Raw genomic sequence first — 57,413 nt, forward strand, 5'->3', positions numbered from 1 at the left:
CCGTTTTTGTTGTAACGTGTTGTGGTTATCATGTTTACAGCATATCATAAACGGAGGGAATTACAAGAAAACAATTTATGTAAATTGTTTAAATATAAAGACTTATGCGTTTTGCATAAGGCATAAATAGATAAATAGAGGAGGTAGTGTATGAATCCTGATATTCAGGCAATTAACGAAAAGGTAAAAGCAAAAAATGAGTTTGTGAACAGGCTCTATTATGAGATGGGTAAAGTTATTGTCGGTCAAAAATATATGATTGAGCGACTTCTAATAGGTCTTTTAGCGGATGGGCATATTTTGCTTGAAGGTGTTCCGGGTCTTGCAAAAACGATGAGTGTGCGCGTTATGAGCGATTGTATAGATGCGAAATTTAGAAGGATACAGTTTACGCCGGATCTTCTTCCTGCAGATCTTATCGGTACACTTATATATAATCCAAAGGACGGTAATTTTACGACAAAAAAAGGTCCGTTGTTTACGAATATACTCTTAGCTGATGAAATTAACCGTGCGCCTGCTAAAGTGCAAAGCGCGCTATTAGAGGCGATGCAGGAGCGTCAGATAACAATCGGTGAAGAAACGTTTACGCTTGATGCACCGTTTTTGGTTTTGGCTACACAAAACCCAATTGAACAGGAAGGTACATATCCATTGCCTGAAGCACAAGTTGACCGGTTTATGCTAAAACTTAATGTTTCATATCCTAACAAAAAAGAAGAACGAGAAATACTTGAACGAATGGGTGAGATTAGTAAAAAAATCTCGGTAAACAAGGTCGTTACTACTCAAGAAATCTTGGAAACGCGAAAAGTTGTTAATGAAGTGTATATAGACGAAAAAATTAAAGACTATATTGTTGATCTGGTTTTTGCCTCACGTGATCCGAAGATGTATAACCTGCCAATACAGCAATTTATCGAATATGGTGCGTCACCGCGAGCATCTATTTACCTTAGTGTTGCGTCTAAAGCATATGCGTTCTTGCAGGGTCGCGGCTATGTGATTCCGCAAGACGTGAAGAATATAGGTATGGATGTTTTACGTCACCGCGTGATCGTGAGCTATGAAGCAGAAGCAGAAGATATGACTTCGGAAAATGTAGTTAAGAAAATATTTGATGAAATACCGGTTCCGTAACTCGTATCTCGTTAAACGTGACTCGATAAAATAATAAATACAAGAAATAAAAGACTTTAAAATGATATTTAAAATAAAAATACAATTTACGAAATACGAAATACTAAATACGAGATACGGGTAACGAAAATATGATTCCAAAAGAGATATTGAAAAAAGTTAGGCATATTGAAATACGCACATCGCGTATAGTGAATGATATTTTTGCCGGTGAATATGAAAGTGTCTTTAAAGGGCGGGGGATGGAGTTTGATGAAGTCCGTGAATATCAGCCCGGTGATGAGGTGCGTACCATTGATTGGAATGTGACTGCACGAATGGGGCATCCGTACGTTAAACGTTTTGTTGAGGAAAGAGAATTAACGGTGATGCTTCTTGTTGATGCAAGTGCGTCAGGTAAATTTGGGTCAGTGAAATGGACGAAAAATGAAATGGCAGTGGAACTCTGTGCTGTTCTCGCGTTTGCCGCCATAAAAAATAATGATAAAGTCGGACTCATTATTTTTACTGATGGTGTTGAAAAATTTATTCCGCCGAAGAAGGGTTCAAAACATGTGCTGAGAGTGATAAGAGAGATGCTTTATTTTAAGCCTACCGGCCGTAAAACAAATATTTCTTCCGCTATTGAGTATCTTAATAAAGTAAGTAAGCATCGTACGGTAACATTTCTTGTAAGTGATTTTATCGCCGAAGGATATGAGAAGGCACTTTCTATTGCAAATAAAAGACATGATGTTGTGGCACTCCATATATCTGATCCGAGAGAGTTGGATCTCCCTAAAATTGGATATATTGAACTGGAAGATGAAGAAACAGGTGAGACCATACTCATAGATACGAATGATCACTCGGTGCGTAGCGGTTTTAGTGATGCCACTCGTTTTGATAAAGATCGGCGTGAAACATTCTTTAAGTCTATTGGACTTGATTATGTGACGCTTCAAACCGATAAACCGTATATCGAACCTTTGATGAAATTTTTTAAAACAAGAGAAAAGAGACTCTAGGAAGTTTTACATGGCACGATACATACTCTTTATACCGATTATTATATCAATTATTAGCTTACATCTTTCCTGCACCAAAAAGACCGATCAAGAATGGGCTGCGAAAGAGCGTGACCTTATATATGCCAATGCCTATGTTAATAAAACAGTCGGTGCGATCGGTGACAAGATACGCTATACCATAAAAGTGAAGTATAAAGATGGGGTCGCTGTAACACTCCCTGATTTTTCTGAAGAAATTGGCGGTTTTGCCATACTTGATGTAAGTGAAAAACCAGTTCGCGAAGAAGGTGATTATAAAAATATTACCCGATCGTACAAATTGCAAACATATACACCCGGGGCATATATCATTCCAGAAGCGACAGTTGCCTATACTGATATTGAAGGCAAGACTCACGCAATAATAACTCCTCAGATATTCGTTGATATAAAAAGTACGATAAAAGAAGGCGAAAAAGTAACCGATATCAGAGATATAAAACTCCCTGTGTTTTTAAAGGAGCAATTGATGCTCTATGTCATTATAGGTGGAAGCGCTCTTGTTGTACTTGTTATCATTCTTTTGGGAGTATATTACTATCGCAAAAAATTACGAGATAGGTTGCGTTACGTGCCACCTCGCGCAGCACATGAAATTGCGTTTGAAGAGCTCGAGAAATTGCGTGCAATGGACCTCGTAAAGCAGGGAAAAATGAAGGAATACTATATTATTCTTTCGGATATTGTGCGGCACTACATTGAGAGACGGTTCTCAATAAAAGCAAAAGAACAGACAACGCAGGAATTTTTGTATGAGGTAGCCACATCTGCTGCCTTTGCTGAAGGGCCTAAAGATACTATTAGAAAATTTCTTGAAATATGCGATATGGTGAAATTTGCAAAATATGGGCCGGTTCCGCAAGAAGCTGAAGAAGCGTATGTGAGTGCACATGAGTTTGTTTTATCAACTGTTCCGAAAGAAGAATCCGATGAGGATTCAAATAATGTGGTTAATAAAACAACACAGAAGGTAAAAGGTGCATAATGTTAACATTTAAAGATCCATTGATATTGGTCTTACTTGTGCTTTTACCACTTCTTTTTATTGTATATAAAAAATTTGTCAAGAAAGCGAGTGTTAAATACTCAGATATTCGTATTCTTAAAAAGGTGCGGCACTCAAAATCAAAAACATTTCGTTATATTCCATTTACACTGAAGGCGTTTGCGATGGCACTTATCGTTATTGCTCTAGCCGGGCCACGACAAGGGGAAGAGCTCTCATCGATTAAAACTGAAGGGGTAGACATCATGCTGTGTGTAGACATATCAGGGAGTATGCGTGCAGAAGACTTTTTTCTTGGTGGTAAAAGACAGAATCGACTCGCTATTGTTAAGCAAATCGTCAAAGAGTTTATTGAAAACAGAGTTGCAGATAGAATCGGCATGGTGGTTTTTGCGGGGCGTGCTTATACACAGTGTCCGCTTACCATGGATTATGGAGTTCTTCTGACGCTTCTTTCTCATGTGCAAATCGGTATGCTTGAAGACGGTACCGGTATAGGGTCAGCGCTCGCGATCGCTGTTGATAGACTGAAGGATACGAAGGCGAAAAGTAAGGTTATCATACTTCTCACTGACGGTATCAACAATGTGGGAAAGATCGATCCTTTGACTGCAGCAGAAATAGCTAAATCTTTTAAGATTAAAGTATATACCATAGGTGCGGGAACCCGTGGTTTGGCGCCGATTCCTGTACGGGATTATTTTGGCAATGTAGGGTATCAAAAGGTAAAGGTTGATGTTGATGAAGATACGTTAGAAGAGATCGCTGAACTGACCGGCGCAAAATATTACCGAGCAACAAATACTGAGTCGTTACGTAAAATATATAGAGATATTGATTCATTGGAAAAAACAAAAATTGAGACAAAACTTTATATGAAATATAAAGAGTTGTTTCCCTATTTTCTTTTACCGGGATTTCTACTTTTGATACTTGATATACTATTGTCTAACACGATTTATAGGAAATTACCTTAAATAGCGTTTAGTATTTAGCGTATAGCGTATAGTCTATAGTACAAAAATAAAATAGTGAAAAAGTAAGGTGATCAAAGATTATGCAATTTGGAAAACTTGAATACATACAGTTATTATGGGTTGTTGTGGCGGTTGCGTTCTTTCTGTATTATGCGTTTCGAAAGAAGCAGGTGGCCCTAGAGAAGTTCAGTGAGCATACGCTTCTTAAGAACTTGGTTGCAAATGTAAGTTTTAAGAAACAAAAAATCAGAGCATGTATTGTTATTGCAGCACTTTCTTTTGTTGTTCTTGCGCTCATTGATCCGAAATGGGGGTATCATTGGGAAGATGTGAAACGCAAAGGGGTAGACATTGTTATAGTACTTGATACATCCAAAAGTATGCTTGCAAAAGATATGAAACCGAATCGGCTTAAGGTAGCAAAGCGAGGTATAGAGGATTTTGTAAATGTTCTACGCGGTGATCGTGTTAGCTTGGTTACTTTTGCTGGAACAAGTTTTATTCAGTGTCCTCTTACAACCGATTATGCTGCCTTCAAGATGTTTCTTGATGATGTAACGGTAGAGTCTGTTCCGCGCGGGGGGACAAATATTGGCGGTGCTATAATAACAGCACTGAAAGCGTTTCCTAATAAAACTGACGATAATAAGATCATTATATTAATTACGGATGGGGAAGATCATAGCGGTACGATGATAAAGGCTGCACGTGAAGCTAAAAAGAAAGGGGCAGTTATTTATGCAGTTGGAATAGGAAACCCCATCGGAGCGCCCATACCGGTGATGAATGCGCGGGGAGTTGAAACATACAAAAAAGATAGTCAAGGCAATGTTATATTAACGAAAGTTGATGAAGAGGGATTGAAACAAGTCGCTTTCGAAACAGGTGGTGCGTATTTATCCGCATCTGCCGGGAGTATCGGGCTTGAACGTATATACGAACAAAAAATAGCAAAACTCGAAAAGAAAGAATTTAATAAGTCTCGTAAACGTGTGTTTAAAAGTAGATTTCAGATACCACTTGCAATTGCCTTTATACTTCTTTTATTTGAAGTTGTTATTGGAGATAAAAAGAAAATAAGAAAAACATGAATATCACAATGAATAATAAAATATGCATATTATTTGTTATTGCCTTATCGCTTGGCCATATTGCCTGGATTAATACTCCAAGCAGTAAAGTCAAGGAAGGGAATAAGCTTTTTGAAGAAAAGAAATATGATGAAGCGCAAAAGAAGTATTTAGAAGCACAGCTAGAAAAACCTGAAAGCGAATCGCTCTTTTATAATATTGCAAATGCAGAATATAAAAAGAATAAATATAAAGACGCGGCTGAGCTATATGCAAAGGCTGCTCAGACTGGAGATACACTTCTTGCACAAAAAGCATTGTATAATACAGGAAATGCGCTTTTTAGACAGGGGAAGCTTAAAGAGGCATTGGAAATATATAAAAAAGCGATAGACCTTGATGAAACTGATAAAGATGCAAAATATAATCATGAGTTTGTTAAGAAGAAAATTGAAGAAATGAAAAAACAAGCTCAAAAGAGAGAACAGCAGCAAAAACAAAAAAAACAACAACAGAAAGATAAACAGCAACAACAGCAACAAAATCAGCAGCAGCAACAGCAAAAACAAGACGGACAGCAGCAAAATCAGAATAAGGATCAGCAAAAACAACAAGACAAACAAAAAGAGCAGCAAAAGAAAGAAGAAGAAAAAAAGAAAGAGCAGAAGAAGGAAGAGCAAGACAAGAAAGAACAAGCAAAAAAAGATGAAGAAAAACAGCAGCAGGACAAAAAAGATAAAGAGCAAGATAAAGATAAAAAAGAAGATCAGGAAAAACAGGATAAGAAACAAAAAGAACAGCAAGAACAGGAACAGAAAAAGAAGGAAGAACAAAAGAAAAAAGAAGAGCAAAAAAAGAAAGAGGAAGAAGAGAGAAGAAGGCAACAGCAGAAAGAACAAGAGAAAAAAGAACAAGAAGAAGAAAAGAGGAAACAAGAGGAAAAAGAAAAACAAGATAAAATGAAACCTGAGGGAGAAGATCAGAAAGAACCTCAAGAAGGTGAGGGTGAACCTCTCCCTATGGAACCCAAGAAAGAACTTTCTCTTGAAGAAGCTAAAAATCTGCTACAATGGTTGGGTAAAGAAGATAGGGAATTAACGCCACAATATAAAAGAATGAAAAAGTACCGGGAACCTCCTGTAGGTAAAGACTGGTAGTAAAAATTCAAAATTTAAAACTAAAAAGTAAAAGAAATAGGGTGCACTATGAGTGATAGTGATCGCAGGCAATATCCAAGATACATAACTGATCTTTCAGCGTATTGTTATAAGATTCATATGGATGGGAATAATGAGTCATATTTAGCTAAAATAAAGGGATGTATTGGAAACAAAGATGGTGAGGTTATTGAGGCGAATAAAGTTACCGATATATCAAAAGGGGGACTGTTTCTTGCGACTATTGCGGCGTTTTGTGTAGATACAATCGTTGTTGTAGAATTATTTTTCCCGGAGGAACAAGACATAATATCTACAGTCGGTGTTGTTAAGTGGACTTTAGAATTAAAAGGGGATCATCCCTATTCATTTGGGTTAGGGATACAATTTCTGTATGTAAAAAAGACTGAATGGGCTAAACTTGAGAAATATTTTGGGCAATTAAAACCTTATGAGATCTAATATATATACATGTATGCGTAAAATGAAATATGCAGGTTTTATAATCGCAATCTTTTTGTATGCGTTTACTGCGAGCGCGGCAGATGTATCATTTAATGCATCTGTTGACAAGGATAAGGTAGGACGTGATGACAGGATCATCCTTACTGTCACCGTAAGCGGCATGCAGAATTCTCCTGAACCAAAGCTTTCAAAGCTTGATGGATTTGCTATCGCTTCCCGCGCATCGTCGTCACAGTATAATATTATTAATGGTCGAATGTCAGCGAGTAAGAGCTATAAATACGTTTTAATACCTGAAAAGATTGGGACATTTACAATCGGTGCCGCGACATTGACGTATCGAGGGCAAGAATACAAGACTGACTCGATAAAAGTAGAGGTTATTTCAGGAAGTACGGTTAAGCGTGCGTCAAGAGTTGATAAAGATGTTCCTAAAGCAAAAAAAGTCGATTTAGGGGACCGTGTATTTATAGATGTTGAGGTAGATAAAAATGAGGTCTATATCAATGAACAGATAACAATGAAATTCAAGTTTTATAGGTATAACTTGAATATTGCTGATCTGCAATATATTCCTCCCACCACAAAGAATTTTGTTGAAGAAAATTTAGGTCAGCAGCGTGATTTTCGTGAAGTAGTAAATGGCATGGTCTATGATGTAATAGAATTAAAAACTGCACTTTTCCCTGTGAGCAGCGGTGAACTCGAGATCAGTCCTGCAAAATTAAACTGTAGTGTGCTGGTCAGAACACAGCGTCGACGCAGGGGAGGGGACTCAATATTTGGCGATATTTTTGGGGACTCAATATTTGATGATCCGTTTTTCGATAATTATGTAAAGTATCCTGTTCAGGTTGAGTCAAAGCCGATAAAAGTAACCGTAAAACCTTTGCCACAAGCCGGTAGGCCAAAAGGATTTAATGGTGCGGTTGGGTCATATACCATGGAAGTATCTCTTAACACGACAAAGGTTAAGGTTGGGGAACCAATTACCATAACAATGAAAGTGTTAGGAGAGGGAAATATTTCAGGGGTTAATCCGCCGCTAATAAAAGGTATCGAAAACTTTAAGACCTATGAACCTGAAGGTAAAGTGAGTCAAGGTGTTCGTGGCGGAACTATAGTCGGTGAGAAAGTATTTGAACAAGTAATGGTTCCAAGAAAAGAAGGCAAACAACTCATCCCATCAGTGATATTTTCATATTTTGATCCTCGTTACAGCAGTTATAGGGCAGTGTCACGAGGGCCCTTCACTATTGATGTTGCTCCTGCTCCTGCAGGGAGCGTCATGCATGGTTTTGACACTGATATGCCGATAAAGGCGGGAAAAAAGAAGGTGCGAATACTCAAGCAGGATATACTTTTTATTAAAACATCTCCGGGGAGAGTCGTTCGGTTAGGAAGTACACTTGTTACAAATCCACTCTTTATTATTTTAAATATTATTCCTCTTATATTGTTTGGCGGTGTGTATGTCACTTTACGAAAACAGAATCGTCTAAAAACTGATGTGCGGTACGCGAGAGGAAAAAGAGCGTATAAAATGGCGATAAAAAATCTTTCTTCAACACACAAAATAATGAAGGCTGATAATGAAAAACAGTACTACAGTCACCTGTATAAAGTCCTTACGAATTATATTGGTGATAAGTTAAATATTCCCAGCGGTGGTATGACTGCGCAAATTGTTGATGAAGTTTTGATGAAAAAGAATTTGGATAAAGATCTTTGTGTAAAAATAAAACAATTTTTCGAAGAATGTGACATGGGGCAATTTGCCGCGTCTCACCGCGATGTTGCGACAATGAAGAAATTGGCGAGTGAAGTAGAAGCTCTGATAAAGAACTGTGAGAGGGTGCTATGAGAAGGCTTTCAATTTTGTTTGTCACACAGGCCATATTGGTCATATGTTTATGTGCGCCTGGATTCGCCCAGAAACAGTACGATAATTTTTATAAAGGAAATATTGCCTACGAAAAAGGTGAGTATGACCAAGCTGCTCAAGACTACGAAGGATTTCTTAAAAACGGATATGAAAGCGGTAATGTTTATTACAATCTTGGAAACACCTATTGGAAACTAAGGAATATCGGTAAATCGATACTCTTCTATGAAAAGGCATTACGCCTCATGCCTGGTGATGCAGATACATTAGCGAATCTTAATTTTGTGCAAAGGGAACTCGAAGATGTACCAGAGAAGGATAACCGAAACTGGTTTCTGAGAATGCTTGACTATTTCTTTGCAGGAATATCATTAGATGGGTTAACTATACTGTGCGGCGTGTTTTTATGGATGGCCTGTATTGTCGGCATTGCATATTTATTCTTGAAGAATAGGTGGAGCAGTGGCTTGAAGTATCCTCTTATAGTCGGTAATGTTTTTATTGTACTATTACTTATTCTTGTTATTCGTGTTGAATTTTACGAGAATATACATTACGGGATTGTTCTCAATAAGGAAATTGAAGTAAAATACGGGCCTGTTGTGGGCGATGCGGTGGCCTTTACGCTTCATGAAGGTTCTAAGGTGTGTATGGAGCATGAATCACATGATTGGTATCAGATATATTTCTCAAAAGGTAAGGTTGGCTGGGTGAGAAAGTCTACTCTTGGTGTAATTTAGTAAAGGGGGTCAGGCCTACACATTTGACATGATTTTAATCATGTCAAATGTGTAGGCCTGACCCCAGGAACTAATTACTAATTCAATTCGTTATTAAGGCGTTTAGTTTCGTGCCGTAATTCTCTTATTATCTCAATGCTGAATGCAGGGTTTATTGACGGGCATATGGTGTGATTGTGCCACAGTGGGTCCAAATCTTCTGATATAAATCCGTTTTTCACTGCGCGAGTCCATTCAATTGTCCCCGGGATTGATGAATATGATGCAAGAAGAATGTGCGCCCCAAGATTATGGATAAACGCTATGTCGCGCTTGACATCATCTACTGTTTGTCCGGGGAGTCCTACCAATAGGTACATTTCTATTTCTCTGGATGTGAATCCATTATTGTTCAGGTTGGTGAGGGCCTGCTCGATTTCTGTATTAGTTACTTTATCGCCGGTATCCTTTTGTTTCTCAGGGATTGTTGTTTCTATACCCAACCTTATAGTTCTAAAGTCTAAAAGCTTTATAAGTGAAGCAACTTCTGGGGTAATGTATCGTGCATGTAACGCGTTTGGCGTGTGAAAATAAAAGTGCAGATTGTTCTCAAGAATTTTTTTCATAAGCGGGATGAAATGTGATTCGGCTTTATATAAAACTGCGTCATCATAAAAGGCGATATTTTCTATTCCGAGATCATGGTAATGGGTGAGTTCTTTAATGATAGAGTCATGGTCTCTCTGAATAAAATGTGGTTCTATCAGTTTTGATGCGCAGTAGGTGCATGAAAAGGGGCATCCGACACTTGTTTGCAAAGCCGCTGCATTATTATTCTTCAATAGATGATATGCTGGTATGATGTCTTCGACACACTTACTTTTATCGAAAGAGTGATCGACGATGGCATTAATAATATTAATAAGATGATTAAGCTGTGGGTTTTTTAGAATGTAATCAGCTCCGGTATGTTTGCGTGCATGCTCAGGGCAGATTATAGGATATATACCACCAAGAATTACAGGAGTGTCAGGGAACTGCTCTTTTGTAATTTTAATTGTCTCGACTACTCCCGGATACCAATACGTCATTATTGATGTTAGTATGATTGCGTCAGGTTTTGTTGCTTGAGCGAGTTTTTTTCTGAACAATTCTACGGGAATCCCATAGCGGTAATATCGGCGCGAGACATTCTCAATTTCTTGAGGTTTTTCTATTTGAGTCTTTGGAAATTTGCCGCAATCATATTCATCAAAACGCGGTGTATTCCTTTTATAATACGTGGCTATGTCAGGATCTTTTCTATCGAGGCAATTAATAAGATCAATTTCACATCCCTGGCGTTCCAGAACGGATGCTGCCTTCAAAAGGCCATGTGGTCTTACCCACAGGTCGTATAATGCAAAGTCGTGTATATAAGGATTTATAAGTAATATGTTTATATTGTTCATAGTGTGACCTAGATTGTACAACTAAAATTCCAATAACCAAATACCAATTTCTCCCCAGGGGGACTTAATCCCGAAAATTCTACGAATCCCTCGGGGCAAACAAATCACAATTCCTAATGACCAAATTACAAAAAAGCGTTTTGAAATTGGAATTTTGATATTCTAATTTGTTTAGAATTTTGATATTAGGATTTAGAATTTATCATAATACAATGCATATTATATACTTGTGCATGGTATAATATCTGCTATTATATTACCAAAATAAGGAGTAATTATGAAAGAGAAGGTCATAATTTTTGATACGACTTTACGCGACGGCGAACAGTCTCCTGGGGCGAGCATGGACTTGAGAGAAAAACTTGAGGTTGCTCGTCAGCTCGAACGTATGAATGTGGATGTAATAGAGGCAGGTTTTCCTATTGCTTCACCCGGTGATTATGAAGCGGTAAAGCTTGTCTCAAAAGAACTAAAAAAACCTATTATTTGTGGATTGGCACGATCGGTGAAAAAAGATATTGATCGGGCACTTGATGCTTTGAAATATGCGAAACATCCTCGTATTCACATTTTTCTAGCAACATCAAAGATCCATATGAAACATAAGCTTAAAAAAGCTGAATCTGAAATACTTAAAATTGCCACAGAATCTGTTGCGTATGCAAGAAAATATATCAAGGATATTGAGTTTTCTCCTGAAGATGCTTCTCGTACAGAACCTGAATTCTTAAAGCAGGTTGTTGAAGCGGTTATCGGGGCAGGTGCAACAACGGTGAATATTCCTGATACAGTAGGATATACGCTTCCTTGTCCATATGGGGAACAAATAAAGTATTTGAAAGAAAATGTATCAAATATTGAGAAAGCAGTTATCAGTGTGCATTGTCACAATGATTTGGGCCTTGCTGTAGCTAATTCTATTAGTGCGATCGTTAATGGTGCACGTCAAATTGAGTGTACGATCAATGGTATCGGTGAGCGTGCAGGTAACGCTGCAATGGAAGAAATCGTCATGATATTGAAAACACGTAAAGATCTTTTCCGGGGACTCTACACTGATATCAATGCAAAAGAAATATATCGTTCAAGTAAATTGGTGAGCCAAATAACCGGTATCCATGTACAGCCCAACAAAGCTATTGTGGGTGAAAACGCGTTTGCGCATGAATCCGGTATTCATCAGGATGGTATGCTTAAGGAACGGACAACATATGAAATTATGAGGCCAGAATCAATCGGTCTTACTGAAAGTAAGCTCGTATTGGGGAAACATTCGGGTAGGCATGCTTTCAAAAATAAGCTGGAGTCTATGGGCCTTAGCCTTAAACAGGATGATTTAGATAAGGCATTTGAACGATTTAAGACCCTTGCTGACAAAAAGAAAACTATTTATGACGAGGATATTCAGGCGATTATCAGTGATGAGATTGCACACGGTAAAGAAACATATCAGCTTGAGTATTTAAATGTTACCAGCGGTACGGGATCTATACCGACAGCAACGGTAAAGGTTCGTAAAGGATCAAAGGTCCTGACAGATGCGGCCTGTGGTGACGGACCAGTAGATGCGGCCTGTAAGACTATTGATCGTATTACCGGTATTACCGGAAAGTTGACTAATTATTCTTTACGTGCGGTTACTTCCGGTAAGGATGCTATCGGTGAAGTATTTGTTCGTGTTGATAGCGAAGGCAAAACCGTAAGTGGTCGAGGGGCAAATACCGATATTATTGTAGCCAGCGCAAAAGCATATTTAAATGCGATAAATCATCTTATTTATATGAAGACGGAAAAAAAAGCTATAAGCGGTAAGGTTTAGTTTATAAGGGAAGATTTATGGGAATATCTGGCAAGACAAAAATATACGGAATATTTGGTTATCCAGTAAAGCATACCGCATCTCCTGCGATGCATAATGCGGCTTTCACAGAACTGGGTCTTGATGCAGTATATGTTCCATTTGAAGTGCCGACTACAGACTTATCTGTTGCTACACGCTCTCTGAGAGCGCTTGGTGTTTCCGGTATTAATGTTACGGTTCCTCATAAAGAAAAGATTATTCCGTATCTCGATTCGTTGTCTAAAGAAGCTAAACTAATTGGTGCGGTAAATACGATAGTAAATAAAAAGGGAAAGCTCATTGGATATAATACTGACGGTGCTGGCTTTGTCAGGTCGTTAGCACAAGACGCTGGATGCTCCGTAAAGGGAAAAAAGATGGTGTTGTTCGGTGCAGGTGGTGCTGGACGTGCTGTTGCGATCCAATCACTTTTAAAAGGTGTATCTCAGATTGTTATAGTTGATGTTGCCGAGAAAAAAGCAAAAAATCTTGCTAGATATATTAATCGTTCTGTTAAGGGAAATAAAGTTAAAGCAATATCTCATAAAGATAGTGCACTAAAAAATATAGTCTCTCAGGCTGATGTTGCTGTAAATGCGTCACCATGTGGTATGCATGCGAAAGATCCTCTTCCATTTGATCTTTCAGCTATCACAAAGAAAACAGTAGTGTATGATCTTATCTATAACCCTTCTGAAACGAGACTTTTAAAAAGTGCTAAAAAGAAGGGATGCATTACTGTAAACGGCATGGGAATGCTTCTTAATCAGGGATGTGAAGCGTTTGAAATATGGACTGGAAAGAAAGCACCTGTCACTATCATGAAGAAAGCTTTGAAAAGTTGTATATATAAGTAAAATCCTAAATAATAATTTCTAAACACTAAACAAATTCGAATATCAAAATGAGAAATTATCAAAACATTAGGAATGTTTAATATTTAGAAAATTAGTGTTTGTTTAGAGTTTAGGTATTCGGATTTAGTATTTTTTTGATGGAGAGGTATCTGTGGATTTTATTGTTGTCCTACCTTTTGTTTTTATATTTGGTCTCATGGCGGGCAGTTTCATGAATGTCTGTATCTATAGGATCCCGAGAGAAAAATCTGTTGTTAAACCGAGATCAAGTTGTCCTCAGTGTGGGAGACTCATTAGATGGTATGACAATATCCCTCTTCTCAGTTATTGTGTTTTAGGGGGTAAGTGCAGAATCTGTAAAGCCGTAATATCGTTTCGGTATTTTCTTGTCGAGCTTTTGACCGGCATATCATTTGTTCTTTTCTTTTATTATGGATATGTTAATGGCGGGATCCCGCTTTCAGTTATCTACATATATTTTGTGTCATCTCTTATTGTATGCACATTTATTGATTTTGAGTTTTACATTATTCCTGATAGCATTTCTTTGTCAGGTATTGGCGTGGGGTTACTAGCCGGATTGTTAGTTCCTCAAATGCTCGGTGAGGTAACACATCTTAAAGGGTTATTGTTTTCATTCATCGGAGCGCTTGTCGGTGGTGGAGTCCTTTTTATTATTGCGATCGTTGCGGAATATATATTAAAAAAAGAAGCAATGGGCATGGGAGATGTTAAACTGATGGCCATGATAGGTGCTTTTATTGGCTGGAAACTCGTGCTTTTGACACTGTTTTTTTCATCACTCATTGGTTCAGTTATCGGGATTATACTGATTGTTGCAGGAAAAGCAAATATGCAGAGCAAAATTCCTTTTGGACCATATATATGTCTCGGCGCAATCATTGCGCTCTTTTTTGGTAACCTATTGACAGACTGGTATATAGGTCTTATAGTAAATATTCATTAATCCTCTATTACACCACTAAAAAAGGGACAGCCCTGAATTTTTTATTTCATAAAAAATAGCGACAGTCCCATTTTCTCCTCTCACTCACCGCGGTGGTGGGTATAAATCTGTATATATTTTTTTAATGCTCATTTCTTTCAGAACTCGTTTTTTATAGCTACACTATTGAAATACACTTTTATATAAGGTACAATAGTAGCGGAAGAGGTGTCTATGAAGTGTATGATGCGTAAAGTGATATCGTTTTTTGTTGCGCTCGTGTTTTGTTCTGTTACGAGTGTGCATGGTCTTGTCATTGAAGATGATACTACCACAAATTTAGAAATACACCTGGAAAAGCTTGCCCCTCAATCAATAGATAAAAAATATCCTCCTAAACGCATTCAGTATCTATTAGAACAAAGGCAAGAACTCGGTAACTTAGTTACTTTTATTTATGAAACGCTCGTGGAGTCTATTAATGATCCAACACGATCATTAATGCATGCCAGTGAAGAACTAAAAAATAAAATTAATGAGTATCAAGATAAAAAGGCACGCAGTGTCTCGTTTACTGTGCTTACCAAGCTTATTACTGCGCGCCTGACAGATGACGATGCTATTTCCTATATTCTTATTCCTTTTAAGATGGGACAGAAAAACTACATTTTTGTTGTCCGTTCAGATTATGCTGTTTTTGAAGAGAAAAGCGAAAAACTACTCGAAACATTACCTTTTGTATCAGAGTTTAAAACAACGCCTAAAAACTTGTCCGTAGAAATACGTGAAATACCAAAAGATACCAGAATTGATCAAGGGATGTTTGTTTCCCAAAAAGATTTTTATCTTGCGCAAAATTTAGATTCTGATGAGCGAACCGGTATTATAAAAAAATATTCCCCCTTATTTATGGTGCTTTTTTTTATCATGTTTATGGCTAATACGAGTCCACTCAGTGCTCAGCAGAAAAGAGAGGATCTTTCTATGAAAAACCCCGTGGTGAGAGAGTTTATCCCTTCATTTCTGCAGACTCAGGAAAAAAATGATGAGAAAACCAGGGTAGTATATAACCGTAACCTATTGTCTGCTCAAAAAGCGATTAACTGGCTTACCGGGCAATATAACACAAAAACTCATCTCTGTGATAGTTACGAAGATGAAGGGGGATTAAATGTCCTGCCGGAGTTAGCACCTGCCGGGTACACATTTGATCAGGCCTTGTGGGCCATTGCAATGGATTCATTGGGCTCACATAAAAATGCAAGTCAGGTGCTTCGTGCGTTAGAAAAATTGCAAATGCCTAACGGTTCTTTTTATCCTGGATATAACATACACAATCCACAAATAGGTTATTTTACGAATAATATACATGCGGGGCCTATTGCATTCGTTGTCATGGCCAATAATTTTCATGTGTATGCAACCGGAGGAGCGAAAAACGGTGACAGGCAATTTGTTGCAATGGCACAAAATGCAGCAAATTTCTTGCTTACTAAACAAGGACCAAGCGGAGATGTCCGTTCAGAGATTGACGGTAAAATGTTTGCCAGCGTTGAAGAAAATATTGATTGCTATAGCGCATTCTATTATTTGTATAAAATAACCGGTGATAAGAAATACGGCATTGCTGCGCAAAAAATGAAAAAATTTCTTGAATCAATGTGGGATAATGAAAGAGGGTTCTTCTATCAAGGATTGAATTATACTGATAACGGTACATTTTATACAAATATTGAGCCGGCATATGACGCAAGCGTATGGGGGTATCTCCTATTAGGTGACAGAGGGCCGGGCGGTGAGGAATATGATAGAGGGTTGGATTTTGTTCAAAAAGAACTGCTGGTAAGTAATGATACCGGTTTTGTCCATGTGAGCAGTGACATGAGAAAGTATCGGGATGTGTTCTGGATTGATCCGACAATATGGTTTTCTATTGCGCGCCTCAAAGAAGGGAATGTTTCTCATGCACAGCTGTTTTTCAGTAATATGCTTCGGTATCAAACCGCACGCGGGGGATTTCCTCTGAATGAATGGAAAAATAGGGGGGTGGAAGGTAAAGATGCGCATTCTGATCCTGTATGGAAATTGTATCCTTTTGATGCTGTTCATCCTGCTGTGGCTGCAGTCTTTTATATGAAACTCTTGCAAAATCCGGATTTCAATATTTTTCATCCTACTCTCAGTGCAGGTAAACCAATTCCCGGCGTGACAGTAAAAGATGTCTCAAAACTTAAGAAACCTTCTCGGAAGAAAAAGGGGCGTTTATATGGCATTACCGGTGCGGTGTTTATTCCTGAGCTTATAAACGGTATCATGTCTTTATATCAATACATGATAGATCTATCGCCGTATGTATTTGGTCTTTCTCTTGCTGCAATCGGAATTTATACGGGGTGGCAGAAGAGGGGAATGATTAAAGATATCTTTGTATCGTTCAAAAGGTACTATGATGAAATAGACAAGAGTATGCTTAAGATACCGCGCCTCAATATATTAAAGCAGTATGAAGGGCTGAAAAAGAAACGCAGTTTATTCTCTTCCTCTGCTTGAGACGTTAAAAATGGGACAGTCCCGAATTTTTAAAAAAATAGGGACAGTCCCCATTTTGTTTGACAACATTCTATCCTGCTGGTAACATTTTCCTTGCTAACACGTTATAAACTATTATGAGGTGACGATATGTTACGTTTCTTGACTGCTGGTGAATCACATGGTGAATGCCTTAGCGCTATTCTTGAAGGTCTTCCTGCTGGATTAAAGATTGATGTAAAAAAAATAAATGTTGATCTTGCCAGACGCCAGTCAGGGTATGGACGTGGTGGAAGGATGGCAATCGAAAAAGACACGGTTAAGATAGTTTCTGGTCTCCGTAAGGGTGTTACTATTGGGTCTCCTATTGCGATACTTGTCAAAAATAAAGATTTTAAGATAAATGAGTTACCTAAAGTGACACATCCGCGTCCCGGTCATGCTGACCTTGTCGGTGCATTAAAATATAACAGAAGTGACGTAAGAGATATTTTGGAACGTGCAAGTGCACGCGAAACAGCTGCACGTACAGGTGTGGGTGCTCTATGTAAACAGCTTTTGGAAGAGTTTAAGATAATTCTTCTTAGCCATGTTGTTGAAATTGGTGGAGTGAAGGCGTCTACGCACCATTTAAACTATGCGAAAATTGAAAAGGCTAAAGCAAAATCTCAGCTCAATTGTGCTGATCCTGTTATAGAAAAAAGAATTATTTCATCGATCGAAAGAGCAAAAGAAGAAAAGAATACGCTTGGTGGTGTTTTTGAGGTAATAATCAGAAATGTTCCGCCAGGATTAGGCAGTTACATACAATGGAATAAAAGACTGGGTGCACGTTTGTCTTATGCTCTCATGGGTATACAGGCTATAAAGGGTGTTGAGATAGGGCTAGGATTTGATTGTGCACGCAAACTTGGATCTGACGTACATGATGAGATGTTTCTTTCCGGCAAAAACTTATTGAACGTTAAACGTAAAACAAATAATGCCGGTGGAATTGAAGGTGGAATGTCAAATGGCGAGGATATTGTTATTCGTGCTGCTATGAAACCTATTGCAACGGTTATGGAACCACTCCAATCTGTTGATATCAAAACAAAAAAGAAATGTTGTGCAGCTACTGAAAGATCTGATATTTGTGCTGTTCCCGCGGCAAGTGTTGTCGGTGAAGCTATGTGTGCATTTGTTATTGCTGAGGCACTTCTCGAAAAATTCGGTGGTGACAGTATGGATGAGGTCTCGAGAAACTATAAATCTTATGTAGGTCAAGTAAAGAAGTTCTAAAACTGTTCATAGCGGTGTGCTAATACATATGTCATTTGATAAGAATATTATATTGTTTGGTTTTATGGGTTCTGGGAAGACCGCTGTGGGTAAAGCGATCGCTCAGACCCTTGGGTTGGAACTGATTGAAATGGATGAAATTATTGTTCAGCACGAAAATAAATCCATTAATAATATCTTTAAAGAGAATGGTGAGCCATATTTTCGTCAGCTTGAGAGGCGTATCGTTAAGGAATTAGCCGAAAAAGATGGTATTGTTGTTTCTACAGGAGGCGGAGTAATATTAGACGAAGAGAACCTTAACGATTTCAGGAAAAAGGGTATTCTCTTTTCTCTGATGGTTTCCCCGGAAGTTGTCTATGAGCGAACAAAAGATGAGGCCCACCGGCCCTTATTAAATGTCCTGGAACCTATGAAGAAAATCACTGAACTATTGGAATACAGGGAAGCGTTTTATAAAAAGGCTGATCACATTATTGACACAGACACTAAAAGTGTTGAAGATGTTGCTCGTGAGGTAATAGAGCTCTATAAAGAGAATCAATAGTTATAAAATATTGGAATATATCATATGAAACAGATTAAAGTGAATCTTGATAAAAGATCGTATAAGATAATAATTGAACATGGGGTGTTGTCACGTGCTGGAGAATTGGTGTCAAAACGTGTTTCTTCTAAACGCGGTGTTATTATTACCAATAATACAGTGAGCAAGCTCTATCTTGAGAAGCTTGAAAAATCTTTTGAATCTGAAGAACTTGATTGTGAAGTGATAAAAATACCTGATGGTGAACAGTATAAGACTTTAAAAACGTGTGAAACAATTTTTGATAGAATGGTAGATGCTCGTATTGATCGAACAGGTTTTGTTGTTGCTTTGGGCGGTGGCGTTGTCGGTGATATAGCAGGTTATGTTGCATCAACCTATATGCGCGGTATTGAATTTGTTCAAATACCAACGACATTGCTTGCCCATGTTGACAGCAGTGTTGGGGGAAAAGTAGGGGTTAATCTCAAAAAAGGAAAGAATCTTGTTGGTTCATTCTACCAGCCAACGATAGTACTCATTGATCCCTCAGTATTGGAAACATTACCTGAAAGAGAATATGCTGCCGGTATCACTGAAGTAATTAAATACGGCATTATTTGGGAAAAGAGTTTTTTCTCTTATCTTGAGAGAAATATGGACAAGCTCTTAAGTCATGATAATACTGTTTTAGAAAAAGTTATAGCGGTATCGTGTGATATTAAAGCAAAAGTCGTTGAAGATGATGAACGTGAAGCAGGCTTGCGTGCAATACTGAATTATGGTCATACGGTTGGTCATGCTATTGAGTCTGCCACAAATTATAAAAAGTATTTGCATGGTGAAGCAATAAGCATCGGGATGTGTGCTGTATGCTATATGGGTATAGAACTTGGCATGATCGATAAAGAAGTATGTGAGAGGATAGAGAAGCTGCTTGTACGTGCAGGGCTTCCTGTTAAAGCTGATGGGCCAAAGGCAAGTAGTGTTATAAAACGACTTCTTTTAGACAAAAAAGTTAGACAAGGTAAAGTACGATTTGTGTTGCCTCATGAAATCGGTAGAGTGATTATATGTGAAAGTATACCTCATGAGATCGTTAAACGCTCAGTTGAAAAGGTGCTATAAATCAGTATTATAGTGCATAGATCAGGTTTAGGACGTTATTGTATATGGAAAGAAGTGAAGCCCTTTTAGTATTAAATGCTATTGATGGACTCGGTTCCCTGCGTATTAGGAAGCTTATTGAAGAGTTTGAAACACCAGAGCGTGTGTTGGCGCAAAACAAAAGTTCACTTATGCAGGTTAGTGGTATAGGAGATGTTATTGCCGGCTCTCTTATAGCATGGGAAAAATCATTTAATTTAGAAAAAGAACTGGATCTTATCTCGTCAGGTGGAGTTGCCATTGTTTCTTTTTATGATGAATCTTATCCTGCACATCTTAAAGAAATCTATGACCCACCGATTGTCTTATATGTTAAAGGGCAGTTAGATGTCTCCGGACGTCCGATGATAGGTGTTGTTGGGTCACGATGGGCATCAGTGTATGGAAAAGATACCGCAAAAAAGATATCTGCAGATTTATCTTATCGCGGTTTTATTGTTGTGAGTGGTCTTGCCCGTGGCATTGATACCAATGCTCATCAGGGGGCTCTTAACGCAAATGGTTCGACATATGCCGTTTTAGGGAACGGTTTGTCAACGGTGTATCCGCGGGAAAATAAGTCTTTGGCTGATAAAATAATTTGTGACGGAGCGCTCATATCTGAATTTCCCATGGAAACGATACCTGATAAGAAAAATTTTCCGAGGCGTAATCGTATCATTAGCGGGTTGTCTCTTGGTGTAGTTGTTGTTGAAGCGGCTAAGAGAAGCGGAGCACTTATTACTGCCCGATATGCATTAGAACATAATAGAACAGTATGTGCTGTTCCCGGGAGAATTGATATCAGGACATCAGAGGGAACAAACGAACTTATAAAAGATGGGGCCAAGGTTGTGACTCACGTACAGGATATTGTTGATGAATTTGAATATATTCTTCCTGACATTAGGAAAGTATCGCAAGAGGTAACAACAGAGAGAGCTCCGAGCGTGAATCTCACAGAAAATGAAGAACAATTATTCAGGCATATTTCAGAAGATGAAATTTCAATAGATACATTAATACAAAAATGTGGTATCGGAGCGGGTAAGGTCCTAGGAGGGCTGCTGTCATTAGAGCTTAAGAATCTTATACGTCAATTACCGGGAAAACAATTTGTGAGGATATAAATGGGAAAATCAATGGTAATAGTTGAGTCACCTGCAAAGGCAAAGACAATTAATAAATATCTCGGCAAAGACTATATTGTGAGAGCGTCAATGGGGCATGTACGTGATTTGCCTAAATCTAAGATGGGTGTTGATCTTGAAAACGGTTTTATCCCGAGCTATATTACGCTTACCCCGAGAAAAAAGATGGTTACCGCATTAAAAAAAGAATTAAAAGATGCTGATAATCTGTATCTTGCTCCTGACCCTGATAGAGAAGGGGAGGCTATTGCATGGCATCTTGCAGAAGCACTTGGTTTTGATAAGAAGAAAACGTTCCGGGTAACATTTAATGAGATTACTTCACGAGCGATCAAAGATGCTTTTATCGCTCCCCGTAAAGTTGATATGGATAAAGTTGAGTCACAGCAGGCGCGAAGGATTTTAGACAGGATTGTGGGGTATAAAATTAGTCCGCTTTTATGGAAAAAGGTTGGAAGCGGGTTAAGCGCTGGACGTGTGCAATCCGTTGCCGTGCGGATTATCTGTGACCGTGAAGCGGAGATAGAAGGATTTGTAGCGAAAGAGTATTGGTCAATTGAAGTTCTCTTAGAAAAGAAAGATGAGAAAAAAGAACAATTTTGGGCTGAATTAAAGAAAATTGAAGGTAAAAAAATTGATGTAGACAATGAAAAACATGCTCTTGATATACAAGAGGCAATTATGAAAGAAGAGTTTGTTGTAAAGGATATTAGGGAACGGCAAAAGAGAGAGAATGCATCTCCACCGTTTATTACCAGTCAGTTGCAACAGGCTGCAGTAAATAAATTCGGATGGTCTATTAATAATACAATGAGAATTGCTCAGCAGCTTTACGAAGGTCTTGATATTGGCCCGGATGGCATGACAGGTCTTATAACGTATATGAGAACTGACTCATATAACATATCGCAGCAGGCGAAAGATGAAGCAAAAGAATATATTTTAAAAAATCATGGCGATAAATATATACCGGAAAGCGAAGCTAAATATAAGAAAAAGAAGGGTGCTCAGGAAGCCCATGAATGTATTCGTCCCAGTTCAGTTTTACTGGATCCCGAGAAGATAAAACAGTATCTTTCATCTGAGCAATACAGACTATATAAACTTATATGGCAACGATTCTTAGCTAGTCAGATGGCTCCAGCGGTATATCTTATAATGGCTGTGGATATTGAGGCCGGAAAATGTCTTTTTCATGCGGGTGGTTCAACCGTGCTTTTTGATGGACATACTGTTGTTAGTAAGCATGATCAAAAGGAAGCTGAAGAAGACGCTGAATCAGCTGAATCAAAAGAGTCATCGGATAAAAAGAATAAATATTTGCCACAGCTTACCGTTGGTGAATTGCTCTCAATGATTGAGTGTAAACCTGGTCAGCATTTTACTAAGCCGCCACCACGGTATACTGAAGCGACACTTGTTCGAGCATTAGAAGAAAATGGGATCGGTCGACCAAGTACATATGCTCCTACTATTCAGACAATCATTAAACGTTCGTATGTAACAAAAGAAAAAAGATCTTTGTTTCCGACAGAACTTGGTAAATCTGTGACACAATTGCTCGTAGATCATTTTCCTCATATAGTCGAGGTTGATTTTACCGCCGAGATGGAAACATTTTTAGATAATATTGAAAAAGGAAAAATGGGCTGGCAGCGCGTTCTTGAAGATTTTTATGGTCCCTTTGCAAAAACATATGATGAAGCGGTAGAAAAAATGAAGGATGTTAAAAAAGTTGTCATTGAGACCGATGAAGTCTGTGGAAAATGCGGGAAGCCAATGGTTATTAAGTTGGGCCGTCATGGCCAGTTTATGGCCTGTAGCGGTTTCCCTGATTGTAAACATACGCGCTCTATACCCACGGGAGTTAAATGCCCTCAATGCGACGGGAACGTAGTGAAAAGAAAATCTAAAAGAGGGTCTACCTTTTACGGATGTGATCAGTATCCGAACTGTAAATATGTTTCAAAGTTTCTTAATCCACCCAAAAAAGATGAAGATGGAAATCAAGAGCAAAAACCGCAAGAAGAAGCTAGTAATCAAGAACAAAAAACACGAGAAGAAGAAAAAAAAGATGATTAGTTCTCATAGTAATGATTTTTTAAAATATTTGGATGCCGAGAAAAATGCGTCTATCCATACGATAAAGAATTATGCTGAAGATTTGAAACAATTTGAGTCTTTCCTTGAGTCGCTTTCCAAGGAGCGTAAAAAAACTCTGCTTTTGACTGATATAGATCACCTAGTATTGAGAAGATTTTTGGTGAAATTTCAATCTTATAATTATTCTAAACGAACCATTGCGCGGAAATTAGCTACGCTGCGGTCATTCTTTAAGTTTCTCGTTCGAGAGGAAGTGTTAAAGACAAGCCCAATGACAGGGATAAGTTCTCCGAAGCTGAATAAGCCGCTTCCACATTTCTTAGATGTAAATGAAGTAACAAGATTAATTGAGTCTCCTGATTGCACCGATGTTTCAGGTTTGCGAGATAGGGCTATTATGGAAATTTTCTATTCAAGTGGTGTAAGAATAAGCGAACTTGTATCACTTGATGTTAATAATGTGGATTTTGTCGGTGAGATCATGAAAGTTCGCGGTAAAGGTAAGAAAGAACGGCTTGTCCCCATTGGCAATACGGCTATATCTATACTCGTTGATTATCTTAAGAAACGAGAGTCCCAGTCAAATGCTGTCTTTTTGAATAAATATGGCGATAGGATTACTGTGCGGAGCGTTGAGAGAATGCTGCAAAAATATCTCAGGAAAACTGCTATTGATAAGAATATTTCCCCGCATGCCTTGAGACATACATTTGCAACGCATATGCTTGATGCAGGTGCTAATTTACGCGTTGTGCAGGAACTTCTTGGTCATAAAAATTTATCGACGACACAGATATATACACATGTGACAGCTGAAAAAATGAAGAAAGTATACGACAAAGCGCATCCACGAGCGTGATAAGCTATAAGCTGTAAATTTTAAGCTATAAAAAATAAATTAAAAACAAATCTGCCTTCGGTAGAGATATATTAAATATTGAGAATATTATGATGAGAGTTGTCTATAACGTAGGAATATACATCTATTTTATTATATCGTCCCCGTACTATATCTTCAGTCTGTTTACAAGGGAAAAATATAGAGCGGGATTTAGGTCGCGATTAGGTTTTATTCCCAAAAAAATTGTTAAACAGGTTAAAGGTAGAAAATCAATTTGGTTTCATGCTGTTAGTGTTGGAGAAGTGCTTGCCGTTCTCCCATTAATTGAACTTACGAAACAAGTGTTTCCTCAATATCATATAGTGTTATCTACAACAACAATGACATCTAACATACTTGCGCGTAATGATGAACGTACGGGTGACATATCTGTTGTTTATTTTCCGCTGGATTTTCCGTGGGCTGTTAAGAAATTTATGTCGGTTATACATCCACAACTTATTGTATTAACAGAAACTGAAATATGGCCGAACTTTTTAGCGTGTGCGGCAAGTAGGAATATTCCCGTTATTCTCGCTAACGGAAGGATTTCACCAAATTCGTTTAAACATTATATTCTCATTAAAGATTTCTTTAAAGAGGTCGTAAAAGATATAGCTTTGTTTGGAATGCAATCTGAAGAATATAGTCAAAGGATCATCGCTCTTGGTGCCCCGTCAGAACGTGTTGTTGTTACCGGAAACTTGAAGTATGATGCTATGAAAAAGATTGATACATTAGGTGATGGTAATAATGCTTTGCGGAAAATGCTTAATATACCTGATGATGCGTGTGTTCTTGTCGGGGGAAGTACTCATCCCGGAGAAGATGAAATATTGATAGATATCTATACACGGTTAAAGACACAGCATAAAAAGTTAACTCTTATTATTGCTCCTAGACATATTGAACGTGCACAATCGATAAAAAATTATGCTATAGAAAAAGCGACGAAGGTTATTTTAAAAACAAATATTGCCAGTCAGGATAATACCATTTATGATATAATAATACTTGATACTATCGGAGAGTTATCTAAAATTTATTCGATAAGTGATATAGTATTTGTTGGTAAGAGTCTTGTTGTCGGTGGGGGGCAAAATATACTAGAGCCGGCATTTTATGGTAATGTTGTTGTTTACGGTCCTTTAATGGACAATTTTAAAGAAGAAGCCGCTGAATTATTGCAAGGAGATGGCTCCGTTCAGGTTAAAGATAAAGATGAACTTGAGAATTTGTTTCACTCTCTTCTTGCTGACAGTGAACGTATGAAGGTACTAGGCAAGAATGCGGCGCGTATCGTTGAACAATATCGGGGCGGTATTTTAGACAAGAATATTACCCTTATTAAAAATATGTTGGAGAAGAGATAGATGGAAATTACACGATTTCTGAAAAAAGGTGCCATTATAGTCAATGCGGGTGCTCGATCAAGAGATGAGATAATTAAATGTATGGTTAATTCTCTTTGCGGTGAGTATGGACTTGGTGAGAAGCAAGATATAATCTTAGAAACTGTGTATGCGCGAGAACAGGATAAATCAACCGGATTAGGGAGTGAACTTGCTATTCCGCATGCGCGTACAGATCTCGTAGATGATATTTATGTTTCAGTGGCAATATCACGTGAAGGTATTGAGTGGGAGTCAGATGATAATCTTCCGGTAAAGTATGTTTTTCTTGTTGTTGGAGCTGCCAAAGCTGCTGAAGCATATCTAAAGGTGCTTGCTGATATATCACGTTTGATCAAAAGAGTTGATATGAAGCAAGGTTTGCTACAGGCAGAGACACCCGATGAGGTGTTACGCATTATCGAGTCCGCCAAACCTCGTGAGCATCAACATCCGGATGATGCCCAATAACTTGCCTCATTTAGTATGACAATGAAGTTCCAAACCATTTATAAGATTTTATGAAAACACAAATTGAAACATATATTATTGACGTTATATATGGCAGGGAAAAAGGCTGGAAAGCTGAAGTTCTCCGTAAAGTCTTGTTTCTTTTCTCTAAACTGTATAGCGTTATAGTGAGATTGAGACTGTTTTTATATAACTGTGGCGTGTTTAGAAAAAAAACGTTGGGATGTCTTATTATAAGTATCGGTAATATTACTGTTGGGGGTACGGGTAAAACGCCGCTTGTTGAAATGTTTGCCCGTGAATTAACAATCGGTAAAAGAAAAGTAGCGGTATTATCAAGAGGATATAAAAGAAAGAAACATTTTTCAGTAAAGAATCTACTCAGTAAAGAGTGGTGGATACACAGCCCACTCGTTGTTTCAAATGGTGAAAAGGTGATGCATGGCTCAAAGGATGCTGGTGATGAACCGTATATGCTCGCAAAAAATCTCAGTGATGTAATTATACTTGTTGATAAAAATAGAGTTAAATCCGGAAGTTACGCAATAGAGAATTATGGTGTGGATACACTTATTCTTGATGATGGATTTCAGTATCTTCCGCTCAATAGAAGACTGAATATAGTTCTTGTTGATGCAACAAATCCTTTTGGCAACGGCCATCTTCTTCCGAGAGGTATTTTACGTGAACCGCTCACTCATTTATCCCGTGCAGATATTTTCTTTATCACTAAAGCAGATGGCAGGGATACGCAGGATATCAAGAATCGTTTAAGACAATATAATGAGCGAGCTGAAATAGTAGAATGTTGTTACGAACCAATGCATCTTGTGGAAATGTATTCAAATGAACACAAGGAGCTTTCAAGCATAGAAAGAAAAAAAGTGGTAGCAGTGACAGCTATTGCTGATCCTGAAGGATTCGAAAGCCTCATAGAACGATTAGGCGGAACAATTGTTACGCGGTATCGTTATCCCGATCATCATCGTTTTACTCATAATGAAATAGAGACTGTCGTAGAGACATGTAAAAAAACGGCAGATATCATTTTGATTACTGAAAAAGATTCGGTAAGATTTCCTATCCTAAAAGATTGTTCTCTTCCAATTGCCTATTTAAAAGTTGAAGTAAAGATTAAAAGCGGGGCGTTAGACTTTAAAGACTGTGTGTCGCGGCTATGCGAGTATTAATTTCGTTCATGGCATATCGTTCATAGTTCATCGAAAATATTTATACCATAAAGGCAAATCGAACTACGAATCACGAGATACGAACTACGAAATGTTTTATTCAGGAACAATCAGTTCTTGTCCTACTCTTACCTTATTTGGATCGTCAATATCGTTTGCATCCATAAGTTCATCAATTGTTGTATTATAAGCGCTGGCAATCTCGGAAAGTGTTTCTCCCGACTGAATAACATGGATACCGTCTTTAGATGTTAATACGGATGATCGTTTTGATGATGTGCGTTTATGTGATGAAATCTTGCTGATTTGAGCCATAATACGCTCATTCTCACGGGTTACTTCATCAAGTACAGCATTAAGCCTATTGTTAAAGATTTTAGAGCTTTCTACTCGTTTAGTATCAGCCGAAACAACAGCGTTGTGCAGCTTTTTGAGTTTTTGCTCTATAACTGTATTGTTTTGTATAATAGATGACTTAAGCTCAGCTAATTCTTTCTCGAGATCTTCAGTTTTTTTGTTCGCTTCAGCAACTTTCCACTTGACTTCATCCGTTACAGAGCGGGTCTTATATAATTCTTCCGAAACATTTGACTTAATAGACTGAAACTCATCTTTTCTGACGACATCATTATCTGTTGCACACCCTGAGGTGAGAAAAAACGCCGTCAGAATTAATGTATACATCGATATAGTTGTATTTTTATAATTCATAGAATGTATAGTATCTTATCTTAATGCTATTATTGAGATATTAGAAAATGCGCACGTCTATTTTTATCCCATGCTTTCTTATCGTGTCCGCGATCTGCAGGATATTCTTCACCATAGCTGATAGTGTGTATCTTATTTGCCCCAACCCCCCAGTTTGATATGTACCGCCTTACTGCAAGAGCTCTATATTCTCCCAATGCAAGATTGTATTCTTTTGATCCACGTTCGTCACAGTGGCCTTCAACCATAACGTGTTTTTCAGGATTCTTTTTCATCCAACTGGCAATGTTTTTGAGTATTGCCTTAGAGTCATTGCGAATATCTGATTTATTGTAATCAAAATGTACATCCTGAAATTCTACGACGCCTTTCGGTTCGTAAAAGTTAATATTTATTTCGCTTAAAGGAATATCTTCAGGGCTGATAGCTGACTTATCTGTTGTTACTTTCTTCTTGGCGCATCCTGTTATTGAGAAGCATGCGATACCAATAATACACATTGAGAGAATAAAACGTTTTGCTATCATGACCGGTACCTCCTTAGTTAAATTTATTGTGACCAATTAGGATTCAACGCATTAGACGGAATCTTGTCTAATTGTATCGGATTTTTATCATAAATATCAACAATATTTATTGATGGAACATGATTTTTTGTGGAAGTATAAATTATATGTCTTCCATCAGGTGCCCATGAAGGGTCTTCGTTATCAATTTTGTTAGACGTAATAGTGCTGGTAATGCCATTTTCCGAGTTAATAGTATGTATTTGAAACTTTCTACCTATAAGGGAAGAATATGCGATTAAATCTCCTTTTGGAGACCATGCGGGAGCGGTATTGTATCCACCCCTAAAGGTCAATCGTCTCAGATTGGCTCCATTCTTGTTCATGATATATAATTGTGGAGAACCGCTTCTGTTTGATACAAAAACAATGTTATTGCCGTCGGGAGACCATGAAGGGGAGGTGTCAATGCTGCGGCTGTGAGTAAGGCGTTTAAGTTTTCCTGTAGTGAGATTCTTGCTGTATATCTCTGGGTTACCGTCTCTACTTAACGTGAGAGCAATAACGGTACTGTTAGGAGCAAAAGTTGCGGTTGCGTTAAGTCCTGGGCTTGAAGATAATACTTTTCTAGTATTTTTAGCTAGATCAATAATGAATATTTGGGGCTTATTATTTTTAAATGAAGTGTATAGGATCTTTGTCCCGTCAGGTGACCATTTTGGATAAAGGGCAATTGAATTATCATGGGTTAATTTCTTTATGTTGTATCCGTCGTAATCCATTGAACATATTTCTCTTCCTTTACCGCTTTCCATAGCGAAAGTAATTTTTGATAGGGCAATGCCCTGCTCACCGGTTATAGCTTTTACTATATCGTTGCTGACATGGTGCATAAGACGTCTTTTTTTTGAAAGACTGTCAGCATACAGCTTGTTAAATATTTTTTTGCCGTCACTTACGGAATATACCGAGACCTGAACAGTGATATCGCTGTTATTCTCACTGTATGTTCCTTTGATTACCATATCAGCACCAATACGTTTCCATTCAGCATAATTGATTCTTCCTGTTTTTGTATCAAGATGTTCGGTTTCTGCTACAAATGTGTGTTCTTTAACAGAGATAAAATACCCTGAGAGAACGAGATCATTCGAAAGGATCAAGCTTGCACGTGCTGCATTTGTCTTCATTTCTTTAGATCCGCTTTTAGGTGTAAAGTAGGGAACAGCAATTCGAATCTTATTGTAAAAGTTTTTTGAAATATTGAGATACACTTCCTGAGCACTGTGGGTAGAGTAGGGTAGTAAAAGACTCAAGATCGTAAATATAACAAATAATCTGAAAGATTTTTTCGCAAGCATGAGTGTGTTTTTCCGTTTTACTTATTTAAATCAAATTTAATGTTAATGTCAAGGTATTCACCTTTATATTCTGGGGGTAACGGTGGAAACGGTTCTGCATCCTTTACTGCTTTAATGACAGATGCATTTACCTCTTTTCTGTAACAGGCTTCTTTGATCTTTAGTTTTGATACTTTTCCATCTCTATAAACTCTAAAAAAGACTACGGCTGATAAGGTGTTGTCAGGGATTATGAGCCCGCTTGGTTCTTCCCAGTTTTTAGATATTTTTTTGTGTAAGACATCAAGATACCATGCGAATGGGAGATTTGAGATATTTTTCTTTCCGATGTCAATTTTAAGCGTCTTTTTTTGTGTTGGTTCTTTCTGGGGGGTAGGTGTGACATCTTCAACTTGTGAAAGCCGTTTCTCAAGCCTTTCTTTAAGTGTTGGGGGCTTCTTTTTTTTGATGGTTCTTTTCTTCTTCCTTTTTGAATAGACGTTTTTAGATATTTTTTTGCGTTGTGGGTTTCTCTTAACTGTTTTTTTTGTAGTTTGTTTGATAGCTTTTTTCTTGGCCGCTGGTTTTTCGGTTTTTAGAGGTTGTATTTGCGAAAGATTGATGGGTTGTACCGGAACAAAATAATATTTGTGAGCGGTCATGCTTGATACAGCAATAATAATGGTTATAACCGTGCAATGAAGCACTGCCGACACTGATGCAGCTTTTTTTGTTTCTGTATCAATACACTTTTTTATGAAGGTAACGATTGTACGAAACATTATTTTCTTATTTTTCTCTTTTCGGTAGCTATACCGGTATTATGCAGTCCGGCGTTTCTGAGCATGTCCAGTACGGTGACAACAGTTTTAAATCTAAGATCTTTATCTGCTCGAATGACAATAAATGATTCTGGTTTCGTTTTAGCTAGGTAATCAAGCCGTTTTTTGAGGTCCTCTAATGTAAGCCGTGTCTCACCAAAATAGATCTTGTTGTCTTCAGCGATCGATATCGTAAGATTATCTGGACTGGCAAGTTTCTTTGTTGTTGCCTTCGGTAATCTTACTTTTATGCCTTGCTGTATTATTGGTGCCACGATTAAAAATATGATCAGAAGTACGAGTGTTACATCGACAAGCGAGGTAACATTAATTTCACTTCTTAATGCTGAGGGGGTTCTACTCCATTGTGTTCTTCTCATTATTAACCTGCGGTTCGGAACATTTTACCTATACAATTTATATAAACCTAATTTTGCATATACAGTTTTTCTATAGTCGAAATATATTCTGAAGCAAAATTATCCATTTCAGTCGTGAGTGCTCGTACTCTATCAACAAGATAGTTATATGCAATCATTGCCGGTATAGCTACGGCAAGACCGGCCGCGGTTGTTATTAAAGCTTCTGCTATTCCCGGAGCGATAACTTCGATATTACCTGATCCTTCTATGCCGATCATTCTGAAAGCGCCCATAATACCCCATACTGTGCCGAAAAGGCCGATAAATGGACACGCACTCGATGCTGTTGCAAGAATAATGAGCGATTTTTCGAGCTGCATTATCTGGTCTGCAATAGTCCTTTTAAGTGAATTTTCTATGCCGTCAAGCTGGACTATTGATAGTCTGCCGTTTGTGTTGTTCATATGGTAAAAAAGATCTTTGCATCCTTCATGATATATTATCTCAAGAGGGGAGCTCGTAACGAGGGTCTCTTTCTCGTTAAACAAATGAAGAGGGTTGTTCGGATCGTTTCTGTATGAACGCAAAAATGTTCTAGATGTGTTTTGCGCATTCCTGATTGTCTTAAATTTTAATACAATTATTGCCCATACATAGATTGAAATAATAAAGAGCAGGATAAGAATAGTTATTCCCATCCATCCCGAAGATTTTATTGCAGAAAAAAGGGCGTTATCCATACATTATGTCTCCTGAAAATTGTTTGCCGTTCCACACATAGTATATAGTATAAAGCAAATCTTTGATTAGTCAAAGGCTAATGTTTTGGATTTGACGGAAATGAAATTAGAGTGTATGATGCTAGTTCTTTCATACACAAAAGAGGATAAAATGGATAGTTTAAGCCCATATTTAGAGTTTTTGATACCGCATGAGTTGATACATCTTTCCGTGGCGGTATTATTCGGAATACTGATTTACCGCTGGTATGAATCTTTTCATCTGGTAGCGCTTTTGATAGGGATATCCCTCTTTATGGATGTTGACCATTTGTTTGATTGCGTGATGGCATTAGGCAGTAATTTTAATGTTAAGGATATGGTTCAGGGGACATACTGGGCTCATACGGATAAACTCTTTGTGCTTTTGCATTCATGGGAGTTACTCATACCGGTGTGGGTCATATGCTGTATTAAGAAGAGGTTTGATATCGGAGTCACGATAACACTAGCATTTTTGGGTCATATTCTTGTTGATCAGTTCACCTACACGATGCATCCATTAGCATACTCATTTATCTATAGAATGCTTCATGGATTTAAATCAGCGTATTTTACCGGTGAGTCATTTTTACTACACTGACATTTGTGATGATGTTCTATTTTTTCTTAGAAAATAGTTTTTTAATAAGGATCAATTCACCCATTTCGTTTTTCTCAATATTGTGACCTACATACTGCAGAACGTATCCGAGAATAAAAATTAATACACCTAAAAGAACTGATACTTTCATTGCAATGATACCGGCAACAAAGGTTAGAGGTATCCCTATTGCATGAAGTACAGCATTTATTGGATGTTTGTGCCGTGAACACCAGATTTCAATTCCTTTTTTTAGATCCATAATGTTTCCTTTCTATATAATTAATATTAAGTATGATTTAAAGTGTACTTAATATTGTATGAATAGTCAAAGATTTTGTATTTCGTTTAATATGTGCTTGTATGTGTTGCGTTAAATTGCATATAACAATCTAAAGTTATGTTAGTATATCTTATGTTGGTATAAAGTATGTTTAGTTGTAATATATATGGTATAGATAATATAGAATGCATTAAGTAAGAAATAATATTGACAAGATTGAATAGATTGTGCATAATTGCATTTAATAAAAATAAGAGGGGATAAAATTGAAGCTTTTAACCGTTAAAGAAACAGCAGATATCTTAAGATGTTCTCAGGAACATGTAAGACGACTTTTAAGGGCTGGTAAGCTTAGGGGTTTCAGTGAGGGACGGAGAAGCGGGTTCAGGATTTTAGAAAAAGACCTTGAAGAATATGTTGCTAAAAAGATACGTGATGCAATGCTTAATAAAGAGAATCTGCCTTCAGAATCAGAAGGCACTTCAGATACAACGGAGGGACATTAATGATTAACGGAATGGATCCTATATATAATTTGTGGAATTTGGTTTTTAAAACCGGGAAAAAAGAGCAGGATGCTCAGTCAAAAATGAGGGTTCCGCGCACATATAAAAATAAAGATGAGGAACTTTCAGATATTTATAAAAAACAAATGGCATTGATTCTTGACGGCCCTGATCGAAAAGGGTGGAGAAATCGTTAGAGATTTTTAGAGTGTTGATGGTATACTACAACGGTACGAGAGTGTCTGCGATGCATACGCTTGTATCGTTTTTTTTATTATGTATAAATAATCCAAAGTAAAAAACATATAGAAAGGTATTCGAATGAAAACATTAATTACCGGTGCAACAGGTCTAGTGGGAAGTAATCTTGTTGAAAGACTCAGTAAAGACAGTAATAACACAATGAGAGTTATTGTACGAAAAGACAGTGATCAGTCATTCCTCAAAACTCTTCCTAATATTGAATTCTATTATGGTGATATTAGAGATGCGTCGTCACTTGCTGATGCGTTTAAAGATATTGATGTCGTGTTTCATTGTGCTGCACTCGTGAGTGATTGGGCAAGCAGGGAAGAAATGTATGATGTTAATGTAAATGGTCTCAAAAATATGATGGATGGTGCGCTTAAAGCGAACATTCAAAGGTTTGTCTACGTTTCTTCAATGGTTGTTCTCGGGATGGACCCGCAGGACCATCTTGATGAGCTCGCACCGTATGTTCATACCGGCGACAATTATAATTATACTAAGATCGAAGCTGAAAAATTGGCTTTAAAATATTGTATGGATAAAAACCTCAAGATAGTTATTATTCGACCGCCATATATTTACGGGCCGCGTGATCGGCAGTTATTTCCACGTGTGTTGAAGTATCTTGAAAACGGTAAATATACTTATATTGACGGGGGAAACAATCCGCTTAATTTAGTGTATGTCGGTAATCTCGTTGATGCCTTGATTAAGGCCGCTACAGTCGAAAATGCGCCGGCAAATATTTATCATATTACTGACGGAGAAGATATCACCAGAAGAGAACTTATTGAAACAATGTGCGACGTACTTGGATACAAAAAACCTCAAAAATCAATGTCACTAAAATTTGCACGTATTGTTTCAGATATACTCGAGTTTGTGAGCAAAGCTTGTAAATCTAAAACAGCTCCAATACTGAATAAGTTTCGCATAAAGTTTATGTCTACACCGCTTACATTTAATATTACGAAGGCAAGGGAGCAGCTTGGATATAATCCACGTTCTACACGTGAGTGTATAAAAGAAACACTTGAATCTCTAAAAGATAGCAAATAAACAGATACTTCGTATCTTTCTATTTGTGGATTGTCTCTTGTTATTAAATATCATGAAATGATTGTCTTGTGAATCCTCATTGAGAGTTTTAAAGTAAAAGTCTCGAAGAGACAAAAAAATTGACAAGATACTTATTCACGATTACACTACTGCTATCCTTGTAAGTTATAACCAGATTTTTGTATAGGAACAAGTTAATGCATATGAAACGCACACCTCTATATGATGCTCATATAAAACATAATGCGAGCATAGTCAATTTTAATGGCTGGGAAATGCCTATCCAATACGAAGGGATTATTGCTGAACATAATGCTGTACGTCAAAGCGTCGGTATTTTTGATATATGTCACATGGGTGTTATTGAGATCACGGGTAAAGATGCATTATTTTTTTGTCAATATATCATAACTAATGATGTTTCAAAGATAAGTGATGGCAAAGCTATCTATTCACCGGTTTGTAATGAACGCGGTGGAACGGTAGATGATGTGCTTTTGTATAGGTACAATACAGAAAAATTCAGATTTGTGGTGAATGCAGCAAATATCGAGAAAGATTATGATTGGCTCTCACTGCAAAAAGGTGATTATAAAGTTGAAATAAAAAACCTTAGCGCTAATTTGGGAATACTTGCAGTGCAGGGGCCTAACACAATGCCACTTTTTGATTCGCTTTTTGGTAGGGCAGTGCAATCACTTCCATATTATGGTTTTGTTGATATAGACATAGATAACCAGCCAGTACAGATATCGCGTACAGGGTACACGGGAGAAGTTGGTTTTGAGCTATACTTTAAAAGAGAGCATGCTCGCACTTATTGGGATCTATTGTATGATAAAGGAAAAAAATATGGAATTAAACCCATAGGTCTCGGTGCACGTGATACTTTGCGGCTTGAAATGGCATACAGCTTATACGGTCATGAACTTACAGACAATATTTCACCTCTTCAAGCGGGATTGGCATGGACAATTGCGTTTAATAAAGATACTTTTATTGGAAAAGAAGCGTTACTGAAAGAGAAGGAAGCAGGTGTTACTCAAAAGCTCATTGCTTTTAAAATGACCGATCGGTCAATTCCGCGTGCGGGTAACGCAATAAAAAATATGGGAAAGAAAATTGGCTTTGTTTCTAGCGGAACATTTTCTCCGTCTTTAAGGATAGGGATAGGACTTGGGTATGTTGATAGCCATTATGCGGTAAGAAACAGTCAGATCACTATAGAGGCGCGAGGAAGAGATAGCATCGCTAAAATCGTGAAACCGCCTTTTTATGAAAAAAAAGTTAAACAGAGGAGGAAAGATTGAATACACCTGCAGAATTAAAATACATGAAATCACATGAATGTGTTAAAGTTGAAGGAGCGAACGCTCGGTGCGGCATTACTGATTATGCACAAAATGAACTCACTGATGTTGTCTTTGTTGAGTTGCCACCTGTAGGAAAAGTTGTCGTGGCGAGTGAGCAGGCAGCAGTTATAGAGTCAGTGAAAACAGCAGTAGATGTGTATACGCCGGTAAGTGGAAAGATCGTAGAAGTGAACAGTGAGTTAGAAAACGATCCCGGACTTATCAATAGAGATCCTTATGGACAGGGGTGGATATTTGTTGTTGAAATGACAAAGACAGATGAACTAGACGGTCTCATGCCATCTGATGATTACGCCAAAATGATTAAAAACAAAGCATAGCTTTTAAGTGGAGAGTAATTGAAAATTATGAAGTTTACGCCACACACCCCTTCTGATGTGCAGTCAATGCTTGATGTAATAGGTTTACGCACAATTGAAGATCTTCTTACTGACATTCCGAAAGATTTATTGCGCACGGAATTAAATATCCCTGCGGGACTTTCAGAAAGTGAGCTCTTAAAAGATATTAAGAATATAGCTTCAGTGAATGCGAATCTTGACGAGTTTTCTTCGTATATCGGGGCAGGTGCGTATGATCATTTTATACCGTCTGCAGTTTCTCATGTAACGGGAAGAAGTGAGTTCTACACTGCGTACACTCCGTATCAGCCTGAAGCAAGTCAGGGAACACTGCAGGCAATATACGAGTATCAGAGTATGCTCTGCGCTCTTACCGGTATGGATGTGGCAAATGCTTCTTTGTACGATGGCGCTACTGCGGTTAGTGACGCAGCGCTTGTTGCATTGCAATCAGCCCCTGCTAAAAATGAAATCGTTATCACCGAAACAGTTCATCCCGAATATAGACTTGTATTAAAAACATATTTAGCCGGCACAAAAGTAAAGATCAGAGAAATACCCTATAAAGACGGGGTTGCTGATCTTAAGCATTTACGTGATAACGTTTCTGGTAATACTGTTGCAGTTATTGTGCAGAATCCAAACTTTCTCGGTTCTATTGAAGATATGGTCCAGATAGAGAGTATTGTCCACGGGTGCGGTGCGCTGTTTGTTGCCGTTGTGAATCCTGTATCATTGGGTGTTCTCAAAGCGCCTGGTGATTATAATGCTGATATTGCCGTCGGTGATGGCCAGCCGTTAGGAAATCCATTAGCATTTGGCGGGCCGTATCTTGGTTTTATGGCGGTCAAAGATACGTTGAAAAGAAAGATTCCCGGCCGTCTTGTAGGAGTAACACAGGATCATGAAGGCCGCAGAGGATTTGTCTTAACCCTGCAAGCCCGTGAACAACACATACGAAGAGAAAAAGCGACATCAAATATATGCAGCAATGAAGCATTGAATGCGCTTACTGCGTGTGTCTATTTGTCGTTAATGGGAAAACAGGGGATGAAAGAACTTGCCGTGCAGAATCTTGAGAAAAGCCATTATCTTTTTGATAAGATTTGTACTGTACCGGGATTTAAACCTGTTTTTACGGCACAGTTTTTTAATGAATTTGTAATCGAATCGGCATATCCCGTGAAGAAAGTGATGCAATACCTGATGGAAAATAAGGTCTTTGGTGGGTTAGTTCTTGATAAAACATATAAAGGAATGAAAAATACGTTTCTAGTATGTGTAACTGAAACAAAAACAAAAGATGAGCTCGATGCATTTGTTGAGTTTCTACAAGATATATCAAAAAAAGTTTAAAGTGAAATAAGGATACGAGAGATGAATCGTGAAACATTACTCTATGAAATAGGGTCAAAAGGAAGAACAGGATATTCTTTGCCTGAATTTACCTATGACAAAAAAATCGAAGAGATGGTGCCGCAATCGATGATTCGCAAAAGCACTCCAGAGCTTCCTGAAGTCTCCGAGCTTGATGTGGTGAGACATTTTACTAATCTATCGCGTAAAAATTTTGGTGTTGATACACACTTTTATCCTCTTGGATCATGTACTATGAAATATAATCCAAAAGTAACAGAAGTTATTGCATCTTTACCTGGCTTGCAGCATGTACATCCGTATCAACCTGAAAAGACAACGCAAGGGATGCTAAAGATATATTATGAGATGGAACAGTATTTAAGTGAAATATGCGGGATGGACGCGTTTACGTTACAGCCTGCAGCAGGTGCACATGGTGAATTTTTAGGAATGCTTCTTGCCAGCGCATACTTTAAGAGTAAAAAAGAAAAACGAACAAAAGTTATTATTCCTGATTCTGCACATGGGACAAATCCGTCCAGTGCGCACATTGCAGGTTTTGATGTTATCACTATAAAATCTAACGAAGCAGGTGAAGTCGATCCCAATGAGCTGAAAAAGGTCTTAAGTAATGATGTTGCCGCATTGATGATGACTAATCCAAATACGTTAGGACTTTTTGAGAGAAAGGTGAGTGAAATAGCGGATTTAGTTCATTCACATGGCGCGCTTTTATATTACGATGGTGCAAACCTTAACCCTCTTATGGGAATAACAAATCCGGGGCTTATGGGATTTGATATTGTGCATGTTAACCTACATAAGACGTTTTCAACACCGCATGGTGGTGGAGGCCCCGGATCAGGGCCTGTCGGGGTAAAAAAATTCTTGGAACCGTTTTTACCTGTGCCCCGTGTCACGGTACGTGACGGGGTATATTCTCTCAAGTATAACATCCCGCAATCTATAGGGAGAATCAAAGCTTTTTATGGAAACAGCAGTGTTGTTGTTAAAGCATATGCATATATTAAAGCGTTAGGAGCTAAAGGCCTTAAAGATGTTGCACTCTATTCGATCCTGAATGCAAATTATATAAAGGAAAAACTAAAGGATACTTATTTTGTGCCCTATGAAAGAACCTGTATGCATGAATTTGTTTGTACGAGCAAAAAACAGCTTGAGAAAAATATTCATACAGTAGATATCGCAAAAGCGCTCATTGACAGGGGAATACACCCACCAACAATCTATTTCCCCTTGATCGTTCCTGAAGCTATGATGATTGAGCCAACTGAAACTGAAAGTAAAGAAACGCTTGATACGTTTATTGCCGTTATGAAAGAAATAGATGAGTGTGTAAAGAGTGATCCTGAATCAATTAAAAATGCTCCAACAACAACGCCTGTTGGTCGACTTGACGAAGTAAAAGCTGCTCGTGAGCCAAATCTGTGTTATGGTGTTAATAGAAAGTATTCGTAGATAAGTATGAAACAGATCAAAAAAGCTAAATTTTCTTTTCAATTTTGTTCTCGACTGATTATTCGTGAATTAACCGGTATTAAAGCGCATAATCTTGATGAACTCTTAAGTCATGTTAAGACAGTACCAGGCGCTGTTATCTATCACCACACACATCATTTTTTGCAGCTCCATCAGTATTTAGTCCCTGAACCTCCCAATGATTTTGCTTATTGGGTTGATACCTCTTTAGGGTACCATGATTTGAGTGAACGGTTAGCAAGCATTAATACCTGTGATTATAGAACGATACGTGATTTACGTGAACGCATTATCGCAGTTTTAGAGAAGTTTATATCTGAAGGTAAGGCGTCTCGTGAGTCGAATGTCGGTGAAGAGTTTTATTTTATCAAGTCAGTAAGTATTGCTTTTAATACACCATACGAAGTACGGACTTTAGAAGAGTTTCTCGATGTTTTAAAAAGAATATCTATTGATGCGATATATTATCATATGTTTGAAGCGCCACTCAGATTAGAAAAAGAAGGCAACGATTTTTCCATGTGGATACGTGAACAATTAGATATGGGAGAACTTGCCGATAAAATTGATTGTCTTGATCCCTATACCCATACAATGGAAGGGTTGCGGAACAAGCTTGTACGTGTAGTAGAAGATTACCTATTTAAGGTGTGATTATGTCTATAACATTAAAAGATTATGAACCAATTGTTGGAAAACATCTTGTAGATGAGCTGAAGATGCTTTCCCAACATCTTTCAGGAAAAGTTATCCAAAATGTTAATTCGACTGCGGTTGGTGGCGGTGTCGCGGAAATATTAAACAGAATTATACCTCTTTTGCAGGAATTAAATGTTGATGCACGTTGGGATGTTATTAAAGGCGGTGAAGAGTTTTATAACGTAACAAAGAAATTTCATAATGCACTACATGGTAGGAAAGAGATTATCACCAAAGAAATGTATGAGACGTTCATTCAAACAGGCGAAGAAAATCTTAAGTCAATGGATGTGTATGGTGATATTGTTTTTATACATGATCCGCAGCCCATAATGCTCGTGAAGAAAAAAGCTTCTATGAACAGTAAGTGGATATGGCGATGTCATATTGACATATCTCATCCTGATAAGGACGTATTTGCTTTTCTGAAACCTTATATTGATCAGTATGATTCATCGGTCTTTTCTGCCCCGAGTTTTTCTCGTGATCTTAAAATACGACAGTTTATGATATCTCCTTCAATTGATCCTTTAAGTCATAAAAATATGGATTTAACTCCGGAGATAATTCATGAGGTGTTAGAGAAATATGGCATTGATAGTGATGTACCAATGGTGACGCAGGTTTCCCGGTTTGATTATCTTAAAGATCCTGTAGGCGTAATAGAAGCGTTTAAATTGGTAAGAAAAAATATTAAATGTCAGCTTGTTCTTGCAGGCGGCACGGCAACAGATGATCCTGAATCAGGTAAAGTTCTTGCAGAAGTGCAGGAACGTGCTGAAGGAAACCCTGATATACATGTGCTATTGATTCCTCCCGGGAGCGATATTGAGATCAATGCGTTGCAGCGAGCATCGAGTGTTGTTGTGCAAAAATCAATTCGTGAAGGATTTGGATTAACGGTAACAGAGGCGTTATGGAAGGGGAGGCCTGTTGTGGCCTCATGTGTTGGCGGTATTCCTTTACAGATAAAGCACAAGTATAGCGGACTCTTGTGTCGATCGGTAGAGGGTGCAGCATTCATGATAAAACAGCTTCTTAATTCACCTGAGTATGCAAATAAACTTGGTGAGAACGCAAAAGAGCATGTCAGACAAAACTTTTTACTCACACGTCATTTGCGTGATTATCTCCTTCTTTTCCTTACGTTGTATCATCCAGAAGACGTTATTCATATATAAATCCTATGATTTTTTCAAAAAACATTCTTATTAGTGGCCCACTAGATGCATATCATAATATGGCATATGATGAGGTGCTTCTTCGTGCATGTATAAAAGGTAAGGCCGCTGTTCCTGTATTGAGATTCTATGACTGGAAAATGAGGGCTCTCTCAATAGGTTATTTTCAACGTGTGCAGGTAGCATTAGATTATGCTCGTGCCAATGGAGTAGATTTTGAGATAGCAAGAAGAATGACCGGTGGCGGCATTGTTCTTCATGGGAACGATATTACATTCAGTCTGGTAGTAAAAGATACTGTTTTAAACGGATTGTCCTCATTGAATAAAAGCAGTATTGTGGATAGTTATTATTATGTTAATAATGCCATAAAAAAGGGAATAGATATTCTGCTTGGTAAAAGCGATAGCCCGGATATGTCGCTAGAAACAAAACAAGCGTCTTCAAAAGATACAAAGTTTTGTTTTAATGAGCCAACAAAACACGATGTTCTTTATTCTGGCAAAAAGATTGCGGGTGGCGCACAGCGCAGAATTGACGGGTATGTTATGTATCAGGGATCAATTTTGTTTCGGCAGGAGATAGATATAGGAAAAGACAAAAGGTTTACTGATAGTTCGATAACTCTCCATGATGTATGTGGCAGAGATCTGACAAAAGATGCTGCATGCATTGCTTTGCAACAAGGCTTTACTTTAGTATTTGGTGATATTGAAACGGATAGCATGATTGATCAACTGTTCATTGAATCAGTGGGTAAGTTGGCTATTGATAAGTATGCTACCCATGAATGGAACTATAAACGTTGATAAAAAAGGGGACTGTCCCCTTTTTTATCATTTCGCAATTCCTAAAATTAGTTTTTGGGCGTGAGGTTTTTTCTTTTCAATCTGTATTGAAAAACTAATTCGTTCAAGTGCTTCTATAATACATTCCTTCTTATCAGTATGAATCTCACAAAGCGTGTCGCCTTTTTTTACGGAATCACCGATCTTTTTATGAAATACAATGCCTGCAGAAGAATCTATTTTGTCAGTTAGTTTCAATCTTCCTGCCCCAAGGATGTTTGCAATCATGCCGATTTCATATGTATTTATATTGGTAATGTATCCCTTAGAGATGCTTTTACATTTTTTTATGTATCGTGGTTTTTTGAACGAGTATGGATGTGCAATTTGTTTAACATTACCACCTTGTGATTTAACAATTTCTATAAACTTTCTATATGCGCATCCGTTTCGTAGATGTGTTTCGGCGACGGTGTACGCTTCAGTAAAAGTATGCGCTTTTTTGCCTAAAAGCAGCATGTGGGCAGTAATAGTAAGGCTCAGTTTTGTTACATCATCCGGGCCTTTGCATTGTAATGTATCAAGTGCCTCTTTTACTTCAAGTGCGTTTCCGACGGTGTGCCCAAGCGGTTGATTCATATCCGTTATGAGTGCAACAGTTTTTTTACCCATAACTTTTGAAATGGATACAATAGTTTTTGCTAGAAGACGGGCATCTTTATGAGATTTCATAAATGCACCGTTACCTGTTTTTACGTCCATGAGGAGCGCATCAGTTCCTTCAGCAAATTTCTTCGAGATAATGCTGGCCGCAATGAGCGGTATTGATTCTACCGTGCCGGTAACGTCTCGCAGTGCATATATCTTTTTATCGGCAGGAGCACAGTCGCCAGATGTGCCGATCATTACGGCACCTATTTTTTGTAATTGTTTAATGATCTGTTTCTCGGTAAGAAACATCTTAAACCCTTTAATTGATTCCAATTTATCATGTGTTCCTCCGGTATGGCCAAGCGCTCTTCCAAACATTGTGGGAACAGTAAGTCCAGCGCTTGCGGCAAGGGGGATAACGATAAGCGTTATCTTGTCTCCGACACCTCCTGTCGAATGTTTGTCAATGGTATATCCAGCAGACTCAAGATCAAGCGTTTTTCCTGAATATATCATGGCAAATGAAAGATCAGCGGTTTCACGAATACTCATACCGTTGGCATAAATTGCCATAAGAAAACTTGAGAATTGGTAATCGGGAATTTTGCTTTTTGTGTAACCATCGACCATGAAATTTATTTCGTCTCTGGTTAGTTCGTGCTTATCACGTTTTTTGATTATGATTTCAATTGGATTCATTTTTAAGCTATAAGCTTTAAGTTGTAAGTTTAGTTGCTGAATACTTTATTATATACGTTGAGTGTTTTATGAATAGTTTTATCTATAGAAAATTTATCAAATATTGTGCTCGGGGCATTGCTTTCTATCATGTTCTTGAACGTAGTGTCATTCAGGAGGGTATCTATCGCTGTAGCAAGTTCTGGGATCGAATCTGGTGGGACCAAAAGACCGTTGTGTTTGTCATGGATTATATCCGTTATGCCGCCAATGCGTGAAGCAACTACCGCTTTACCCATTGCCATTGCTTCAAGAAGCGCAAGGCCGAATCCTTCCATGAGTGATGGCATGACAAAAATGTCGGTGACACCAAGAGGTATACGGGTATCCGGCTCTGAGGCCTTAAAATGGACTATATCGTCTATCTGAAGATCATTTGCTAGGGTCATAAGCTCACCTTGTATGCGCCCTTCTCCCACAATAAGAACTTCAATATTTTTGTTATGTTCATATAGCTGGGCACAGGCATTAAGGAGGTGAGGGTGTCCTTTTATCTCTGATAAACGTCCTATTATTCCAATTACCTGGGAGTTTTCTTTTAACCCATAAGAACGTCTTATATTTTGTAACTCTTCTTGAGTATAGGTGTTTTTAAAGTGATCAAAGTCAATACCGTTATGAATGAGTGCGATTCTTTCAGGTGATACCATGAGATCTTGAATAAGATATTCTCTCACTGATTGGCTTATCGCGATAACGCGTTCTCCCATAAAAGGAAAAAGGCGACGAATGAAGATGTGTTTAAAAAAACCATGATACGTTGAAACATGTTTTGTTCCGGTGAGATAGGTGGTGATTCCTGCAAGGACATGTGTTACGCGGGTATGTGTGTGTACAATATCAATATTATTTTGTCTAATAAATCGGAGAAGAGAAGGAATTGCAAAGATTACTTTTGGTCCAAACTCTTGTTTTGTCCTGATCTTAAACTCGCATGTGGTAATTCCAGCGTCCTGTAATGTTTGGAGTACCTTCCCTCCGCTTGATCCAACATAGACGGTATGTCCCTTCTTTTTTAATCCTTTTGCAAGTGAAAGAACGTAGCTTGTGATACCGCCAATATCAACATGAGTTGTAAGAATAAGTATATTCATTAAAGAGACCAGAGACCAGAGACTAGAGACCAGAGACTAAAAAAGTATGTCGGTGATTTCTTATCTGCTTGGTCGTTATTAAAATTATTGACAAAATCTATATACATTTATACTATCTAACACTTCCTTGATCATACAGCTTATAGCTTACGGCTTAAAGCTTATTCGGGCGGTTAGCTCAGTTGGTAGAGCATATGCCTTACAAGCATGGGGTCACAAGTTCAAGTCTTGTACCGCCCACCATATTAAAAAAGGGACAGCTCTTCATAAGGGGACTGTCTCTTTTTTTGTTAGTTTGTTTCTAGTCTGTTGTCTTTTGTCTGAGTCTGTTTCATTTCCCAGTATTTAACATACGTCTGAAATTGATAGAATCCCCCAAAATATGCGAGGATAAAGCCGTAAAAACCGTCCTTATATCCTTTTTTACGTAGATATGCTCTCAGGAACCTGTCGATAGATTTTCTGATTGCTTTTCCAAAACCTATTTTTCTTTTATCGTTACACCATTTACGGGCCTCAAGTGTTGTTTGTGAATTTTGTTTTTGAACAAAATCGTGAATATCTATATACGAGTAGTGAATAATATCTTTTGTAAGGTGTCCACAGGTACCGTCCATAAATGCCCGTGGATGTACCTCGGATTCCTCATATTTAAATTCATCCCGCTTGAATATGCGTACTTTGCTTGCAGGATACCAGCCACCATGTTGTATCCAATAATCTCCAATATAGGTTTTAAATGGTATGGTAAAACCGTTATGAGAAATAGGGGCTGCAAAAGTTTCTTTTATTTCCTGGGCAAGTTCGGGTGTTACCCGTTCATCACAATCAAGGCTCATTACCCATTCGTTTTTTGTCTGCGAATAGCCGAAATTTCTGTGACGACCTTCAATATCAAGTTTTCGCTGTATTATACGAGCTCCTAATTTTTCTGCAATAGCTGCGGTATTATCAGTGCTGAAATCATCAAGTAAAATGACTTCATCGGTCCACGATACACTCTTTATACAATCTTCGATTTCTCGTTCTTCATTTTTTGCCATTATTACTACACTTATCGGAAGTTTGTTTTCCATAATAACTCCTTCGAGAGGGATGATTTTATGTATTATATTCTTTTTTTAAACTGATAACATCTTGTATATTGCTTACTTGTCTTATTCTACTTGATTGTGTAGTTGCTTTACCATTAAAAAAAATAGGGTAACGGACAAACAATGAACAGCGCGCAAGAAAATGAGCCATAGAGCTATCGTAGGTCAATATAAGATTGTATTTTTTCTTGCGGCGTTTCACTATTCTGAAAACTGTTTTTAACCAAAATAAAAAAGGAGTATATATGTATACGTGTATATTGGTTGTTACGGGGAGATTTAGTGTCGCAAATAAATGATTTTTGTCTTTTATGTTTTTTGATGCAACTATTGCGTAAATATAGCATTCATTTTTTGCTAGTGTGCGTATATCTTGAAATAGATTCTTTAGTTCTTCTTGGTTCTCGCTTTGTTTCTGTGTGATTGGGAGCGCTATTCTCAGTGGTATGCCCCATTTTTTGTAATAAATCCTTTGATTCTTTTTAAAAAGCGCATCACGGGCACTAAAATGATCGAGTGATTTGTGTTCATAGTGATATATGTATGCGCCATTTGCCTTTACACATTTGTATCCTGCTTCTTTTACTCTCATAGAATAATCAGAATCTTCAAAAAATGCCATGCCAAACAGTTCATCAAAATGACCGATTTTTTCGATAATTTCTCTTTTTATGAGCATTGCAAAACCGATACAGTTGGAAAATTCAGTATATTGGAGTTTTTGGTTTTGTATGCGCTGGGCACATTCTTGTATAGTTTTATCTTTGTATGGAACAAGACCAAATGTATTACTTTCCGGGTTTAGGATCCCGATATCCGGTGATGACTGGGCAACGTCTATCATTGTCTCCAAACAATTATTTGTGAAAAGTGTATCGTTGTTCAGTACGAGAACATAGGGGGCGGTTGATATTCCTAACCCTTGGTTTACCGCTTTAGGAAACCCGATATTTGTTGTATTCTCAATAGCGGTTATTTGGACATTCTCCTGAGGTATAAAACTTTTGATAACCGTTTTTGTTGCACTATTGCTTGCATTGTCAATTAAGATAATATTTATGGGAATGTGTGTTGAATCAATAATAGAATGCACACATTCTTTGGTTAGTTCAGGTTGATTATATATAGGGATTATAATGTCGCACGATTTCATAATATGAGTTTTTTGTATTTTTCTATAAGTCCGTTTTGCGCTATTGAAAGCATAGTGTTCATTCTGTCCCTGTAGGTATATTTGCCTACAGCAAGTTTATGTCCCGCAAGGGCGATTTTTTCCCTTTCAGTATCGTGTGAGAGATAATAATCTATCAGGTCGAAAAGTTCTTCTGGTGTATTATAGATAATAATATTTTTTTTGTCCTCAAAAAGCTCGTTAAAACCATTATTATCTATAGCGTTAGTAATAAGTAATGTGCCGCAACTCATAACTTCAAACATACGCATATTAATATCGTTTTTGATCGAGTAGTTGAATCCGATCTTTGACGATGAATATATTTTTGACATTTTAGTGTGCTCGGCCCACCCTATAAAACTGTTTGGGTAACGGGTCTTAAGTTTCTCCAGAAGCATTTTTCGTAAACATTTTTTACCATCGGTACCGACAAAACCGATATCAAGATTTTTTTTGCAGTCTAATTTTTTATGTATAACGGGGTCGCAGCCAAGAGGGACCCAAAAGGTATCTATTTTTTCGTGTCGAGCAAGTTTTTCTGCACCCTCTTTTTGAGCGCAAAAGACAAAGTCATAATGGTGTGATTGCTCACGTATTTTCTCATACGGGTGCTTAAGGTGGGTATCAATCGCTAGAAAGGCGCACGGACGGAGATGTTTGGGAATATCATACTTGTAGTCGCCATGATCTATCCGTAAATAGAAATCGTATTCCGGTTTGATCTTTTGGGCGTACTCAGTCCAAAAATGCTTTACCGTATGTCCTGATTGCCGAAGCGCTTTCTCAAAATAGTAACCGATTGTATCATCTCGGTCCTTATTATATATAATAGCTATTTTGAGGGCATTTTTATTGTTTTTAAGGAAATGAAACATTTTTAAATCCTTGTTTGATAAGTTGTTATAAGATATAATAATTGCCTTATGTTGTCAATATAAAGGGGTTTAACTGTATGTTTGAAATAGTGAAGAAAAAAGAGTTAGCATGTAAAAATGTGCTTGTTATTAATCCTTTCGGGATAGGTGATGTGCTTTTCACAACACCTCTTTTAGCAAGATTACGATCGTTATTGCCCAACGGTGCCAAAATAACTTTTTTATGTAATAGACGTGCAGAGCCTATATTAGAATCTAATGATGCTATTAATAAGGTGGTGGTGTTTGAAAAGGATGAATATAGAAAACTGTGGAAAGAGTCAAAAATACGTTTCTGTAAAGTGTTTGCTTCTTTTGTCTATCATATATATAACCAGAAATTTGATGCGGTATTTGATATATCGTTAGGAAGACAGTATTCATTCTGGTGCATGTTGCTCAAAATTCCTATGCGTGTTGGTTTTAATTATCGAAACCGAGGCCGGTTTTTAACCCATAAAATTAACATAGGTGGTTTTACCGAAAAACCTATTCCCGAGTATTATCTGGATTTGCTTCGGTTGTTTAACGTTACGGTCAATGCTGCATCACTGTCTTTTCCTTTGAAGGAAGAGGTGTTGAGGCAGGCGGACATTTTTTTAGAGGAAAATATGTTATTAAATGCACCTGGTATAGTGGGAATAATGCCTGGTGGGGGGGAGTCGTGGGGAAAAGATGCCTATTATAAGAGGTGGACGCCATCTTATTTTGCCCAAGTGGCTGATTATATAGTTAAGAAATATGGATATACTCCTATTCTCTTTGGAAGTCGTTCAGAAGAAAGTATTTGTAAAGATGTTTTAAGACATATGGCGTCTAAAGGAATTATTGTCACGGACTTGGCCTTATCCGTATTTGCTGCAGTTCTAAAAAAATGTTCTTTTGTTATTTGTAATGATGGGGGACCTCTTCATATTGCGGTAAGTCAAGGTGTGCCGACAGTTTCAATATTTGGCCCGGTAAATGAGGGGGTGTATGGTCCTTATCCAGCGTCAGACAAAGATGTTATCGTAAAAAACAATGTGTCATGCCGTCCCTGTTATTATCAATTTAGATATAAGGATTGCGACACGCATACATGCTTAAGAGATCTTTTGCCTCAACATGTTACAAAAGAGGTTGATATATTGGTCGACCGGATATAGCTTTATTTCGGTATGTAATTATGAATTGTCATGATATAATATCGCCTTTTGGAGTGGATTATGGTTAAAGATAAAAATATCAAAAAAATTCTTATGGTGAAGCTTAGTTCTATTGGAGATGTTGTTCACGCTCTTCCCATCCTAAAATCATTACGTGATACGTATCCTGAAGCATATATTGCATGGATGATAAAAAGAACGTGTAAAGATATCATTGAGGGCAATCCCTATCTTGATGAGGTCATAATATTCGAACGTGCACGATGGGGTAAATTGAGAAATATCTTTCTGACGGTCAAAGAGATATTTCTATTTATGAAATCTATCAGATCAAAAAAATTTGACGTTGTTGTTGATTTTCAGGGTCTTTTCTATACCGGTTTAGTAACATTCTTTACCGGATGTAAAAAAAGGTACGGGTTTAAAAATGCGCGAGAATTTTCCTTTATATTTTATAATAGAAAAGTAGCTGTTCCCACAATGGAGATGCATGCGGTAAATAGATATTTTCTTCTTGCCGAAGCGTTGGGCGCAACTCATAGAAAGCCCGAGTTTACCATTGCCGTATCATCGGCTGATAGCGAAAAAGTTGATTCGCTCCTTGCTCAATACACACAAGGAGACAGTACTAAACCTGTTATTGCAATAAATCCTTCTGCTCGTTGGATCACTAAGCAGTGGCAGATGGAAAAATTTGCTGAGCTGTCAGATGCACTTGCTCGTCAGATGAATGCCGTTATTGTTCTTATTGGAAGTAGCGCAGATAAAGAATTAGTTGAAAGATTGATCGAAAGAATGAAAACGAATCCTTTAAATGCAACAGGCAGAACAAATCTCAAGCAGCTTGTCGCTCTTCTGGAGAAGACGGATTTAGTTATCAGTAATGACACCGGTCCAATGCATATCGCTGTTGCAGTGGGAACACCGGTTTTAGGGCTTTTTGGCCCTACTAATCCTGTAAGAACGGGTCCTTTTGGATTGGAGCACGTAGTTATCAGGAAAGATATTTTTTGCAGCCCTTGTCTTAAGAAAAAATGCTGCGATCTTATATGTATGGATCTATTAACCACTGAGGATGTTTTACACGCAGTTCACGAAAATATAGTTAAGGGAACCTTTTCGAAAATATCACCTAAAAAAGTCGATCGACTTAGAGCGCAAATGAACATTATTGATGAGATCGGAGATCACACCTTAGATGTGTTGATTTTAAGTGACGGTAAAGCCGGTCATGTAAATCAAACGGTGGGTATGGTTAAGAATATTGATAACGTGAATTATCATGTAGCGCGAATAAAATACCGCACAACGTTTCATCGTGGGTTAGCATGGGTTGCGGGTGTGTGTGGGCTGGGAGAAACGGGATTTTTAAAAAGCATGTTAAAGCCAAATAGTTATCGCCAGATTATGGAGTCTGTGCCGAAAGTCGTTCTTTCAGCCGGTATATCGGTAGCGCCGATTAATCTCATGCTGGGAAGAATATTTAAGGCGAAAAAAGTGGTTAGTATGAAACCGGGGCCTCTCAAATTGAAACGTTTTGATCTTGCGATTATCCCTATGCATGATGACCCTCCGAAAATGGATAATGTAGTGGAAACATTAGGTGCCCCAAATATTATTGGTAAAGAGCTTTTAGAAGCTGAAAAAGATAAAATTGTTCATAATATTCACTTTAAGAAAGATATTAAAATAGGCGTATTTATTGGGGGAGAAACGCCAGATTATTTTATTTCTAAAAAGACTATGCTTGTATTAATCCAGAAGATAAAGGATCTATGTAATGAGTTTGATGCAGAAGTATTAATTGCAACATCGAGAAGAACCGCGCGTGGTTTGGAAAAATTATTATCACAAGCGTTTGACAATGATCCGAGATGTAAAATGCTCCTATTGGCGAGTCAGGCTGAGACAAATCCCATACCGGGGATATTGAGCGTGAGTGATATTATTGTTGTTACTGAAGAAAGTATATCCATGGTCTCTGAAGCTGCGAGTTCAGGTAAATATGTCTTTGTCTTAAAAATTGATAGGAAAGAAAACAGAAAACTTAAACAAGAACGTACGATTGAGGAATTAGTGATACATGGATATGTATTAAAATCTGATGTTTTTACTCTTTATAACACTATTGTAAACTTCTGGCCGACACGTAAACCTCCCAAAATTCTAAATGACACTGTTGTTGCATCTGAAGCACTTGCGAAACTACTTGAGCAATGTGGTTTTAATAGAGATATTGCATATCTCAAGAAAGTTAGTTGAGAATGATTAACTGACATAGGTACTTTCATACGATAGTAATGGATAAATAATCATGAAAATTTTGCAAATGGTCCCTGAATTAGAATGTGGCGGTGTTGAAACCGGTACCGTTGATTTGGCTCTTATGCTTAAAGAACGCGGCCATATTCCTTATGTTATCACTAGCGGTGGCAGTATGGTTGCAAAGCTGGAATCTTCTCAGGTAACCTGCATAAAGCTTCCCGTACATAAAAAATCAATTATATCGATTATCGGTACTATATTTAAGGTGAGAAAGATTGTGCGTGAAGAAGACATTGATATTGTACATGCCCGAAGCCGTGTGCCCGGATGGATCGGATATTTTGCAGTACAAGGGACGCATGCACATTTTGTAACTACTGCCCATGGATATTATAGTACCCATTTTGCAAGTAGGGTGATGGGTCGTGGCGAAAAAGTCATTGTGCCGAGCGCGGTAATATCAGAGCACATGGAAAATGATTTTGGGGTTGTTAAGGACAAGCTTGTTTTGATCCCACGCGGCGTTGATGTGAGAAAATTCAGAGAAAAGGAACCTGAACTCGGTGGCATTAAAGATACCTACAATATAGGTGTTATTGGACGATTGACGCCTATCAAAGGACATAGTTATGTTATTCGTGCACTAACAATTATATTGCGCTCATTTCCACATGTTAAACTGTTTATTATAGGTGATGCCTATGGAAAGAAAGTACACTACAAAGATGAGTTAATACGGCTTGTTGAGGAACTCGGATTAAAAGATAATATTGTTTTTACCGGAGCATGTTCGGACGTATCAAAAATATTAGATAATTTAGATATTGTTATTCTGTCATCCATTGTTCCAGAAGCATTTGGAAGGGTAATAACTGAAGCGTTTGCAGCCTGTGTGCCTGTTATTGCCACACGTTTGGGTGGTGCATTAGATATTATTGACGATAAGAAAAATGGTCTTTTAGTAGAACCAAAAGATGAGAATGCAATTGCCGAGGCAGTGACAACACTGTTTCAGGATCATAAACTTTGCGAGAAGATAATTAAAAATGCTCTCGAGAAAGTACATTCTGAATATACCCTCGAAAAGATGTACGAGAGAACATGTCAAGTGTATGAAGAATGTGTGAATACAAAAAAGATTCTTATTGTGAAACTAAGTGCGCTTGGCGATATCGTGCTTATCAGTCCTTCTGTCCGCGCCATTAAAAAGAAATATCCGTACGCTAAAATAACGGCGCTTACATCATCTCGATATAAAGGCCTGTTCAAAAAATCGAGAGACATACATCATGTTCTTACCTATGATAAAGGGAACAATCCTCTTGCTCTTATGAAACTCATTAGAAAATTGCGTCATTACCGGTTTGACATTGCTGTCGATTTTCAAAACACGTACCGAACTCATCTTATACTTTTTTTTGGTTGGATAAAAAAGTCGATAGGGTATAAAAGAAAATGCGGTTTTTTGATGTCTGAAAGTGTTGATATGCCTACCACACCCATGGATCCTGTCAGTCACCAGTTTAAACTGTTAAGCGTGCTTGATATACCTCTTGAGAATAGACAAATAGAGTTTTGGACCGGTGAAGAAGATAAGAGAGCGGTAAAAAAGATATTTCGTGCTAACAATATTAATGAGGATGAAACTTTGATAGCAATAAATCCTGGGGGCAGTCATAAGTGGAAATCAAAGAGATGGCCAAGAGAAAGGTTTGCAGAGTTGATAAACGTGCTTTATGAACGTTACCAGGCGCGTACGGTTCTTATTGGCGGAAATGATCTCTCGGAATATAAGGATTATTTTAAGCAAAACCTGTCTGTTCCATATATTGATACCATTGGACTTACTTCAATTTCTGAGGCCGGTGAGCTTTTAAAACGGTGCAAACTTCTTGTTACCGGAGATAGCGCTCCGCTCCATATTGCTGCAGGATGCGCAGTGCCGTTTGTGGCATTGTTTGGACCGACAGACCCTCATAAGCATATGCCTATTGCAAAAGGTACGGTTATTACTAAGAACGTTGAATGCAGTCCGTGTGTAAAAAACACGTGTGGGGAACACATATGTATGGAGAATATCACTGTCAGTGATGTTCTTGAAAAAGTAGCTCAATACATATAAAAGTGAGAAGTAAAAAATGAGAAGTAAAAAAAACGGAAATAAAGAAATAAAAGATATCTGTAACATACTTGTTGTTACAAAAAATTGGCTTGGCGATGCGGTGTGCACAACTCCCGCTATACGTGCAATAAAAGAAACGTATAAAGAAGCATCTGTTTCAGTTCTTTCCCATCCTCGATGTGTTCAAATATTTGAGGGAAATAGTGACCTGTCTAGTGTCATACCTTTTGAGATAAGACGTGGTGTCCGTTCATTATTTGATCAGGTACGATTATTAAAAATACTGAAGTCTCATGCATTTGACACTGTCTTTGTCCTGCATCGTTCTCGTTCAATGGCATTTTTAACTTTTCTTTCGGGTATTAAATATAGAGTTGGTTATGGCACAAAAGGTCGCGGTGTTTTTCTCACTCATCCGGTATCTACACCTAAAGACGAAGATATGCATATGATAGCCTATCATCTTAATCTTCTTGAAGAGTGTGGGATTAAAGCGCGCTCGTGGGATTGTATTTTTCCTGTAAGCAAAGAGGATGAAAATGCTGCTGAGAAATTGATCAAAGAACTTGGGTTGAGTAACGAAGACCGTATTATTCTTATAGGCCCAGGAGGAAACTGGGACCGTAAAAGATGGCCAGCATCATATTTTGCAAAACTTATTGATATCGTGAGTGATAGGTATAATGTACGCATTGTACTTACCGGTTCTCAAAAAGATGCTTACCTTGCGGATATAATTATGACACGAACAAAAAATCCTCCTTATAATGCTATGGGGAAAACGACCCTAAAATCTTTTGGAGCGTTGCTCAAAAGATCGAGGTTATATATTGGTAATGATTCAGGGCCGACACATATTGCAGCAGCATTAGCAGTACCTCTCATTGCTATATTTGGGCCTACAGAACCAAAGTTGACCGGTCCGTTAGGTAAAGGCAATATTGCTGTTTTAGTTAATTCTGTTGGGTGTACACTGCCGTGTCATGAGTCGTTTTGCGATGATTTACGTTGTATAGAATCGGTTCTTGTTGATGATGTAGTAGCAGAAGTTAAAAAAGTTCTAGAAACCCCTTTTAATGGTTAGAGAAATTCGAAAAATTCTTTTTATTACTTTAAGTAATGTAGGTGATGTTGTATTGACGACGCCAGTCATGAATATTCTTTGCCAGCGGTATCCTCATGCCCATTTTACCATCCTTGTCGGGCCTAAAGCATCATCGGTTTTTGACGGTGATCCGTTGGTTGATGAAGTTATCGAGTATAATAAAAAAGCTTCACTGAAAGAAAAGTGTACTCTTGTGCGGACACTGCGAAGAAAGAATTATGATGCTGTATGCGATCTGCGTCATACCATTATACCAATATTTCTTCAAGGCACACTTCTTACACGATTAATAAGAAGAAAAGAAGAGGGCTTGCACGCGGCCATAGATCATATGCGTAAATTGAAGAATGTGTCTCCACAAGAAACTCCATGTTTTCGCCTATTTGCATCAGAGAAAGCTCTGGATTTTCAAAAAGAGATATGGCAGAAATATGCGGTAGGTGAGACAGAACCTGTGTTTGGGATCAGTCCTCATGCGGCAAGTTCATTAAAACAATGGCCTATTGATAGATGTATTGAGCTCATAAAAAACATACAAAGCCAATACACAGCGCGGTGTGTTCTGATTGGTGGTAATGATGCGCGTGATATAGGTGAGAGTATTATGGATTCATGTCCTCAATGTATTAATCTTATAGGGCACACATCAATAAGTGAGCTTATTGCCATAATGAGTAAGATGAAGGGATTTGTAACAAATGATAGTGGGCCTCTTCATATAGCAAGTGCGTTAGATGTTCCAACTGTTGCGATTTTTGGGCCCTCTGATGATGTGCGGTACGGCCCGCGCGGAAAAAACCATTGTATCGTACATGATATTAATTGCAGGCCTTGCAAACTGGCACAATGTAAGTTTTCTACTCATGAATGTATAAAGTCAATAGGTGTTAAAGAAGTGTTTGATGCTGTTCATAATCTCGGAGTAATATAAAACAAGATGAAAGACAAACGCAAAAAGATATTAATTGTGAGAATGGATCGCATGGGGGATGTGCTTTTGAGCACACCTGCAATTCATGCTGTACGCAAACAATATAAAGACTCGTATATTGCTGTTTTAGTGAGGCCTTATACGGTCGATGCGGTCAAACATAATCCTGATATTGATGAAGTTATAGTTTATGATAAAGAATATGCACATAAAGGGATGGTTAATAATATTGGCTTTGTCGTGCATCTTTTCATGAAGAGATTTGATGTTGCACTTATTCTCCATAGCACGAACAGATCGGTGCTCTTAAGCTTTTTAGCGGGTATCAAGAAGAGGGTGGGATATGACAGGAGACTAAAATATCTTTTAACTCATCCGATTCCGTATCGGAAGCATAAAGGGGAGAAACATGAGGTAGATTATTCCTTAGAATTAACGGTTTTACTGGGAGTTGATATCTCGCAAGCAACAAAAAAGCCATTGTTTGTTGTTTCTCATGATGATGAACAATTTATTGGAACACTATTGCAAAATAAAGGGATAAAGAGAACTGATCGGATTATTTGCATTCATCCCGGAGCAAGTTGTCCTTCTAAAAGATGGTCCTTCCAGCGGTTTAGGGAAGTTGTGCAGCACTACAAAAAAAGAGATTCTGTACGTATTGTTATTATTGGTGGAGATGAAGAAATTGATACTGCTGACAGTATTGCACAAGGACATGAGGTAGGGGTAATTAATCTCGCGGGAGTGTTATCTATTGGACAAATGGGAGCAGTGCTAAAACATTCATGTTGCTTAGTATCAAATGATTCTGGGCCGGTACATGCAGCAAGCGCACTTAACGTACCTGTTGTTGTGCTTTTTGGAAGAAAAAATCCAGGATTAAGCTCTCAGGTGTGGGGACCTATAGGCGACAACAACATTGTCCTGCATAAGGATGTAGGGTGTGTTCACTGTTTAGCACATAATTGCAAAACCGGTTTTCAGTGTCTTGATGCAATAACTGTAGATGACGTTATTGGAGCGGTAAATACAATATTAGAAGAAAATAATGGTCACTAAAATTTTATTTTGACTATTATTTGGATTATGCTATAGTATGCGTCTCTTGAACCTAAAAGATGGATGTAGGTTCTAGGAAAAAGTTCTTTTATTTAGGATATAAATATTAGGGGGGTGTAGCTCAATTTGGTTAGAGCGCTGCCCTGTCACGGCAGAGGTCGCGGGTTCAAGTCCCGTCACTCCCGTATATACACAGAAGCCCTGTGATGCGAAAGCACCGCAGGGCTTTTTGTTTGTTCGGAGAAAGATGCTGATATGGCTGCGACCTCTGCCGTGACAGGTAAGAGTAGAGAAGTACATTGAGTATGAGGAAAGCAACCGAGGTGGGTTCATCCGACCAGATGGGATACTTCTTGTTTAAGGATAGATTTTGCGAAGCGAAATCTTTACTCCCGTCACTCCCGTATATACACAGAAGCTCTGTGATGCGAAAGCACCGCAGGGCTTTTTTTGTTTATTTAAGGTAAATAGTAATTTATAATACAATGAACTATGAACAAACAACAATGAACGAAAATATGGATAAATTTGGCGTAAGCTCAGCAAAAGAAAAAAAACTTAACGAAATTATGGTTCGTTTAAAAATATATGAACGAGACTTCAAAGAATCGTTTATTCGTTCTCGTGGTTCTGGTGGACAGAATGTTAATAAGGTCGCAACCTGTGTATATTTAAAACATATTCCCACCGGTCTTGAAGTAAAATGCAGTAAACATAGATCCCAAGCGCTAAACCGTTATTCTGCCCGTAAATTACTCGCTGAAAAGATCGAAGAAAAAGTGCTCGGTAAAAAGTCTGAGAAACGAAAAAAAATAGAAAAAATCAGAAGGCAAAAAAGAAAAAGATCTAAAAGAGCAAAGGAAAAGATGCTTGAAGAAAAGAAGAAGCAATCAGACAAAAAAGTGTTACGTAAAAAAGTACCTATTAATGGGGAATGAAAAAGCTGTCTTGGTTATGGGTGATATTAGATATGATCTCAGTAAGCATGGTTCAAAGTCATTGTATGAGTATGCTGATATTGAATTTGATTATGCTATAACTATGGGGTGCGGTGATGCCTGTCCTAATATAACTGCAAAAAATCGGGATGACTGGCAAATTCCGGATCCGAAACATATGCCAATTGAAGAATTTAAGCAGATTAGAGATTGCATTGAAGATAAAGTAAAAAAACTGATAGAAACGTTATAAATGCTACATGTTGGGTGTTAATGAGGATGGATAAAATCAAGTTGACAATTGTGGAGAAACAGGTACATTTATTGTTGGAGTGATTTTGATTATTTATTGGTTTTGCTTTCAGTATTTTAAGGGGGATTAGCCCATAGGTGTTAAGTTAAGGGAGTAAAAATCTGTAAATATTGCCAACTATTTGTATTGCCAACTATTTTTTTTGTGTTATAATCCGATAGCATCATATAAATATCGGAATATAATTAATAAAGGGA

General features: G+C 37.9%; 54 protein-coding genes and 2 tRNA genes. 43 read left to right on the forward strand and 13 right to left on the reverse strand.

What is annotated here, in order from left to right; genetic code table 11:
• Positions 1-150: 150 nt before the first annotated feature.
• The 9 genes from P9M13_07065 (at position 151) to P9M13_07105 (ending at position 9,489) form a co-directional block, all read left to right on the forward strand.
• Positions 151-1,140 carry a MoxR family ATPase gene (locus P9M13_07065; protein ID MDP8263046.1) on the forward strand — a complete coding sequence of 330 codons (990 nt, stop codon included), beginning with the start codon at positions 151-153 and terminating at the stop codon, positions 1,138-1,140.
• A gap of 131 nt (positions 1,141-1,271) precedes the next feature.
• Positions 1,272-2,147: a DUF58 domain-containing protein gene (locus P9M13_07070; protein MDP8263047.1), complete on the forward strand. Its 876-nt coding sequence runs from the start codon at positions 1,272-1,274 to the stop codon at positions 2,145-2,147.
• Between the two features lie 10 nt (positions 2,148-2,157).
• A complete protein-coding gene (locus P9M13_07075) occupies positions 2,158-3,174 on the forward strand; it encodes a hypothetical protein (protein ID MDP8263048.1) in 1,017 nt (338 codons plus the stop codon).
• On the forward strand, positions 3,174-4,172 hold the full coding sequence (locus tag P9M13_07080; protein MDP8263049.1) for a VWA domain-containing protein: 999 nt from the start codon (positions 3,174-3,176) through the stop codon (positions 4,170-4,172). Before P9M13_07075 ends, P9M13_07080 begins: the two co-directional genes overlap by 1 nt.
• Before the next feature lie 80 nt (positions 4,173-4,252).
• On the forward strand, positions 4,253-5,263 hold the full coding sequence (locus tag P9M13_07085; protein MDP8263050.1) for a VWA domain-containing protein: 1,011 nt from the start codon (positions 4,253-4,255) through the stop codon (positions 5,261-5,263).
• An 8-nt stretch (positions 5,264-5,271) separates the two neighbouring features.
• A complete protein-coding gene (locus tag P9M13_07090; protein MDP8263051.1) occupies positions 5,272-6,399 on the forward strand; it encodes a tetratricopeptide repeat protein in 1,128 nt (375 codons plus the stop codon).
• A 48-nt stretch (positions 6,400-6,447) separates the two neighbouring features.
• Entirely contained in the window at positions 6,448-6,861 is a 414-nt protein-coding gene (locus tag P9M13_07095) for a PilZ domain-containing protein (GenBank protein ID MDP8263052.1), read from the forward strand.
• On the forward strand, positions 6,851-8,728 hold the full coding sequence (locus tag P9M13_07100) for a BatD family protein (GenBank protein MDP8263053.1): 1,878 nt from the start codon (positions 6,851-6,853) through the stop codon (positions 8,726-8,728). Before P9M13_07095 ends, P9M13_07100 begins: the two co-directional genes overlap by 11 nt.
• Positions 8,725-9,489 carry a tetratricopeptide repeat protein gene (locus P9M13_07105; protein MDP8263054.1) on the forward strand — a complete coding sequence of 255 codons (765 nt, stop codon included), beginning with the start codon at positions 8,725-8,727 and terminating at the stop codon, positions 9,487-9,489. Before P9M13_07100 ends, P9M13_07105 begins: the two co-directional genes overlap by 4 nt.
• A gap of 77 nt (positions 9,490-9,566) precedes the next feature.
• Here P9M13_07105 and P9M13_07110 read toward each other — a convergent pair whose 3' ends face one another.
• Complete coding sequence (locus P9M13_07110) at positions 9,567-10,919, reverse strand: radical SAM protein (protein MDP8263055.1); 1,353 nt, start codon at positions 10,917-10,919, stop codon at positions 9,567-9,569.
• A gap of 277 nt (positions 10,920-11,196) precedes the next feature.
• Between P9M13_07110 and P9M13_07115 the strand changes: the two genes are divergently transcribed.
• The 13 genes from P9M13_07115 (at position 11,197) to lpxK (ending at position 27,230) form a co-directional block, all read left to right on the forward strand.
• Complete coding sequence (locus P9M13_07115) at positions 11,197-12,738, forward strand: 2-isopropylmalate synthase (protein ID MDP8263056.1); 1,542 nt, start codon at positions 11,197-11,199, stop codon at positions 12,736-12,738.
• 17 nt (positions 12,739-12,755) lie between these two features.
• Positions 12,756-13,616, forward strand: a complete 861-nt coding sequence (locus tag P9M13_07120) for a shikimate dehydrogenase (GenBank protein ID MDP8263057.1) — start codon at positions 12,756-12,758, stop codon at positions 13,614-13,616.
• A gap of 151 nt (positions 13,617-13,767) precedes the next feature.
• Positions 13,768-14,583: a prepilin peptidase gene (locus P9M13_07125; protein ID MDP8263058.1), complete on the forward strand. Its 816-nt coding sequence runs from the start codon at positions 13,768-13,770 to the stop codon at positions 14,581-14,583.
• Positions 14,584-14,796: 213 nt separating this feature from the next.
• Positions 14,797-17,112 (forward strand): hypothetical protein, encoded by a 2,316-nt coding sequence (locus P9M13_07130; protein MDP8263059.1) that lies wholly within the window; start codon positions 14,797-14,799, stop codon positions 17,110-17,112.
• A gap of 129 nt (positions 17,113-17,241) precedes the next feature.
• Entirely contained in the window at positions 17,242-18,372 is a 1,131-nt protein-coding gene (gene aroC, locus P9M13_07135; GenBank protein ID MDP8263060.1) for a chorismate synthase, read from the forward strand.
• 28 nt (positions 18,373-18,400) lie between these two features.
• A complete protein-coding gene (locus P9M13_07140; protein ID MDP8263061.1) occupies positions 18,401-18,919 on the forward strand; it encodes a shikimate kinase in 519 nt (172 codons plus the stop codon).
• Between the two features lie 24 nt (positions 18,920-18,943).
• Positions 18,944-20,026, forward strand: a complete 1,083-nt coding sequence (aroB, locus tag P9M13_07145; protein ID MDP8263062.1) for a 3-dehydroquinate synthase — start codon at positions 18,944-18,946, stop codon at positions 20,024-20,026.
• Positions 20,027-20,070: 44 nt separating this feature from the next.
• Complete coding sequence (dprA, locus tag P9M13_07150; GenBank protein MDP8263063.1) at positions 20,071-21,174, forward strand: DNA-processing protein DprA; 1,104 nt, start codon at positions 20,071-20,073, stop codon at positions 21,172-21,174.
• Positions 21,175-23,277 (forward strand): type I DNA topoisomerase, encoded by a 2,103-nt coding sequence (gene topA, locus P9M13_07155; protein ID MDP8263064.1) that lies wholly within the window; start codon positions 21,175-21,177, stop codon positions 23,275-23,277. It begins immediately after the preceding gene.
• The gene (gene xerC / locus P9M13_07160; GenBank protein MDP8263065.1) at positions 23,270-24,157 is read left to right on the forward strand and encodes a tyrosine recombinase XerC; all 888 of its coding nucleotides are present in this window, start codon (positions 23,270-23,272) and stop codon (positions 24,155-24,157) included. The genes topA and xerC overlap by 8 nt, the downstream gene beginning before the upstream one ends.
• Positions 24,158-24,246: 89 nt before the next feature.
• Positions 24,247-25,551, forward strand: coding sequence for a 3-deoxy-D-manno-octulosonic acid transferase (locus P9M13_07165; protein MDP8263066.1), 1,305 nt, complete (start codon positions 24,247-24,249; stop codon positions 25,549-25,551).
• Positions 25,552-26,040: a PTS sugar transporter subunit IIA gene (locus P9M13_07170; GenBank protein ID MDP8263067.1), complete on the forward strand. Its 489-nt coding sequence runs from the start codon at positions 25,552-25,554 to the stop codon at positions 26,038-26,040. It abuts the gene before it with no gap.
• Between the two features lie 50 nt (positions 26,041-26,090).
• Positions 26,091-27,230, forward strand: coding sequence for a tetraacyldisaccharide 4'-kinase (gene lpxK, locus P9M13_07175; GenBank protein ID MDP8263068.1), 1,140 nt, complete (start codon positions 26,091-26,093; stop codon positions 27,228-27,230).
• A gap of 96 nt (positions 27,231-27,326) precedes the next feature.
• Here the strand turns inward: lpxK and P9M13_07180 are convergent, their stop codons facing one another.
• Genes P9M13_07180 through P9M13_07205 form a run of 6 tightly spaced genes read right to left on the reverse strand, consistent with a single transcriptional unit; the run spans position 27,327 to position 31,710 of the window.
• Positions 27,327-27,941, reverse strand: coding sequence for a LysM peptidoglycan-binding domain-containing protein (locus P9M13_07180; GenBank protein ID MDP8263069.1), 615 nt, complete (start codon positions 27,939-27,941; stop codon positions 27,327-27,329).
• Positions 27,942-27,970: 29 nt separating this feature from the next.
• Entirely contained in the window at positions 27,971-28,468 is a 498-nt protein-coding gene (gene pal, locus P9M13_07185; protein ID MDP8263070.1) for a peptidoglycan-associated lipoprotein Pal, read from the reverse strand.
• A 23-nt stretch (positions 28,469-28,491) separates the two neighbouring features.
• Positions 28,492-29,808 (reverse strand): Tol-Pal system beta propeller repeat protein TolB, encoded by a 1,317-nt coding sequence (tolB, locus tag P9M13_07190; GenBank protein ID MDP8263071.1) that lies wholly within the window; start codon positions 29,806-29,808, stop codon positions 28,492-28,494.
• A 17-nt stretch (positions 29,809-29,825) separates the two neighbouring features.
• The gene (locus P9M13_07195) at positions 29,826-30,569 is read right to left on the reverse strand and encodes an energy transducer TonB (GenBank protein MDP8263072.1); all 744 of its coding nucleotides are present in this window, start codon (positions 30,567-30,569) and stop codon (positions 29,826-29,828) included.
• Positions 30,569-30,988, reverse strand: coding sequence for a biopolymer transporter ExbD (locus tag P9M13_07200; protein MDP8263073.1), 420 nt, complete (start codon positions 30,986-30,988; stop codon positions 30,569-30,571). The genes P9M13_07195 and P9M13_07200 overlap by 1 nt, the downstream gene beginning before the upstream one ends.
• Before the next feature lie 47 nt (positions 30,989-31,035).
• Complete coding sequence (locus P9M13_07205) at positions 31,036-31,710, reverse strand: MotA/TolQ/ExbB proton channel family protein (GenBank protein MDP8263074.1); 675 nt, start codon at positions 31,708-31,710, stop codon at positions 31,036-31,038.
• 151 nt (positions 31,711-31,861) lie between these two features.
• Between P9M13_07205 and P9M13_07210 the strand changes: the two genes are divergently transcribed.
• Positions 31,862-32,332, forward strand: coding sequence for a hypothetical protein (locus P9M13_07210; GenBank protein MDP8263075.1), 471 nt, complete (start codon positions 31,862-31,864; stop codon positions 32,330-32,332).
• 16 nt (positions 32,333-32,348) lie between these two features.
• Here the strand turns inward: P9M13_07210 and P9M13_07215 are convergent, their stop codons facing one another.
• Positions 32,349-32,594 (reverse strand): DUF962 domain-containing protein, encoded by a 246-nt coding sequence (locus P9M13_07215; GenBank protein ID MDP8263076.1) that lies wholly within the window; start codon positions 32,592-32,594, stop codon positions 32,349-32,351.
• 287 nt (positions 32,595-32,881) lie between these two features.
• Here P9M13_07215 and P9M13_07220 point away from each other — a divergent pair, with 287 nt between their 5' ends.
• The 10 genes from P9M13_07220 to P9M13_07265 all read left to right on the forward strand — a co-directional run bounded on the left by P9M13_07220 (position 32,882) and on the right by P9M13_07265 (position 41,691).
• Entirely contained in the window at positions 32,882-33,121 is a 240-nt protein-coding gene (locus P9M13_07220) for a helix-turn-helix domain-containing protein (GenBank protein ID MDP8263077.1), read from the forward strand.
• Positions 33,121-33,318 carry a hypothetical protein gene (locus P9M13_07225; GenBank protein ID MDP8263078.1) on the forward strand — a complete coding sequence of 66 codons (198 nt, stop codon included), beginning with the start codon at positions 33,121-33,123 and terminating at the stop codon, positions 33,316-33,318. Before P9M13_07220 ends, P9M13_07225 begins: the two co-directional genes overlap by 1 nt.
• 124 nt (positions 33,319-33,442) lie before the next feature.
• Positions 33,443-34,429 (forward strand): NAD-dependent epimerase/dehydratase family protein, encoded by a 987-nt coding sequence (locus P9M13_07230; protein MDP8263079.1) that lies wholly within the window; start codon positions 33,443-33,445, stop codon positions 34,427-34,429.
• Positions 34,430-34,632: 203 nt separating this feature from the next.
• Positions 34,633-35,739 (forward strand): glycine cleavage system aminomethyltransferase GcvT, encoded by a 1,107-nt coding sequence (gene gcvT, locus P9M13_07235; protein ID MDP8263080.1) that lies wholly within the window; start codon positions 34,633-34,635, stop codon positions 35,737-35,739.
• The gene (gene gcvH / locus P9M13_07240; protein MDP8263081.1) at positions 35,736-36,122 is read left to right on the forward strand and encodes a glycine cleavage system protein GcvH; all 387 of its coding nucleotides are present in this window, start codon (positions 35,736-35,738) and stop codon (positions 36,120-36,122) included. Before gcvT ends, gcvH begins: the two co-directional genes overlap by 4 nt.
• A 27-nt stretch (positions 36,123-36,149) precedes the next feature.
• Complete coding sequence (gcvPA, locus tag P9M13_07245) at positions 36,150-37,499, forward strand: aminomethyl-transferring glycine dehydrogenase subunit GcvPA (protein MDP8263082.1); 1,350 nt, start codon at positions 36,150-36,152, stop codon at positions 37,497-37,499.
• Positions 37,500-37,520: 21 nt separating this feature from the next.
• Entirely contained in the window at positions 37,521-38,981 is a 1,461-nt protein-coding gene (gcvPB, locus tag P9M13_07250; protein MDP8263083.1) for an aminomethyl-transferring glycine dehydrogenase subunit GcvPB, read from the forward strand.
• A gap of 6 nt (positions 38,982-38,987) precedes the next feature.
• Positions 38,988-39,656, forward strand: coding sequence for a DUF5752 family protein (locus P9M13_07255; GenBank protein MDP8263084.1), 669 nt, complete (start codon positions 38,988-38,990; stop codon positions 39,654-39,656).
• Positions 39,657-39,658: 2 nt separating this feature from the next.
• Positions 39,659-40,882, forward strand: coding sequence for a glycosyltransferase (locus P9M13_07260; protein ID MDP8263085.1), 1,224 nt, complete (start codon positions 39,659-39,661; stop codon positions 40,880-40,882).
• Positions 40,883-40,887: 5 nt separating this feature from the next.
• Positions 40,888-41,691, forward strand: a complete 804-nt coding sequence (locus P9M13_07265; protein MDP8263086.1) for a biotin/lipoate A/B protein ligase family protein — start codon at positions 40,888-40,890, stop codon at positions 41,689-41,691.
• Between the two features lie 27 nt (positions 41,692-41,718).
• Here the strand turns inward: P9M13_07265 and P9M13_07270 are convergent, their stop codons facing one another.
• Both P9M13_07270 and P9M13_07275 read right to left on the reverse strand, forming a co-directional pair.
• Complete coding sequence (locus tag P9M13_07270) at positions 41,719-43,020, reverse strand: thymidine phosphorylase (GenBank protein MDP8263087.1); 1,302 nt, start codon at positions 43,018-43,020, stop codon at positions 41,719-41,721.
• 29 nt (positions 43,021-43,049) lie between these two features.
• Positions 43,050-44,153, reverse strand: a complete 1,104-nt coding sequence (locus P9M13_07275) for a glycosyltransferase family 4 protein (GenBank protein MDP8263088.1) — start codon at positions 44,151-44,153, stop codon at positions 43,050-43,052.
• Between the two features lie 167 nt (positions 44,154-44,320).
• Between P9M13_07275 and P9M13_07280 the strand changes: the two genes are divergently transcribed.
• A tRNA-Val gene (locus tag P9M13_07280) sits at positions 44,321-44,396 on the forward strand.
• A 47-nt stretch (positions 44,397-44,443) separates the two neighbouring features.
• Here the strand turns inward: P9M13_07280 and P9M13_07285 are convergent.
• Genes P9M13_07285 through P9M13_07295 form a run of 3 tightly spaced genes read right to left on the reverse strand, consistent with a single transcriptional unit; the run spans position 44,444 to position 47,296 of the window.
• The gene (locus tag P9M13_07285) at positions 44,444-45,229 is read right to left on the reverse strand and encodes a glycosyltransferase family 2 protein (GenBank protein ID MDP8263089.1); all 786 of its coding nucleotides are present in this window, start codon (positions 45,227-45,229) and stop codon (positions 44,444-44,446) included.
• A 25-nt stretch (positions 45,230-45,254) separates the two neighbouring features.
• Positions 45,255-46,400 (reverse strand): glycosyltransferase family 2 protein, encoded by a 1,146-nt coding sequence (locus P9M13_07290; GenBank protein ID MDP8263090.1) that lies wholly within the window; start codon positions 46,398-46,400, stop codon positions 45,255-45,257.
• The gene (locus P9M13_07295) at positions 46,397-47,296 is read right to left on the reverse strand and encodes a glycosyltransferase (GenBank protein MDP8263091.1); all 900 of its coding nucleotides are present in this window, start codon (positions 47,294-47,296) and stop codon (positions 46,397-46,399) included. The genes P9M13_07290 and P9M13_07295 overlap by 4 nt, the downstream gene beginning before the upstream one ends.
• 77 nt (positions 47,297-47,373) lie before the next feature.
• Between P9M13_07295 and P9M13_07300 the strand changes: the two genes are divergently transcribed.
• The 9 genes from P9M13_07300 to P9M13_07340 all read left to right on the forward strand — a co-directional run bounded on the left by P9M13_07300 (position 47,374) and on the right by P9M13_07340 (position 57,156).
• Entirely contained in the window at positions 47,374-48,480 is a 1,107-nt protein-coding gene (locus P9M13_07300; GenBank protein ID MDP8263092.1) for a glycosyltransferase family 9 protein, read from the forward strand.
• Positions 48,481-48,540: 60 nt separating this feature from the next.
• Positions 48,541-50,742, forward strand: a complete 2,202-nt coding sequence (gene waaF, locus P9M13_07305; protein MDP8263093.1) for a lipopolysaccharide heptosyltransferase II — start codon at positions 48,541-48,543, stop codon at positions 50,740-50,742.
• A 52-nt stretch (positions 50,743-50,794) separates the two neighbouring features.
• A complete protein-coding gene (gene waaF / locus P9M13_07310) occupies positions 50,795-52,867 on the forward strand; it encodes a lipopolysaccharide heptosyltransferase II (GenBank protein ID MDP8263094.1) in 2,073 nt (690 codons plus the stop codon).
• Positions 52,868-52,883: 16 nt separating this feature from the next.
• On the forward strand, positions 52,884-53,951 hold the full coding sequence (waaF, locus tag P9M13_07315) for a lipopolysaccharide heptosyltransferase II (GenBank protein MDP8263095.1): 1,068 nt from the start codon (positions 52,884-52,886) through the stop codon (positions 53,949-53,951).
• Positions 53,944-54,903: a glycosyltransferase family 9 protein gene (locus P9M13_07320; GenBank protein ID MDP8263096.1), complete on the forward strand. Its 960-nt coding sequence runs from the start codon at positions 53,944-53,946 to the stop codon at positions 54,901-54,903. The genes waaF (P9M13_07315) and P9M13_07320 overlap by 8 nt, the downstream gene beginning before the upstream one ends.
• 6 nt (positions 54,904-54,909) lie before the next feature.
• Positions 54,910-55,965, forward strand: coding sequence for a lipopolysaccharide heptosyltransferase II (gene waaF / locus P9M13_07325; GenBank protein MDP8263097.1), 1,056 nt, complete (start codon positions 54,910-54,912; stop codon positions 55,963-55,965).
• Between the two features lie 110 nt (positions 55,966-56,075).
• Positions 56,076-56,150 (forward strand) — tRNA-Asp (locus tag P9M13_07330).
• A 300-nt stretch (positions 56,151-56,450) separates the two neighbouring features.
• Positions 56,451-56,903, forward strand: coding sequence for a peptide chain release factor-like protein (locus P9M13_07335; GenBank protein ID MDP8263098.1), 453 nt, complete (start codon positions 56,451-56,453; stop codon positions 56,901-56,903).
• The gene (locus P9M13_07340; GenBank protein ID MDP8263099.1) at positions 56,893-57,156 is read left to right on the forward strand and encodes a hypothetical protein; all 264 of its coding nucleotides are present in this window, start codon (positions 56,893-56,895) and stop codon (positions 57,154-57,156) included. Before P9M13_07335 ends, P9M13_07340 begins: the two co-directional genes overlap by 11 nt.
• The last annotated feature ends 257 nt before the right edge of the window (positions 57,157-57,413 follow it).

The sequence above is a fragment of the Candidatus Ancaeobacter aquaticus genome, from assembly GCA_030765405.1.
Lineage (GTDB): Bacteria > Auribacterota > Ancaeobacteria > Ancaeobacterales > Ancaeobacteraceae > Ancaeobacter > Ancaeobacter aquaticus.

Excerpts from the sequence above, each read along its gene's own strand:
- pal (MDP8263070.1), bottom strand. The coding sequence starts at position 28,468 with ATGATAGCAAAACGTTTTATTCTCTCAATGTGTATTATTGGTATCGCA.
- P9M13_07285 (MDP8263089.1), bottom strand. The coding sequence starts at position 45,229 with ATGGAAAACAAACTTCCGATAAGTGTAGTAATAATGGCAAAAAATGAA.
- P9M13_07085 (MDP8263050.1), top strand. The coding sequence starts at position 4,253 with ATGCAATTTGGAAAACTTGAATACATACAGTTATTATGGGTTGTTGTG.
- aroB (MDP8263062.1), top strand. The coding sequence starts at position 18,944 with ATGAAACAGATTAAAGTGAATCTTGATAAAAGATCGTATAAGATAATA.
- P9M13_07090 (MDP8263051.1), top strand. The coding sequence starts at position 5,272 with ATGAATAATAAAATATGCATATTATTTGTTATTGCCTTATCGCTTGGC.
- waaF (MDP8263097.1), top strand. The coding sequence starts at position 54,910 with ATGAAAGACAAACGCAAAAAGATATTAATTGTGAGAATGGATCGCATG.
- xerC (MDP8263065.1), top strand. The coding sequence starts at position 23,270 with ATGATTAGTTCTCATAGTAATGATTTTTTAAAATATTTGGATGCCGAG.
- P9M13_07265 (MDP8263086.1), top strand. The coding sequence starts at position 40,888 with ATGATTTTTTCAAAAAACATTCTTATTAGTGGCCCACTAGATGCATAT.
- waaF (MDP8263094.1), top strand. The coding sequence starts at position 50,795 with ATGAAAATTTTGCAAATGGTCCCTGAATTAGAATGTGGCGGTGTTGAA.
- topA (MDP8263064.1), top strand. The coding sequence starts at position 21,175 with ATGGGAAAATCAATGGTAATAGTTGAGTCACCTGCAAAGGCAAAGACA.
- P9M13_07120 (MDP8263057.1), top strand. The coding sequence starts at position 12,756 with ATGGGAATATCTGGCAAGACAAAAATATACGGAATATTTGGTTATCCA.
- P9M13_07205 (MDP8263074.1), bottom strand. The coding sequence starts at position 31,710 with ATGGATAACGCCCTTTTTTCTGCAATAAAATCTTCGGGATGGATGGGA.
- dprA (MDP8263063.1), top strand. The coding sequence starts at position 20,071 with ATGGAAAGAAGTGAAGCCCTTTTAGTATTAAATGCTATTGATGGACTC.
- P9M13_07100 (MDP8263053.1), top strand. The coding sequence starts at position 6,851 with ATGAGATCTAATATATATACATGTATGCGTAAAATGAAATATGCAGGT.
- P9M13_07295 (MDP8263091.1), bottom strand. The coding sequence starts at position 47,296 with ATGTTTCATTTCCTTAAAAACAATAAAAATGCCCTCAAAATAGCTATT.
- P9M13_07095 (MDP8263052.1), top strand. The coding sequence starts at position 6,448 with ATGAGTGATAGTGATCGCAGGCAATATCCAAGATACATAACTGATCTT.
- P9M13_07290 (MDP8263090.1), bottom strand. The coding sequence starts at position 46,400 with ATGAAATCGTGCGACATTATAATCCCTATATATAATCAACCTGAACTA.
- P9M13_07170 (MDP8263067.1), top strand. The coding sequence starts at position 25,552 with ATGGAAATTACACGATTTCTGAAAAAAGGTGCCATTATAGTCAATGCG.
- P9M13_07080 (MDP8263049.1), top strand. The coding sequence starts at position 3,174 with ATGTTAACATTTAAAGATCCATTGATATTGGTCTTACTTGTGCTTTTA.
- P9M13_07075 (MDP8263048.1), top strand. The coding sequence starts at position 2,158 with ATGGCACGATACATACTCTTTATACCGATTATTATATCAATTATTAGC.
- P9M13_07340 (MDP8263099.1), top strand. The coding sequence starts at position 56,893 with ATGGGGAATGAAAAAGCTGTCTTGGTTATGGGTGATATTAGATATGAT.
- P9M13_07130 (MDP8263059.1), top strand. The coding sequence starts at position 14,797 with ATGAAGTGTATGATGCGTAAAGTGATATCGTTTTTTGTTGCGCTCGTG.
- waaF (MDP8263093.1), top strand. The coding sequence starts at position 48,541 with ATGGTTAAAGATAAAAATATCAAAAAAATTCTTATGGTGAAGCTTAGT.
- P9M13_07180 (MDP8263069.1), bottom strand. The coding sequence starts at position 27,941 with ATGAATTATAAAAATACAACTATATCGATGTATACATTAATTCTGACG.
- P9M13_07225 (MDP8263078.1), top strand. The coding sequence starts at position 33,121 with ATGATTAACGGAATGGATCCTATATATAATTTGTGGAATTTGGTTTTT.
- P9M13_07065 (MDP8263046.1), top strand. The coding sequence starts at position 151 with ATGAATCCTGATATTCAGGCAATTAACGAAAAGGTAAAAGCAAAAAAT.
- P9M13_07165 (MDP8263066.1), top strand. The coding sequence starts at position 24,247 with ATGATGAGAGTTGTCTATAACGTAGGAATATACATCTATTTTATTATA.
- aroC (MDP8263060.1), top strand. The coding sequence starts at position 17,242 with ATGTTACGTTTCTTGACTGCTGGTGAATCACATGGTGAATGCCTTAGC.
- lpxK (MDP8263068.1), top strand. The coding sequence starts at position 26,091 with ATGAAAACACAAATTGAAACATATATTATTGACGTTATATATGGCAGG.
- P9M13_07105 (MDP8263054.1), top strand. The coding sequence starts at position 8,725 with ATGAGAAGGCTTTCAATTTTGTTTGTCACACAGGCCATATTGGTCATA.
- P9M13_07260 (MDP8263085.1), top strand. The coding sequence starts at position 39,659 with ATGTCTATAACATTAAAAGATTATGAACCAATTGTTGGAAAACATCTT.
- P9M13_07230 (MDP8263079.1), top strand. The coding sequence starts at position 33,443 with ATGAAAACATTAATTACCGGTGCAACAGGTCTAGTGGGAAGTAATCTT.
- P9M13_07140 (MDP8263061.1), top strand. The coding sequence starts at position 18,401 with ATGTCATTTGATAAGAATATTATATTGTTTGGTTTTATGGGTTCTGGG.
- P9M13_07300 (MDP8263092.1), top strand. The coding sequence starts at position 47,374 with ATGTTTGAAATAGTGAAGAAAAAAGAGTTAGCATGTAAAAATGTGCTT.
- P9M13_07215 (MDP8263076.1), bottom strand. The coding sequence starts at position 32,594 with ATGGATCTAAAAAAAGGAATTGAAATCTGGTGTTCACGGCACAAACAT.
- P9M13_07275 (MDP8263088.1), bottom strand. The coding sequence starts at position 44,153 with ATGAATATACTTATTCTTACAACTCATGTTGATATTGGCGGTATCACA.
- gcvPA (MDP8263082.1), top strand. The coding sequence starts at position 36,150 with ATGAAGTTTACGCCACACACCCCTTCTGATGTGCAGTCAATGCTTGAT.
- P9M13_07210 (MDP8263075.1), top strand. The coding sequence starts at position 31,862 with ATGGATAGTTTAAGCCCATATTTAGAGTTTTTGATACCGCATGAGTTG.
- waaF (MDP8263095.1), top strand. The coding sequence starts at position 52,884 with ATGAGAAGTAAAAAAAACGGAAATAAAGAAATAAAAGATATCTGTAAC.
- P9M13_07320 (MDP8263096.1), top strand. The coding sequence starts at position 53,944 with ATGGTTAGAGAAATTCGAAAAATTCTTTTTATTACTTTAAGTAATGTA.
- P9M13_07070 (MDP8263047.1), top strand. The coding sequence starts at position 1,272 with ATGATTCCAAAAGAGATATTGAAAAAAGTTAGGCATATTGAAATACGC.
- P9M13_07115 (MDP8263056.1), top strand. The coding sequence starts at position 11,197 with ATGAAAGAGAAGGTCATAATTTTTGATACGACTTTACGCGACGGCGAA.
- tolB (MDP8263071.1), bottom strand. The coding sequence starts at position 29,808 with ATGCTTGCGAAAAAATCTTTCAGATTATTTGTTATATTTACGATCTTG.
- P9M13_07195 (MDP8263072.1), bottom strand. The coding sequence starts at position 30,569 with ATGTTTCGTACAATCGTTACCTTCATAAAAAAGTGTATTGATACAGAA.
- P9M13_07200 (MDP8263073.1), bottom strand. The coding sequence starts at position 30,988 with ATGAGAAGAACACAATGGAGTAGAACCCCCTCAGCATTAAGAAGTGAA.
- P9M13_07270 (MDP8263087.1), bottom strand. The coding sequence starts at position 43,020 with ATGAATCCAATTGAAATCATAATCAAAAAACGTGATAAGCACGAACTA.
- P9M13_07335 (MDP8263098.1), top strand. The coding sequence starts at position 56,451 with ATGAACTATGAACAAACAACAATGAACGAAAATATGGATAAATTTGGC.
- P9M13_07255 (MDP8263084.1), top strand. The coding sequence starts at position 38,988 with ATGAAACAGATCAAAAAAGCTAAATTTTCTTTTCAATTTTGTTCTCGA.
- P9M13_07110 (MDP8263055.1), bottom strand. The coding sequence starts at position 10,919 with ATGAACAATATAAACATATTACTTATAAATCCTTATATACACGACTTT.
- gcvT (MDP8263080.1), top strand. The coding sequence starts at position 34,633 with ATGAAACGCACACCTCTATATGATGCTCATATAAAACATAATGCGAGC.
- gcvPB (MDP8263083.1), top strand. The coding sequence starts at position 37,521 with ATGAATCGTGAAACATTACTCTATGAAATAGGGTCAAAAGGAAGAACA.